Source organism: Ensifer sp. 22460, from assembly GCF_052044935.1.
Taxonomy (GTDB): Bacteria; Pseudomonadota; Alphaproteobacteria; order Rhizobiales; family Rhizobiaceae; genus Ensifer.
Window position 1 is genome coordinate 1 of record NZ_JBQENZ010000011.1, and the last position, 56,221, is coordinate 56,221.

The window sequence follows — 56,221 nt, forward strand, 5'->3', positions numbered from 1 at the left end:
GCGCTCGATCCGCGCACGCTCAATGCCTTGAAGATCTCGTTCGGCACGGCGTTTCTCGCCGCCGTCATCAACCTCGTCTTCGGCGTCATCCTCGCCTGGGTGCTGGTGCGCTATCGGTTCCCCGGCAAACGGGTGATCGATGCCATGGTCGACCTGCCGTTCGCGCTGCCGACGGCGGTCGCCGGCATTGCCTTGACGACGCTTTATGCCGGCAACGGCTGGATCGGCCAGTTCATCGAGCCGCTCGGCCTGAAGATCGCCTTTACGCCGTCCGGCATCGTCGTCGCGCTGATCTTCGTCGGCCTGCCGTTTGTCGTCAGGACCGTGCAGCCGATCATGGAGGAGATCGACAAGGAGGTGGAAGAAGCCGCAGCCACCCTTGGCGCCAGCCGCTTCCAGACGATCAGCCGGGTGCTGCTGCCGGGGCTGTTGCCGGCCGGCTTGACCGGCTTCGCCCTCGCCTTTGCCCGCGGCGTCGGCGAATACGGCTCGGTGATCTTCATCGCCGGCAACCTGCCTTATGTCTCGGAGATCGCGCCGCTTCTGATCGTCATCAGACTCGAAGAGTTTAACTATGCCGCCGCCACCGCCATTGCCGCGGTGATGCTGGCGATCTCCTTCGCCATGCTGCTCCTCATCAACTCGATCCAGGCCTGGAGCCGGCGGAGATATGTCTATGTCGCATGATCTGACCGCCAATCCTCTGCCCGCATCCGGCCCGCAACGCGCCCTGCCGGCGCTGGCCGCCGCCACCTCCGAAAGCCGCTTTGCCCGGCTGACCCTGACGATCACCGCCCTTGTCTTCGTCGCGCTGTTTTTGCTGTTGCCGCTCGCCGCCGTCTTCACCGAGGCGCTGCGCAAGGGGGTGGGTGAATTCGTTGCCGCGCTTGGCGACACCGAGACCTTCTCGGCCATTCGCCTGACGCTGATCGTCGCCGTCATCGCCGTGCCGCTCAACCTCGTCTTCGGGGTTGCCGCCGCCTGGGCGATCGCCAAGTTCGAGTTCAAGGGCAAGGCGTTCCTGACGACGCTGATCGACCTGCCGTTCTCGGTCTCGCCGGTCATTTCCGGCCTCGTCTTCGTGCTTCTGTTCGGCTCGCACAGCCTGATCGGTCCCTGGCTGCAGAGCCACGGCATCCAGATCCTGTTTGCCGTGCCCGGGCTGGTGCTCGCCACCGTCTTCGTCACCTTCCCCTTCGTCGCCCGCGAGCTGATCCCGCTGATGCAGGAACAGGGGTCCAGCGACGAGGAGGCGGCGCTGTCCTTGGGGGCATCGGGCTGGCAGACCTTCTGGTTCGTGACGCTGCCCAACATCAAATGGGGGCTGCTTTACGGCGTGCTTTTGTGCAACGCCCGCGCCATGGGCGAGTTCGGCGCCGTCTCGGTCGTCTCCGGCCATATCCGCGGCGTGACCAACACCATGCCGTTGCAGGTCGAAATCCTCTATAATGAATACAACTTCGTCGCCGCCTTCGCGGTGGCGGCGTTGCTGGCGCTGCTGGCGCTGATCACCCTGATTTTGAAGACGGCGCTGGAGATCCGCTACAGCGCCGAGATCGCCGCCAGCCGCAGGCACTGAAAGGTCAAACGCTATGGACGTGCGCGTTCACAACATCCGCAAGGAATTCGGCCGCTTCCCGGCGCTCGACGACGTCTCACTCGATATCCGCTCCGGCGAGTTGATCGCGCTGCTTGGCCCCTCCGGTTCCGGCAAGACGACCTTGCTGCGTCTCGTTGCCGGTCTCGAAAGCCCGACCGGCGGCACGATCTTCTTCGGTGACGAGGACGCCTCGCAAAAGACGGTGCAGCAGCGCAACATCGGCTTCGTCTTCCAGCACTATGCCCTGTTCCGCCACATGACCGTGCTCGACAACGTCGCCTTCGGCCTCAAGGTGCGCCCGTCGGGCCGAAGGCCGCCGGCCGCTGAGATCCGCAAGCGCGCCCTCGACCTGCTCGACCTGGTGCAGCTCTCCGGTCTCGACAAACGCTATCCGGCCCAGCTCTCCGGCGGCCAGCGCCAGCGCGTGGCGCTCGCCCGCGCCATGGCGGTCGAGCCGAACGTGCTGCTGCTCGACGAGCCGTTCGGCGCGCTCGACGCCCAGGTGCGAAAAGAACTGCGCAAGTGGCTGCGCGAGATCCATGACCGCACCGGCCACACGACGATCTTCGTCACCCACGACCAGGAGGAGGCGCTGGAACTGGCAGACCGCGTCGTCGTCATGAGCAAGGGCGCGATCGAACAGGTCGGCACCCCCGACGAGATCTACGACCATCCGGTTTCGCCCTTCGTCTTCGGCTTCATCGGCCAGTCGAACGCGCTCGCCGTCACGCTCCAGAACGGCGAGATCTGGTTCGAGGACCGGCCGATCGGGCTCAGGGCCCCGGCCGAGCCGGACGGGCCTGCCAACCTGCACTTCCGCCCGCACGACATCGAGCTGATCGACGGCTGCGGCGGCTGTCTTGCCGGCCTCGTCACCGCCAGCCGCCGCGTTGCCGGCACCCGCCATCTCGAACTCGATCTGGGCCGCAACCATCCGCATGTCGAGATCGAACTGTCGCCCGAACGCGCCGCCGCCGGCGACCACAGCCGCATCGCCTTCCGGCCGACAAAGTGGAAACTCTTCAGAGACAACAGAGAGCAGGCTGTAGAGGCAGAGGCAAAGATCGAGAGCCGCGCCGTCGAGATACAGGAACCATCATTGGTCGCCCAGGCCTCTTAAGCAGGGCGACATATCGTCGGACTTAAGGAGTCTCGAGCGGCCAGACCTCGACCACCCCATGAGCCACCGCGCACGGGGTGCGTGACACCATATCGATGGCTTCGGCCAGGTCTGCGGCCTCGATCACCGCGAAGCCGGCCACAGGAAGCGACGACGACATGAACGGACCGCTTCGCTTCTCGACATGCGCGGCGTTGGCGTTGCGCACCTGAACAGGCGCTCCGGCGATCCCCATCAAGGCTCCTCTTGCACGAAGTTCCGCATCATGCGCGTGCGCAGCATCACGGACGTCCGCCGCTGTGCGGTCGTAACCTGCACGGTCTCCATATCCAATGGTCACGAATTTCGGCATCAGCAGTATCCTCCCGGTGACGGCACTCTACTTCCGACGGGCTAATTGACAGTCGGGCCGACGAGGCCTTCCGTGAGGGAACGCTGACGCAAAGGAAAAGTTGCGACAATCCAACGTCCGAGCCACGACAGGGAGAATGCAATGCCGACCATCATCGCCCACCACAAGATCACGAAAAGCGCGGACCACTGGTTGAAATCACCGAAGCGCAAGGAGTTCTTCAGCACGCTCGGCGTGACCAGCATTCGAACCTTCGTCGATCCCCAGGACCAGACCCGGGTGGCCATTCTCATGGATGTCCCCGATCTGGACGCCCTGTCGAAAGCCATGCAGACCCAGGCCGCGGCCGATGCGATGGTCTTTGATGGCGTCGTGCCGGAATCAATCGTGATCCTGGTTGAATCATAGGGCACAGTCCGCCCGTATTCAGCCATTGAGGCCAGCGGAACGCCCCGGGGAGCCGCCCTTCCCGCGGTGCTTCGCTGCGACCTGAACCGACCCCATACATTGCGGTACAATTGCTGGTGGCGGCCGACATATCCGGGATACCTCGCCGGACCAGATTGCGATCGTCATCTCAACGGCCCCGAAAGGAACGATCGCATGCGCCGCCGAATCATCCCAACTCTTGCCCTCGCCTTTGCAACGAGCGTGGTTGCTTTCGCCGCCCAGGCTGCGGACATCAAGAATATCGTCATAGTGCACGGCGCCTTTGCCGACGGTTCGGGCTGGCGACAGGCCAGCGATATCCTGGAGCGGCGCGGCTTCAACGTGACGGTCGTGCAGGAACCGCTGACCTCGCTTGCCGCCGACGTCGAGGCGACGAACCGTGTCCTGGACCTGCAGGATGGGCCGACCTTGCTCGTCGGGCACAGCTACGGCGGTATGGTGATCAGCGAAGCCGGACATCACCAGAAGGTCGAAGGATTGGTCTACGTCGCAGCGTTTCAGCCGGACAAGGGCGAGGATTTGGCAACGCTTACCGAATCGAAGCCGCCGGCGGCAATGAGCATCAAGGAAACCGCCGACGGCAAATATCTCTATCTCGATCCGACAGCGTTTGCTGCTGATTTCGCCGCCGACCTTCCCAAAGCGGAAGCGGCCTTTGCGGCGAAGTCGCAGGTCTTTGCCGCGAAAGAGGTTTTCACCGCCAAGTCCGGCGATCCGGCATGGCGGACGAAGAAAAGCTGGGCGGTCGTGGCGACCGAAGATCGCGCCATCAATCCGGACCTTGAACGAAGCATGGCGAAGCGCGCCGGCAGCCAGGTAAGCGAAATCAAGGCGAGCCACGCCGTCTTTGCCTCGCAAGCGGAAAAGGTTGCCGAGATCATAGAGACCGCAGCCAAGGACGCCGGCAAATAACCCGAACACGCCGAGCGTCTGCGTCCTGAGTGCGGCGCCCTTCCGCACTCAGGACAGCGGATCGGCGACGTTCTTCCATTCTTGATTGCCGGCTTGACAGTCCGCTCAAAGAGCGGAAAACTTCGCGCATGGGGGTGCGATCACCCCATGAGGCGCCAGCCGAAGCATCGCGTCCATTCAACCGCTCATCCGGAGGACGCGTCATGTCGTCATTTCTCGAAATATCCTCGGAAAAACTCTCTCGCCTCATCGGCACGCCGAACTGTCCCGCACTGATCGATGTCAGGATCGACGAAGATTTCGACGCCGATCCCCGCCTCATCCCAGGTTCGTACAGGCGCGACTACCGCCAGGTTCAGGATTGGATCGACGACGTCGCCAACGCATCGGCAATCATCATCTGCCAGCAGGGCAAGAAACTCAGCCATGGCGTTGCCGCCTGGTTTCGCAATGCCGGCATTGCTGCCGACGTGCTCGAAGGCGGTTTCGAAGCCTGGGCGGAAGGCGGCTATCCGGCCGTGCCCGCTTCCGCGATACCCGAACGGGACGCCGGCGGACGGACCGTCTGGGTTACGCGGGCACGACCAAAGATCGACCGCATTGCCTGCCCCTGGCTGATCCGTCGTTTCGTCGATCCGAAGGCAGTCTTCTTGTACGTGGCGCCGTCAGAGGTCGAGATGGTCGGCGAGCGCTTCGGCGCTACGCCCTTCGATATCGATGCTCCGATCCGCTGGAGCCATCGCGGTGAACTCTGCACCTTTGACGTGATGGTCGAGCAGTTCGGCCTTGCAACCGCTCCGCTTCTGCGGCTAGCCACCATCGTGCGCGGGGCCGACACCGCCCGTCCCGAGCTTGCGCCCGAGGCGCCGGGCCTGCTTGCCGCCTCCCTCGGTCTCTCTCGCATGTATGCCGACGACCTGGAGCAACTGGATGCGGGGATGCTGCTCTACGACGCCTTCTATCGCTGGTGCCGGGATGCTACCAACGAGACGCACAACTGGCCCTCGCCCAAGAAGGACCTCTGAGATGACCGATATTGCTGACAAGGCCGCGCCCGAAGTGGCGCGGCAACGGCAAAGCCACGGCATCCCGTTTGGCGAAGCCGTCCGGGTTTGGGCACGCATTGCGGCCCTCAGCTTCGGTGGCCCTGCCGGACAGATCGCGGTGATGCATCGCATCCTTGTCGATGAGAAGCGCTGGATCGGCGAGCATCGCTTCCTGCATGCGCTGAACTACTGCATGCTACTGCCCGGACCCGAGGCGCAGCAGCTCGCCGTCTACATCGGCTGGCTCCTGCACCGGACCGCCGGTGGCCTCGTTGCCGGACTTCTCTTTGTGCTTCCGGGTTTTCTGGCGATCCTCGGTCTGAGCTACATCTACGCCGCCTTCGGCAATGTCACCGTCGTCGAAGGGCTGTTCTTCGGCCTGAAGGCCGCCGTGCTCGCGGTGGTCGTCCAGGCTGTCTTCCGCATTGGCGGCCGAGCACTCAAGAACCGAATGATGATCGGCATTGCGGCCGCCGCCTTCGTCGCCATTTTCTTCTTCCGCGTTCCCTTCCCGTTGATCATCCTGGCAGCCGGCGTGCTCGGCTATATCGGCGCTCGCTCCGGTTCGCCGCTCTTTCGCATTGGCGGTGGACACAAGGGTGGCACGGGCCGGGTTCTGAAGGACGAGGACTCCGCGCTCGGCGAGGAAATCCCCGCGCATGCGCGCCCCAACCTTGCATGGTCGCTGCGGATTTCCGGCGTGCTGCTTGCGCTGTGGCTCGTGCCCCTGGCGTTGCTCATCATCATCCTCGGTCGGGACAGCGTCTTCAGCCAGATCGGCCTGTTCTTCAGCCAGATGGCGGTCGTCACCTTCGGCGGCGCCTATGCCGTGCTCGCCTACGTCGCCCAGGAAGCCGTCCAGCACTATGGCTGGCTGAAGCCCGGCGAAATGCTGGACGGCCTCGGCATGGCCGAGACGACGCCGGGGCCGCTGATCATGGTCGTCCAGTTCGTCGGCTTCATGGGCGCCTACCGCGACCCCGGCACGCTCCATCCGATGATGGCGGCGACCTTGGGGGCGATACTGACCACCTGGGTCACCTTCGTCCCGTGTTTCCTCTGGATCTTTCTTGGGGCGCCCTTCATTGAGCGGCTGCGGAACAATATCGCGCTCACGGGCGCCATGTCGGCGATTACCGCCGCCGTTGTGGGAGTTATTCTCAACCTTGCCGTCTGGTTCGGGCTGCACACCTTGTTTGGGGAGCTCGTGAGCGGGCAATTCGGGCCGTTTGCGCTCGACATACCGGTGCTAGGGTCGCTGGTACTGCCGTCGCTCCTGCTGACGCTTGCCGCCGGCGTGGCGATCTTCCGCTTCAACGCCTCGGTTATCACGACGCTGCTTGCCTGCGCGCTTGCAGGCATGGCCTGGACGCTGGCAACGAACTGATTGCGAAAGCCGCGCCTAGTCGTCGTAGACCGATTGCGGGAGGTGGAATCCCTCCGGCAATTGCGATCCATAGAATTGTTCCTCCGGTGGCGGCGGCGGAGGTTCGCGATGCTTCACCGCGCAGGCGGCAAGCACGGCCTTGAGCTGCACTGGCCGATAGTGTTCGACAAGGCTTGGAGATGGGTCTTGCTTGTCCGTCGGTCGCGACATCAGGGTCCTCATGGGCAACTCTCGTCACGGAGCGACTGTGCCAGCCAATCGATCTCGCCGCAACTGCTCGGCGGCATGATCGCCATCCAACAGTGCGACCATTGTACAGTTGACCTCTGGGCGCTCCGGGTCTCCTTTATGGTGCGGCATATTCGGGCGATCAATGCGACGGCTCGTCAACCTTCACCTCAGCCCGCACGCCGCCGGCACGCAAGAACGCACCTTCATTGAGGAAATCGAATATGCAGGATCCCCTGGCGAGACTCGGCCTGAAGCACCCGTTGATCGTCGCGGCGATGGCCGGCGGCCCCTCGTCGCCGGAGCTCATCATCGCGTCTTCGGCAGCCGGAGCGCTGGGGTCGATCGGTGCAGCCTATTCGAGCCCGGCGGCCATCGCCGAGTTCGTCGACAAGGTTCGTGCAGGCACCGACCGTCCTTTTGCGATCAACCTCTTCATCCAGCACCCGCAGCCGCAGATCGACGCGGCGACGGTCGAGCGGGCCGTGGCGGCGACGGCGAAGTACCGTGCGGAACTTGATCTGCCGGCGCCGCTATTCGCCGCACCCTATGAGGAGGATTTCGATCAGCAGTTCGACGCCGTGCTGAAGGCGAAGCCGGCAGTCCTTAGTTTCGTCTTCGGCGTGCTGCCTGCCGAGTACATGCGGACCGCGCGCAAGTCGGGGATGCTGATCATCGGCACGGCGACGACACCGGAGGAAGCAGAGGCGCTCGAAGAAAGCGGCGTCGATGCGATCACCCTCCAGGGTTTTGAGGCGGGCGGCCATCGCGGCATATTCGATCCAGAGGCCGAGGACAGTGAAATCGGCCTTCGGGATCTGCTGACCCGAACCCTCCCGAATGCGAAGGTGCCACTGATCGCGGCAGGCGGCATCATGACGGCTGCGGACATCCGCTCCGCCCTCGCCATGGGCGCCAGCGCAGTACAGATGGGCACGGCTTTCCTCGCCACTTCGGAAGCGGGAACCTCGGCCCCCTATCGGGCAGCGCTCCAGGGGAAAGAACGCGCGACGCGGACAACGCGCGCCTTCTCCGGCCGGTTTGCCCGTGGCATCGAGAACCGCTTCATGAACGAGCTGGACGCCGCCGCCGCAATGCCCTTCCCGGCCCAGAACAAGTTCACGCGCGATATCAGAGGCGCGTCTGCCGCAAAGGGATCGGCGGACTTCCTCTCCCTTTGGGCGGGAACCGGCAAGGGAGAGCTTTGGCAGGGCTCGGCGGCCGAACTGATCGAGAAGCTGTTTGCCGATTGATCGCCCCGCTGCCCGAATTGTGCCCCGACACCGCTGACGAGAGGAGGGAGGGACCTCTTTACTTCTGCCTAGTTGCGGGTGAATTCTAGGCGATTGGCAATGATCATCGCGAAAGTCGGCAGAATGGATCGTATCGACGCAATGAAGGTCTTCGTGACCGCGGTCGATGAAGGCAGCCTTGCGGCCGCAGCCCGGCGGCTGAAGCGATCGCCGACGGCTGTCAGCCGCGCCCTGAACTTGCTTGAAGCCCATGTGGGGGTCGAACTGCTCCATCGAACGACGCGATCGTTGAAGCTCAGCGAAGCCGGCCAGCGCTATGCGGCTGCCTGCCGGCGGGTGCTGATCGATCTCGAAGAGGCCGACATGCTCGCAGGTGGCGAACGTGCGGCCCCTCGCGGCACGCTGACGATCTCCGCGCCACCGATCGTTGGCGAAGAGGTGCTGCGTCCGATCCTCGACGACTTCCTCAACCTCTACCCTTCGGTTTCGGCCCGGCTCCTCCTGCTCGATCGCTTCGTAAACCTTGTCGACGAGGGTGTCGATATCGCGCTCCGCATCGGCCATCTCGCCGACTCTTCGCTGATTTCGACACGAATCGGTGGCGATGTCCGGCGTGTCGTCGTCGGCTCGCCTCGTTATCTCGCCAACCACCCGCGGATTGACGAGCCGGCCGATCTCGCCAAACACCAGATCGTCGCCTTTACCAACTTCGGCCTCGATTCCTGGACATTCACGCCAGCCGAGGGCTCGTTGATCCCTCGCACGGTGCAGTTCACACCGCGCTGCATCGTCAACAGTGTGCGTGCCGCGACCGACTCCGCCGCCGCGGGTACCGGCCTGACCCGGCTCTATTCCTATCACGTCGCGCGCTACGTTAGCGACGGGCGGTTGAAAATCGTGTTGGCTGACGCCGAGCATCCGCCGATGCCGGTTCATCTTCTTGCACCGCAGGGCCGCATGTCGGTGCCGAAGGTTCGCGCCTTTGCTGATTTCGCGCTGCCACGTCTGCGGACCGAGTTCGCACGCATGGCAACGGAAGCTGGCACGCTCGGCTAATTATGCCGATTATCGGTTGACTGACTGCCGAATGGCGCCAATTCTCCCAGACATCGGATGGGTCTAAATCTGACTGCACCAACGCCGAGGGCGGAGGACGGGCCACACCAAGCGCCCGTTGCAATCGAAAAAGGACCACATCCATGAGCAACGAACAGAAGGTCGCCATCATCACCGGTGCATCGCAGGGTATTGGCGCCGCCCTGGTTCAGGCATACCGCGATCGCAACTATCGTGTCGTCGCCACGTCCCGCTCCATTCAGGAAAGTTCGGACGCTGGCATCCTCAGCGTCGCCGGCGATATCAGCAAGCCTGAGACCGCCGAGCGGGTCGTTCGCCAGGGCCTGGAACGGTTCGGGCGTATCGATACACTGGTCAACAATGCCGGCGTCTTCACCGCCAAGCCGTTCACCGAGTTCACTCAGGAAGACTATGATCTGAACATGGGCGTCAACGTTGCCGGCTTCTTCCACATTACCCAGCACGCGGCCCGCGAGATGCTGAAGCAGGGCTCCGGTCACATCGTCAGCATCACGACCAGCCTCGTGAACCAGCCGATTGCCGGCGTCCCGGCGGCCCTGGCGTCTATCACGAAGGGTGGTTTGAATTCCGTGACCCAGGCGCTCGCGATCGAATTTGCCAAGACCGGTGTTCGCGTCAATGCCGTCTCGCCGGGCATCATCAAGACCCCGATGCACGCGCCGGAAACGCACGCGGCGCTCTCGACGCTGCATCCCGTCGGCCGGATGGGCGAGATCCGCGATATCGTCGACGCCGTCCTTTACCTGGAGAATGCCGGTTTCGTGACGGGTGAGATCCTGCACGTCGATGGCGGACAGAACGCCGGGCGCTGGTAACAGCGCAGGTATGTCCGGGAGCGACCGTTACCCAGGCTTGGCCGCTCCTCCCCTCCCCATCCATCTCAGATGCGGCACCTGATGGTGCCGTCAACATCCAGGTTTGAAAAGGAGACGGCAATGCCGATTGTTACAGTTCAGGTGACCCGCGAAGGCACCACTCCAGACCGCAAAGCGGTCACGGCCGAGGAAAAGGCCGAAATCATCAAGGGCGTGAGCCAGGTCCTGCTCGACGTGCTCAACAAGCCGCTGGAATCGACCTACGTGGTCATCGAGGAAGTAGAGCTCGACAACTGGGGTTGGGGCGGCCTGCCGACCGCGCAATACCGCGCCCAGCGGGAAGCTCAGGCAAAAGCCTGACATCGCCGGTCAGACGTTCTTGCAACCCGCCGCTCGACAACAAGCGGCGGGTTTCGTTTGCGAAATTGTGTCGAAATGTATCCGGAGGTGCTTGCATTACTTTCGCATGCAAGTCTGGATATCGCGAACACACCGAGGACATATCCTGGGCGCCAATGAAACTGAGCGGATGTTCCCCGGCCCCGGCCGGGCAGTACCGCAAGGATGCGAAGACCAAACCGGATTTGAGGAGTTTGCTCGATGGAGCATATCGACCATGTACTGATTGTCGATGACGACCGTGAGATCCGGGAACTCGTGTCTGGTTACCTCAAGAAGAACGGGCTGCGCGCAACGGCAATCGCCGATGGGCGACAGATGCGCAGCTTCCTCGAAGGAGATACGGTTGATCTCATCGTACTCGATGTGATGATGCCGGGCGACGATGGGCTCGTGCTTAGCCGCGAGCTGCGCGCCGGCAAACATAAGGCGATCCCGATCATCATGCTGACGGCCCGCAGCGACGAGATGGACCGGATCCTCGGCCTCGAGATGGGTGCCGACGACTATCTCACCAAGCCGTTCTCCGCGCGCGAACTGCTCGCCCGTATCAAGGCGGTGCTCAGGCGCGCGCGCATGCTGCCGCCGAACCTGCAGATCTCGGAGGCTGGACAGCTGCTGCGCTTCGGACAGTGGAAACTCGACACGACCGCCCGGCACCTGATCGATGCTGACGGCACGGTGATTGCACTCAGCGGCGCCGAGTATCGGCTGCTGAAGGTGTTCATCGACCACCCCCAGCGCGTGCTCAATCGCGACCAGTTGCTCAATCTCACCCAGGGTCGCGAGGCCGAGCTCTTCGACCGATCGATCGATCTGCTCGTCAGCCGGGTGCGCCAGCGGCTCGGCGATGATGCACGTGAGCCGACCTACATCAAGACGGTGCGCAGCGAAGGTTATGTCTTCTCGGTCCCGATTGAGATTGTGGAGGCGCGCGAATGACGGCGAGCGCAGACCCAAAGGGATTTCGACTATGGCCGCGCACGCTGAGAGCGCGGCTCTTCGTTATCCTGCTCGCCGGTCTCACCATCGCGCATGTCATGTCGTTCACCGTTCTGTTCTTCGAACGCTACATGGCCGCCAGGTCTGTGATGTTCGATACGCTCGAAAACGAAATCGCAACATCGATCGCCATTCTTGATCGCCTGCCCGCGCCGGAGCGTGCGGCGTGGCTCCCTCGCTTGGACCGCGACAATTACGGCTTCCTTCTCGGCCCCGGCGTTGCGGGCAATCCGTCGCTCGACCCGGCCGCCAGCGAGATCGCGACCAAGATCGAGCGGGCGACTGGCCGTCAATTTCCGGTCAAGGTCGAAACGATCCCGGGCGACCGCCGCCATCTTCAGGCGCATCTGACGTTGAGCGACGGTTCACCGCTGACGATCGACGTCTTTCCCAGGGGTGTCATGCCCCTGGCCGACTGGCTGCCCTTCGTGCTCGTAGCCCAGCTCGCGCTGCTGCTCCTGTGCAGTTGGTTCGCCATGCGTCAGGCGGTGCGCCCGCTCGTCAATCTCGCGGCGGCTGCCGATACGCTCGACCCGAACCGGAACACGCCGCGTCTCAGCGAAACCGGGCCCACCGAGGTTGCCTATGCGGCGACCGCGTTCAATGCCATGCGTGACCGTATCGCCCAGTATCTCGAAGAGAGGGTCCAGATTCTCGCCGCCATTTCCCACGATCTGCAGACGCCGATCACACGCATGAAGCTGCGCGCCGAAATGGCGGATGATTTCGCCGACCGGGAGAAGCTGATCCAGGATCTCGGCCAGATCGAAAGCCTGGTCAAGGAAGGCGTCGCCTATGCACGCAGCGCCCATGGCAATGTCGAAAAAGCGACACGCATCGATCTTGCGTCCTTCGTCGAAAGCCTCGTTTATGACTATCAGGACACCGGCAGGGCGGTTACCGCCAGCGATGTCGATAACGGCGCGATCGTCACCCGGCCCCAGGCGCTCAGACGCATTCTTACCAACCTGGTCGACAACGCACTCAAGTTTGGTGGTAGCGCCGAGATCGAGGTCAGGCGGCTGGCGGACGACACGGTGACAATCAAGGTCCTCGACCGCGGGCCTGGCATTCCCGATGATCAGCTGGATGCCGTCCTCAAACCCTTCGTCCGGCTGGAGGACTCCCGCAACCGCGATACCGGCGGAACCGGCCTCGGCCTTGCCATTGCCCAACAGCTCGCGGCCTCCATCAATGCCTCACTGACGCTGACGAACCGCGATGGCGGTGGCTTGGTTGCCGAGCTTGCCATTCGTCATCGTCGGGCATGAGGCATAGCAAAGCGCGGCACTTCACACGCCTCCAACTTTTCCACTTCGAAATAGCCAACCCTCCAATCAAAAAGCGGNCTTCCGTTGGGTCATGTTGCAGGATGCTCCGGCAATCGGAGCTCCGTCAGACGAGGTTAATCGTCACATCGATGTTGCCACGCGTCGCCTTGGAATAGGGGCAGGTCTGGTGCGCAGCATCCACCAATTGACGCGCCACATCCGCGTCGACCCCAGGCAGGCTGACATTGAGCCGAGCCTGCAGGAAATAACCGCCGTCGCGGTTGCGCAGATCCACCTCGGTATCGACGGCGAGGTCTGCAGGGAGTGCGACCTTCATCTGGCCGGCCGCCAGTCCGATTGCGCCGATGAAGCAGGCCGACCAGCCGGCGGCGAAGAGCTGCTCCGGGTTCGTGCCCGGCCGCGAGCTGCCGGGTGAAGAGAGCTTGACGTCCAGACGCCCGTCGTCGCTTCGGGAGGCGCCGTCGCGGCCGCCGGTCGTGTGGGTCTTGCCGGTGTAGAGTACCTTTTCAGCTTCGCTCATCGTGTTCTTCCTTTCGACAGGTGTCTTTTCGGGCCCGATTGCCCTGTGCGACCGTCGAGACACAGATGGCGCTTCGCAGGTGTATGGGATGTTTCACCGAGAAGCGGAAATGTGTGCAAGTCTGCCAAGTACGGGAACGGATACACGCTGATACGAAGGCGGCCATCTCGGTGCGCGGGCGTGAGCGGCCCCTCCCCGAGCAGCCCAACGAGAATCAGCGCACAAAAAAACGCGGACCCGGCGAAACGGAACCCGCGCCTCCACTCAATCTGCTGGAGAAGAACTAGAAACGGTCGACGTCGACGATCGCCTTGGCGAAAGCGGACGGCGCCTCCTGCGGCAGGTTGTGGCCGATGCCGCCGGTAATCAGCCGATGCTCGTACTTGCCGGAGAAGCGCTTGGCGTAAGTCGATGGATCCGGATGCGGAGCGCCGTTGGCATCGCCCTCCAGCGTGATGGTCGGGACGGTAATGACCGGGAACGCAGCGAGTTGCTTCTCGAGATCGTGATACTTCGCTTCGCCCTCGGCTATGCTGAGGCGCCAGCGGTAATTGTGGATCGAGATGTCGACATGGTCGGGGTTTTCGAGCGCCTCTGCACTCTTATCAAAAGTGGCATCGTCGAAATTCCACTTGGGCGAAGCAAGCTTCCAGATCAGCCTGGCGAACTCCTTGTGGTTCTGCTTGTAACCGGCATACCCACGCTCGGTGGCGAAGTAGAACTGGTACCACCAGGCAAGCTCAGCCTGTGGTGACAGCGGCTTTCTGTTCACCTCCTGGCTGCCGATGAGGTAGCCGCTGACTGAGACCATCGCCTTGCAGCGCTCGGGCCAGAGCGCGGCGATGATGTTGGCGGTTCGCGCACCCCAATCGCAGCCGCCGATGACCGCTTTTTCGATCTTGAGCGCGTCCATCAGGGCAATGATGTCCGTGGCGATCACCGCCTGTTGGCCGTTCCGAGGCGTATCGGCGGAGAGAAACCGGGTCGTGCCGTAGCCGCGCAGATAGGGAACGATGACACGGTAGCCGGCATCTGCCAGCAGCGGCGCCACATCCACATAGGTGTGGATGTCATAGGGCCAGCCGTGCAGGAGGATCACGACCGGCGCGTCGCTGGCGCCAAGTTCGGCGTAGCCGACGTTCAGGACGCCGGCATCGATCTGCTTGAGGTTTGCGAAGGATTTGTTCGTCCCGGGGGTAACTGCCGGCAGGCGCGGCGCCTCATTGTTTCCCGCTTGCGCTCTGGCGGCGCCAGCCGAAGCGAATTGCGTCGCGGCCAGCGAGAGCGCGATTGCGCCGATGAAACGACGGCGTGGGTGGTTGATTTCGTCCGACATTGATTGCCTCCCGTGAACTGAACTGACATCAGAAATGGCGTGCTGGTGTATCCTGGCCGTGTGCTCTGCGGCTCCTATTGAAAGCGCATGTAGAATCGGCCGGCGGCGGATACACGGCGATACAATTCTCCTGAGGAGCGACCAATCGCAGTGCCGTCAGGTTCAGGCAATGCTTTCGCGCGCATTGCGCCGGATCGTCTGTGGCGGTTGCCCGAGCGTGCGCAGGAACGCGCGGCGCATGCGATCGCTGTCGGCAAAGCCGGTTTCCTCCGCGATCACATCCATGGAGTGTCGCCCCTGCTCCATCAACAGGCGTGCCGCTTCCACGCGGAGATGTTCGACCGCCTTGGCCGGCGATTGGCCGGTCTCGGAGCGGAAGGCGCGGCTGAATTGCCGCGCGCTCAGGCCTGCGGCGTCCGCCAGCTCCTCGACCGACAAGATGCTGCGCAGGTTCGCCTTGGCGTAGTTGACCGATTTCTGGATGCGGTCCGACTTCGGATCGAGCTCGAGTAAGGCTGAAAACTGCGACTGGCCGCCGGCGCGCCGGTGATAGACGACAAGCTTGCGGGCGACCTGGCGGGCAACCTCCTCGCTATGGTCCTTCTCGATCATCGCCAGGGCCAGATCGATGCTGGCCGTCATGCCGGCAGAGGTCCACACGCTGCCGTCGACGATGAAGATGCGATCCTCCTCCACCCGCACCTCAGGGAAACGCTCCCGCAACTGACGCGCAAACACCCAATGGGTCGTGGCGCGACGCCCGTCGAGCAGTCCGGACTCCGCCAGGATGAAGGCACCGGTGCAAGGGGCAGCCACCCGCCGCGAGGCCTTGAGCGCGTGGCGCGCGAAGGCGACCAGGCCGGGTGTAACCGGTTCGATCTCGGTGCCCGCTCCGAACATGACGGTATCAAAGGCGGTGTTGTCGAAGGCCTTCGTCAGCACGCCGAAGCCAGCGGACGACTTGATCTCGCCGCCGGCCTCGGAAAGCAATTCGATCTCGTAGGCCTGTTCCCCGAGCGTCAGATTGGCGACCTCGAAGGCGGTGACCGCCGCGAACCCCATGAGCTGAAACCTCGGAAAGACAACGTAGCCGATCCTGTGCATGCCATACCACTCCGTCCGGAATGATCGCTTATGGCAGATTTACGCCATGAAGGGAACGCGGTGGGCATCGATTCTATTTCATTCGGGCAACGGCTTTCCGGCATGCTCCGCAACCATGTGCGCGGCATACCAATCCGGCCAGTTGTGGTCGTGTTGACCGCCGTTGCGCTTCTCGTGCTCGCCGTGCGCGGCTGCCGCACGACGCAGTGCCGCCGCAAGATCGGCGACCGAAGCGAAGTCCGTGACATCCGCGTCCACGCGGCCGGGCAGACGCTCGGTCACCTCCTGCAGCAGCCAGCCGTTACCATCGGGGTCGCTAAAGGTCGCGTAGGAGCGGTAGCTGCGGCGCGCCGGGTCACGGCCGCTGATCGGCGGCTTTCCGGGACCTTCGCGGTGGAAGACTTCGCTGACCTCAGCGCCGCGTTCGACGAGCTCAGCACGCGCGGCTTCGATATCCGAGACGACGAGATAAAGCCCGCTTGCCGAACCGGGAGTGGCCGGGGTCAACCCTGTGCCGAAGTGGATCGACGCCGGCGAGCCGGGCGGCGTGAACTGGACGACCCGAAACGTATCGCCGACCGGAAAGTCGGCGTCGAGCCGCCAACCAAGGCGGCCATAGAAATTCTTCGCGCGATCGACGTCCGAGACCGGGATGACGGCGACCTCGAGCTTCAGATCGACCGATGGCGCTCTGTTGTCGCTACCTGCACCTGTCATGACACTTCTCCTTTGTTGCGACGGTGGGCGCGCTTTCGCGCGCCCCTTTCTGTCAGCTCGGTTGACGCAGTGACTTGAAGGAAGCTCTCAATTCATCGACCAGGGCTGCCGGCTGCTCCCAGGCAGCAAAGTGTCCGCCCTTGGCGAGCCGATTATAATGGATAAGCTTGGGGAACGCCTTCTCCGCCCAGGACTTCGGCGCCTGATAGAGCTCGTCCGGGAAGGCGCTGACGGCCACGGGAATCTGAATGCCCTTAGGCTGGAAGAAGGCGAGCTTGTTCTCCCAGTAGAGACGCGCCGACGACACGGCGGTATTGGTCAGCCAGTAGAGCGTGATGTTGTCGAGCACGTCATCACGGCTCAGGCCCTCCGACTGACCATCGAAGACGCGGGCGATCAGTTCGTAGCTGCGGGCGTCATGGTCCAGCATCCAACTGGCAAGCCCGATCGGCGAGTCCTCGATGCCATAGAGCGTCTGCGGACGCTTGCTCATCTCCTGCGCATAGGAGAGCCCGTTCTTGTAGAAGAAATCGAGCTGGTCATAGGCACGGCGCTCGTCGGCCGAGAGATTGGATGGTGCCGGTTTGCCGGCGTCGAGGCTCTTCTGGATCTCGGCCGGAACGGTCGCCGGCATGTTGGTGTGGATTCCGAGCAAGCCGGTCGGCTGCTGCAACGCCAACTGCTCCGTAACCGCGTCCCCCCAATCGCCGCCCTGCGCGACGTAGCGGGTGTAGCCGAGACGTTGCATCAGCACCGCCCAGGCCCGGGCGATGCGCACCGGATCCCAACCGCGTTCATTGGGCTTGCCGGAGAAGCCGTAGCCGGGGAGCGAGGGAATGACGATGTCGAAGGCATCGGCCTCGTTGCCGCCGTGGGCTGTCGGGTTCGTCAAAGGGTCGATGATCTTCAACTGCTCGATGATCGAGCCGGGCCAGCCGTGGGTGACGATGAGAGGCATCGCGTTCTTGTGCTTGGACCGCACGTGAATGAAATGGATGTCGACGCCGTCGACGTTGGTGACGAACTGCGGCAGGTCGTTGAGCTTCTTCTCCACCTTCCGCCAATCGTATTTGGTCGCCCAATAGTCGGCGAGCTTTTGCATGGTGGCGAGCTGCACGCCCTGGGTGCCGTCCGCCACCAATTCGCGGTCCGGCCACTTGGTCGCCGCGATGCGCTGCTTGAGGTCGGCAAGCGCCGCATCGCTGGCATGGAACTGGAATGGCCGAATGGACTCGTCGGCCGCAGGCTTTGCAGCAGCAACGATCTGAGCACCGCCCGCCGAGGAAGCACCTGCGGCGTCGGCGGCGAGCGGAGGAAGCAGGATCGCGATCGCTCCGGACAGCGCGAAGGCGGCCAAGCGACTGCTCTTGGCAGTTGGCAAATAGCGTCTGGACATCATCATTCTCCTGGTTCGAGTTGAGGCGATGCCAGAGGCATCGCCGAGCAATTCCGGGATGGGAGGAGCCCGGAGGCAGATCGGGGGCTACCCCCCGATATTGTAGCGGGCGGCGGGTGAACTCCTGGAAAGGTTCGGCATGAGTTTTTGCCGGGTCGCCTCATAGGCCGCCCAATCAGCGGCCTCCGGCAGCGCCGGAATGGTGATCACTTCGCCCTGATCGAGACCGGCAAGCGCGGCATCAACCATGTCTTCGGCCCGCATGACGATCTCGCTTGGAACATGTTCGAGCGGTGTGCCGGCAATGCCCCAGAAGTCGGTCGCAGTCGCACCCGGCAGCACGGCCTGGATGCGGATGTTCTTGTCGGCAAGTTCCTTCTGCAGCGACAAAGTGAAGGCCAGCACGAAGGCCTTCGTGCCACCGTAGACGCCGTTCAGGAGTTCGGGCGCAATGCCGACGATCGAAGCGATGTTGATGATCGTGCCGGCGCCACGCGCGGCAAAGCCGGGTGCAGCCGCATAGGTCAGCCGCGTCAGCGCGCTGACGTTGAGCGTGATCATCTCCTCCATCTTGTCGACATCGGAGGCGAGCAGCGGTGCGGTGGCACCAACACCCGCATTGTTGATCAACACCGTGATGCTCGCGTCGTCCCGGAGGATCTTCTCGACCCGCCTGACATCGTCCTTGTTGCCGAGGTCCGCCGCGACGACCTCGATGGCGCGCCCGGTCTCATCCGCCAACCGGCTGGCGAGACCATTTAATCGCTCACGGTTGCGGGCAACGAGGATCAGGTCGAAACCGCGACGCGCCAGACGATCGGCATAAATCGCGCCTATACCGGAGGATGCGCCGGTGATGAGTGCCGTACCTTTGGAATTCCTGCTCATTTCAAGCTCCTTTGCCTTGTTTGGAGCCTCGATGGTAAGACGAAACGCCAATGTCTCAAATGTCGTAATTCCGGCAATTTAAGACATATGCATTGTCAACGACTGCTACGCCGTGTGGGCGGGATGCGAACCAAACTTCGCCGTGACCATGCGTGGGCGGTGTATCCGAGATGTGTTCTGGAGCGGCGTCTATGTATCTGAATGTTTGAACGGCCGAGCACGACGGCAGACAGATACGAATTGCTATGGGATTCTGCCGCTGCACCGGGGAGGTCAGCAAAAGAAGACGGGGCCGACGCAGCGTCGACCCCGCTCTAGAACCTTCATGCGCCCATCAGCTTCGCTGCGAGAATGCCCGTTGATTGGTTTCAAAGGTTCGCGCCGCCAGTTTTCGCGGTGCGGTGATCACTCGAAGAATGGGCTGGCAAGCTCCTCGTGCGGAGCCTCCGGTAGCAACCCTCCGTCCTCAATCGCGGCCGGCTGCGGCCGCGCCGCGGCCGTTGGGGACGCCGGGTTGGCGACGAGCGCGGCAAGAAACGAGGGCTCTCCCGGGCCGCTGTCCCAGGCGCATGGCGCCGCCGCGAGGACGACTATGGCGAAAGCTGTTGCGAATATGCGCATGATGGCTCCTTCCGTTGATCATGGCGGCAGCGACGCGTCCCGTCACCACTGGCCCAAGCCTTGCTCACCGCCAGAGTGTCCTTTGGGCGTGTCGCGGATGTGTGCGGGCGGCCGCAAAACTGTATCCTTCTGTAGAAGGCCGACTTGGCCCGACCCCTTGCAAGATCCGTTCGAAACGTCACGGGTCTGGTCGTGCTCGCGATCCGCGCAAGCTCCGATCGGCTACGACGCGCTGTCTGCGACAAGCACCGGCTTCTCGCGATAGAGGCTCGGGAACAGGCGGTGCAGCGCTTCTATCTTCGGTTGCTCGTAGAGGACCACATAGGGCTGGCCTGGATTGTTGTAGATGTAATCCTGGTGATAGGCCTCTGCTTGATAGAAAGCCTTGCCAGGTTCGATGGTCGTCACAAGCGGCCGGGCAAAGACGTCCGCCGCGTTCAGTTGCGCGATGTAGTCGGAAGCGACCTTCGCCTGCGCTTCATTGCGCGGGAAGATCGCCGATCGATACTGCGGGCCGCTGTCCGGCCCCTGCCTGCCAAGCTGCGTCGGATCATGCGCAACCGAGAAAAAGATCTCGAGAAGCTGCCCATAACTGATCGTCTTGGGATCAAAAGTAATCTCCACCGCTTCGGCGTGGCCGGTGGTGCCGGTTTCCGTCTGTTCGTAGATCGCCGTCTCCGCAATGCCGCCGGAATAGCCGGACCTGACGCCCGTGACGCCGGCCACATGCTGAAACACGGCTTGCACACCCCAGAAGCAACCGCCTGCGAGCACTGCCGTCTGCCTTGTCTCCGTTGAAGCGACGTCATGGAGCGCCTTGGGAATGGGTTTGGCCTGCTGCGCCGCCGTTTGTTCGTCGAAGGCGAACGTCAGCCCGCCGCCAACCATTGCCAGCGCGACGAACAGACGCCGGGAAAGGGCGGGCATGCGGCGCCTATGCTGCTGTTGTTTGTCGGTCATCTGTGAACTCTCATCCAAAAGTGAAAACGAAGGCTTCCGCGCCGGGCTCGAGAAAGCGGATCTCGAAGGTCCGTTCCCGCGCCGGGCCTGACTGGCGCACGAGCTGATAGAGGCGGGTCTCCGTGACGGTCCCCCTGCCGGACGCGTCGATATCCGAGCCACGGTCCGCTGCGGGCGCCGCACCATCCACCGTCACCTGAAACGGGATCGGCCTGCCGCCGGCGCCAGGCCCAAGCACCAGATGCAGATCGCGAGCGCGGAACCGGTAGGTGATACCGCCGCCCGCTTCGTTGACACGGGCCTGCTCGGCCCCGACTGTCCAGTTGCCGGTAAGGCCCCACTCGTTGAGACGCGGGCTATCGATCGTATAGCGGTTGGCGCTGTCTGCGGAGACGCCCTCCGGAGACACGAAATTCGCGGCCCTCTCATAACCGACATAGGTCTCGCCCGATGCGAGCCGGGAGAGGTCGGGCGAGGCTTCGGCACCCTTTGCATCCGGTTTGACGAAGTTATTTTCGACCTTCCGCTTTCCCGCGGCCTCCGCCAGCAGATCCTGGATCACCCGCTCGGAACCTTCATAGTCGCCCTCGCCGAAATGCATGTAGCGGATCTGCCCTTCGGCATCGATGAAGTAGTGGGCCGGCCAGTAGCTGTTGGAGAAAGCGCGCCAGATGGCGAAGTTGTTGTCGATGGCCACCGGATAGGTGATCTTGAAGTCACGCACCGCCTTTTCGACGTTGCCGATCTGCTTTTCAAAGGCAAATTCCGGTGCGTGAACACCAATGACGACCAGACCCTGATCCCGGTACTTCTCGGCCCAGGCCCGCACATAGGGGACAGTGCGGATGCAGTTGATGCATGAATAGGTCCAGAAATCGACGAGCACGACCTTGCCGCGGAGTTCCGCCGGGGTCAGGGGCTTCGAATTCAGCCACTGAACCGCGCCGTCGAGCGACGGGAACGGACCTTCGACCGGGAGGTCGCTGCGATAGGCCGCCTGTCTCGTATCCTTAGCGGCAAGGGTCATGCGGGTGCTGGAGACGTCGGCAGGCGCCGCATTGGCGCGCAGGCGATCGAGGATCGACTGTTCGAAGCCCGAAGTGCTCGCATAAGAAAGCTGCGCCAGCAGGCCGGTGTCCAACCCAAGGGCGATGGCTGCAACGCCGGCCAGCACCGCAACGCCGAGACCCTGGCGGATGCGATCGCCGATGCCGAGGAAGCGCTTCATCGCCGCGAACACTCTGGCGCCGGCAAGAACGGCAAGCGCCAGCGAGGTCGCGGCGCCTGCGGCGTAGGCGCCAAGCAAAAGCGTCGTCTGCACGTTCGCGCCGTTCAGCGCCGCGCCGGTCAACACCAGGCCGAGCACCGGTCCGGCGCAGGGTGCCCAGAGCAATCCAGTCGCAACACCGAGCAGAATGGCGCCGCCGACACTGCCCTTCTCCCCGGTCGCAGCCTTTCTCGACAGCCGGTTTCCCAGCGCCACGAGCGGGCCAGTCACGAAAGCTGCGGCACGCGTTGAGAGCAGTGTTACGCCGAATACCGCCAGCAGCGCGATCGCGGCGTAGCGGCCGAACGCGTTCGCCTGGACCGCCCAATTGCCGCCGAGCGCGGCAAGCGAGGCGATGCCCGCAAAAGTCACGATCTTGGCAAGCAGCATCGGAAGTATGCTGGTGGAAAAGGGCTGGCCAGCGCGGGCAAACACGAATGGCAGGACCGGCAGGATACAGGGACTGACGATCGTCAGTACGCCTGCAAGATAGGCTACAACAAAGAGGATCATCATCGTCTCTCCGCACTGGATCAATGCCCCGAGGCAGTGATCACTTGACATGTGCGGCAGAGGACCATCGTGACGTATCGCGGATGTTTCCGATCTGCGGAGATTTGTATCTCAGTGCAACAGCTGCGGCGTTTGCGGGGCGGCGGCACGTCGCGACACACGATCGCGGCCAGATGCTCGCTCGACCCGGTGAACACAGATGGACCAAGCAAAAGAGGCCAGGACGGTCCCGGCCTCTATTGTCAGATAGCGGTGCACGGCACCTTTTCACTGCGCTCGCCCGTGCGCCCCAATCCGATCGGCACGTCGATCGCCAAGCTTGAAGCTGTGGAAGGCTCAACGCTGCTCGTGCGCGGTCTCGATTGCCTCGACGGCACGCCCCTTATTGACCTGAAGCCCGACCGGACCCCGTTCAAGCCGATCGCGCCGCCGCAGCGCGGCGACTTCGAGGCCGGCGACAGCGGCCCACATAATTGCGAGAAGGCGTGATCGATCAAGATTTGGGTGGGCGCGACGGAAGACCCACGCGCCCTCCCTGAGAATTGTCAGTCAATCCCGACCATAACGTCCGAAGCCTTGATGACCGCATAGGCCTCGCCGCCGACCTTTAGACCCAACTCGTCGACCGACTCGTTGGTGATTGCAGCAGTCACGATCGAGCCGCCGACGTCGATACGAACGTGCGCGGTGGTAGCGCCCTTGATCACTTCGAAGATCTTGCCCTTGAGGCGATTGCGTGCGCTGATTTTCATGCGGCTCTCCTTCGTGTTGGTTACCTTGGACGTTCGCGGTCGCCGTTTCCATCCACCTGCCGCAGCGGGTGTAATCCGGATAAGGGCTGCGAATAGCGCTGACGCTCTCAGCTTCATTCCCGCAATATAGCCAGCTCAATCGCGCAACGTGATCGAAACCGGCGCGTGGTCGCTCGCGCCCTCCATGCCGCGAACCTCGCGATCGATGCCGGCGCCAATAAGCTTGCGGGACAGCTTGCGGCTGAGCAGCATATGATCGAGCCGGAGCCCGGCATCGCGCTGCCACCGGTTCCGACGATAGTCCCAGAACGTGAAGAGCCGATCCTTCGGATGGACCTTGCGCAGCGCATCGAGCCAGCCGTGGTCGAGGAGCGTACGGAACGCCGCACGGCTTTCCGGCTGCACCAGCGCGTTGTCGTCGTAGGACGTTGTCGGGTAGATGTCGCGCGGCTCCGGCACGATGTTGTAGTCGCCGGCAAGCACAACAGGCACATCGAGGGCGAAGAGTTCGGCGGCGTGTTTGGCCAGGCGCTCATGCCAGGCGAGCTTGTATGCGAACTTGGGGCCAGGCTGCGGGTTGCCGTTGGGCGCATAGAGGCAGGCGACCAGGACGCCGCTGACGGCAGCCTCGATGTAGCGAGCCTGGTTGTCCGAGGGATCACCGTCGAGCCCGACGCGGGTCAGGACGGGCCCGCTGTTGCGAGCGAGGATCGCCACGCCGTTCCAGGCGGATTGTCCCTGCCAGACGGCGCCATAGCCGGCCGCCTCGATCGCCGCGCGTGGAAACTGGCGGTCGGTGGCTTTCAATTCCTGCAGGCAGACAATGTCAGGCTTGGCTTGGTCCAGCCAGGCGATCAGGTTTTCGAGCCGCTTGTTGATGCCGTTGATGTTGAAGGTGGCGATCTTCATCTCGGCGGTCAGATCAGAGCGTCAGGCGGGCGACCCAGGCTGCCACCGCATCGGCCACGGTCCTCAAATGATCGGCCGTCGAAAAGCCGGAAAGGCTCTTGCGCGGCTTGAGGTCATGGTCGCCGTCCTCGAGCCACAGGACTTCGATCGCGTCGGAAAGCGTATAGCCCGGAACCTCCTCGCGCGTGCCGAACTCGTCACGGGTTCCCTGGCAAATCAGGGTTGGCGTCTTCAACCCAGCCAAATGTTTGGTGCGCAACTGCTCGGGCTTTGCCGGCGGGTGGAAGGGATAGCCGAGGCAGAGCAGCCCGGTGATCTTGCCGGTCGCATGGAGTTGGTCGGCGACCATGCTCGCTACTCGCCCACCCATCGACTTGCCGCCGATGATGAGCGGCCCCTTTGCATCAAGCGCTTCGATGGCGGCGACATATTCCGGATTGAGCGTCTCGGCGCGCGGCGGGGGCTTGCGCCCGTCCGACGTCCGCCGCGCCGCCATGTACCCGAACTCGAAGCGGGCGACGCGGAAGCCGGCGGCTGCAAGCGCCTTGGCGGTCGCAGTCATTGATGCGGAATCCATCGGCGCGCCGGCGCCATGGGCAAGAAGGATGGTGACGGCTGCATCATCAGGTCCGTCGAAAAGGAATTTGTCGCCCATATCAGCCCGCTGTCCTTGGACGGCCTTGCAGATCGACATATTGCACGCCGCGTTCCGCCGTTCGCGCCCATTCGCTATCGCTATCGAGTTCGAGATAGCGACTCCACCAGCGCCTGGCTTCACCGAGATCACCGGCATCGAATTCGAGTTTCGCCAGATTAAATACCGCGTCGGCATAGTCGCCGTCGAGTTCGATTGCCTTCTTGAGGTGCCTGCGGGCAGCGTCGATCCTTCCCCGTTCACTCATCAGCCCGGCGAGGTTGAACCACGCCTCGACGAAGGATGGATCGAGTTTGATGGCACGGGCGTAGTCATGCGCCGCATCCAGCTCCCGTCCCGCAGCCTTCAGGCAATTGGCACGGTTGAAAGCCGCAACCGAATCCGTCCGGTCCATGGCGAGATAGCGCTGATAGAAGGTGGCGGCCTCTTCGTAGTCGCCATTCGCCTCCGCCTCCTCGGCCAGATCAAAGAGATCTTCCAGGGCGGCATCATCGGGCGCGCCGAGATCGAAGAGCAATTGCCCATTGAGCTCGCTCAGCCCCTCGGCACTCCGCGCGTAGATCGCATCGGGACCGCCACTATGCAGCGAAAGCGCCGTCAAAGAAGCGACCTGTCCCGAACGATGAACGGATCGGACGATGGCGCTCCAATTCGCACCGCTTCCAATCAGTTCCGCATACTTTCTGGCGAGGATGAGATCACGGAACGAAAAGGGCTCGCTGTCATGTTCGAAAGCATCGAACAGGGACAGGAGATCGAAGGTCCTCGGAGAAAGCTTGGCCTGATCGATGAGAGACTGACGTGTGAGTGCGGACGCTACAGGCACCGACATCAGCCCTAGAAGGCGAAGGAAGCCGTTCTCGCTGACGAGCCATCGCCCCGCCGCATGTTCCGCATCGAAACGCGCCTCGATCTCCGCTTCGCTCGACTTCGCCAGCAGGTTCCGGCCGAACACCAGATACGTCGTCTGGCGCGTAACGCCGCGCCGCAAGTGGCCGAACTGTCGCTCCACTTCCCGCGCCACAAGTCGCCGCGGGAAGGCCGAGAGGCCCCCAACGATGCCGAATGTCTGGCCTGCAATCGCCATCAGGCTTTCTTCTTCGCGGTCGGTTTTGCCGCCGTCCGCTTGGCCGCAGTCGAGGTTGCCGCCTTGGCCGTTTCCTTCGCCGCCGGCTCGGCCTTGGACTTGCTCTTTGCCGGTGGCTTCGACTGCGACAGGCTCGCCTTCAGGGCATCCATGAGATTGATGACGTTGCCACGTTCCGGTGCGGCCGCAATGATAGGCTTATGACCTTTAAGTTTCTCGCGGATCATCTTCATCAGCGCGATCTCGTAGCGGTCCTCGTAATTCTTAGGATCAAAGACCGTCATCTTCTGCTGGATCAGCGCTTCGGCCAGCTGCAGCATTTCGGGGTCGGGATGACCGACGGGGATGTTGCCGAAATACTCAGCGGTACCACGCACTTCGCTCGGGTTTCTCAGAGTACACACGAACATTCCGGTTTCGCGTGAACCGATCGTCACCACCCGCTCGCGGCTCGAAAGAACTAGCCGCGCGATCGCCAGCTTGCCGCTCTTCTTCAACGCCTCGCGCAGGACAACGAAGGTTTCCTCGGCCATCGCGCCATCGGGCGCCAGATAGTAGGGCGCATCCTGGTAGATCACATCGACGGAGCCCTCATCGACGAAGGCCTCGATGTTCATGGTGTGATTGGACTCAATCCTGACACTTTCGAGGTCCGCGTCCTCGATGATGATGTATTTCTTGTCTTCGTATTCGTAACCCTTGACCAGGTCCGAGCGCTCGACGAGGCCGAGCTCCGGGTCGACCGGCTTCATGTTGATCCGGTTGTGGGTGTCCTTGTGAAGCTGATTGAAGCTGATGCGTTCGCTCGAGCTGGTCGCCGGATAGAGCCTCACGGGGCAACTGACGAGACTGAGTTTAAGATAACCTTTCCAACTTGCCCTGGGCGCCATGATTGTCTCCTACGCGGCCAAACGCATTACGTCCTCGTTTCGGACAGAAGCGGCAAATCCTTGGCAAAGTCGTCGATATCCGCCCAGGGATCGCCGAAAGTATCCAGAAGTCCAGGAAGCGAAGAATAGTTCAAATCCTCAGGAGCGTCGATAGTCTCAAGATCCGCCCAGTTGAGCGGCGTCGAGGCCGGCAGGTTCGTGCGCGCCCGTAGCGAATAGGGCGCGGCCGCCGTATGGCTGCGGGCATTGCGATGAAAATCGATGAAGATCCGCTTGATACGGTTTTCCTTGCCCATCGTGGTGGTGAAGGTTTGCGGCGCGGTTGCGGCCAGCCGCGTCGCGATCGCGCTCGTCGCCTGGTGCGTCTTCTTCCAGTCGAGTTTCGGCGTCACCGGCACGACCACATGGATGCCGCTGCCGCCTGACGTCTTCACGAAGGGAACGAGGCCGAGCTCTTCCAGCTCACCGCGGATATGGACGGCTGCCTCGACCACATCGCGCCAGGCGATGCCTTGGCCGGGGTCGAGATCGAAGACGATGCGGTCGGGTTTTTCCAGCCGCTCACGCTTCGTGCCCCAGCTATGAAGCTCGATCACGCCGAACTGAGCGAGCGCCAGATAGCCCTTCGTGCCTTCGATCGAGAGGAAGGAATTGGTTTCGCCCTCGGAGTTGGTCGAGTTGAAGCTGATGATCGAGGGCGGCATGCCGGTAAAGGGATGACGCTGGAAGAAGCAGTCTGCACGCTTTCCCGTCGGGCAACGGAAGAGAGACACGGGCCGACCGAGGATATGAGGCAGCATGAAGTCGCCGACGAGCGCATAGTAGACGGCGATGTCGAGCTTGGTCGGCCCGGACTTGCCGAACACTCGACGATCGGCGTTGGTGACCTGGATGCTTGCGAGATCGGCATCCGTGATCAGCCGCTTGCGCGTTGCACGCGCCGGTGCCGAAAGCTCGACATCACGAAGCCCCTTGAACACCGCATGGCGCAGCACATTGTCGGTCGTGCGGTTGGAATAATGGACACGGGCGCTCAGCACCGGCCGAACCCAGGTGATTTCCTTCGGCGCGCCTTCCAGCGCCGCCGCGTCGCCGCGCAACGCCTCCAGCCGGGTCAGCAACTGCTTGGCCGTCGCCGCATCGAACCCGGTTCCGACCTTGCCGCGATAGTGCAGCTCGCCCTCCTCCCACTCGCCGAGTGCGAGAGAAGCAAGGCCTTCGGCCGCCTCGGAAGTGGTGTATCCGGCGATCACGAAATCACCGAACTGGAACGCCTTCGTCTTGGTCCAGGTCTGCGTGCGACCACTTCGATAGGGTGCCGAGGCTCGCTTCGAAACGATCCCCTCCAGCCCCAACTCCGAGGCTTGGTCGTAAAGCCCGTGTCCATCGCCTTCGACATGGTCGCTGAACTGGATGGCCGAACGGCTGGATACCTGCCCCTCGAGCAATTGCGCCAGCAGCGCCTTGCGCCTTTCCAACGGGACCTCGGTCAGGTTCCACCCTTCGAGATGGAGGATATCGAAAGCATAGAAGACGAGCTTGCTGTCGACGCCTGTCGAAAGCGCGTCCTGCAACAGAGCGAAACGGCTGATGCCCCTGTCGTCTAGAACGACGATCTCGCCGTCGATGATCGCCTCACGGCAAGGCAGCTTGCGGAAGGCATCGGGAAGGTCGCCGTAACGCTTCGTCCAGTCCAGCCCGTTGCGGGTGATCAGCCTGATGTTGCCGCCCGAAATATCCGCCATGGTCCGATAGCCATCGAACTTGATCTCGTGCAGCCAGACCGGCTTCTCCGATGGACCGCCCGGCGGCTTCGGTGTTGGGCTGGCAAGCTGCGGCTCGATCCGCTGCGGCTTTGGGCCCTTCACCGCACCCGGCAGCGCGCCGGGTTTAAGTACGACCCGCTTTGCCGGCCTCTTCGGCGGCTCGACCAGTTCCTCGATCCGCCTGCCGCTTTTCACGCTTTCGGGACGCGACGTCAGGATGTCGACATCAGGTTCGGCTGCAAGGTCATGTTCCTTGAAAAGCAGCCAGTTACGTTGATCCTCCTCACCCGGCTTCGGCTTCAGCCGTGTCAGCATCCAGCCGCCATTGAGCTTTTCGCCGGCCAGACGGAACTTGAAGGCGCCGGTCCTGACGCTCTTGTCGATATCGTCCATCGGCGCCCAGACGCCGGTATCCCAGACGATCATCGGCCCACCGCCATACTCGCCTTCCGGAATGACGCCCTCGAAGTCGATATAGTCGAGCGGATGATCTTCGGTCTCGACCGCCAGACGCTTGTCGGCGGGATTGAGTGACGGCCCCCTGGGGACCGCCCAGCTTTTCAGCACATCGCCGACCTGAAGCCTCAGATCATAATGATCGGCCGTGGCGTGGTGCTTGTGCACGACAAAACGATTGCCCTCCCCGCCGGTTATTCCAGCAGGCTCCGGCGTCCTGGAGAAATCCCGCCTTGCGCGGTAGGTCTTGAGCTTCGACGTCGCCATATCGCAAAGCTAGGGCGTGTTCGCAGAGGTCGCAATATCCGCCAAAGACAGGGAACTCTGCGGCTATGCACACGCCTGCTTCGGAAAACATTTGCTTTCCCATCTGGCAACGACTAAAAATTGCCGAGGAATTTGGAAAGTCGACATGGTCGAAAACCAGAAATCGCCGCGTTCCCGTGGCCGACCCCAGGTCCGATCTGACGACGAGACCCGCAAGGTGATCATCCTTGCCGCCGAAAGGCAATTCTGCGACCTCGGTTATGAGACCGCCAACATCAACGTCATCGCCCAGAATTCCCGCGTCTCCACCAAGACGCTCTATCGCCTCTTTCCCACCAAGGCCGATCTTTTCGAACGTGTCATCTCGCTCAGGATCGACGAGTTCGTTATCGAAGTTGACGAGGAGAATCTGGACGCCATGAGCTTGAAGGCAGGTCTGGTGCGCCTGCTCGCCGCCTACGGGCACCTCGTGCTTGCGGCAGACACGATCGCCATCATCCGTCTGGTGCTCGCCGAGGCCGAGCGCTTTCCGCAGATTGCCGCCACATTCTGGGAAAAGGCGATCGAGCGGACGAATGCGACGCTGGAGCAGTGGCTTAAGAGGCAATCGGAGGCCGGCCGGCTGGTGATCGTCTGCCCCTATCAGACGGCGGGCATGTTGCGCGGAATGATGGCGATGGAGCCGCAACGCGCTGTCATGATGGGACGCGTGAACGCGATCGACGAAGCGACAATCATCACCCGGGCCGAAATTTGCGCTGAGATATTCTTGTCCGGTACCGTACCCAGATAGTTCGGCTGTCGTCCACAGACAATCTTTCGCGATGTCATCAGGACGTCATCAAACTGTAACATACGACCGTATAACTCTCCGCGCGGGAGCTCTCCCGCCGGGCGCATGAGGCGTCGCGACCAGCCCTTTGGCATGGCCTCCTCCCCTTCAAGCCCGGTGATTGTTATGCGTTTGTCCGCGAAGCTACCCCTCGCAGCGGCGGCTCTGGCTGCCTTCTCCATTGCTGCGACCAGTCTTGCCAGCCTGACGGTCAGCGGCGACCTGTCGTCGCGCGCGGCGATTGAAAAGCTGGAGGCGCTCGCCGATGCCCGCCGCAACGAGCTTCGCCACTATCTCACCACCGTGGAAAACGACCTGCGCAATCTGCAGGCGCAGAAATCCGTCGCCAAGGCGCTCAGCGATCTAAATGGCGCTGCCGCCAAGTTCGGCGACAAGGCCGAGAGCAAATTGCAGCGCCGTTACCTCACGGAAAACCCCAATCTCGATGACAAGCGCGCGCTCTACAGTACCGCTGGCATCGACGACTACGACGCGCTCCATGCGCGCTATCACCCGTATTTCCGCCGCTTCGCGGAAGCCCACGGCTATCGCGACGTGCTGCTCGCCAATCTCAGCGGTGACGTTGTCTACTCCCTCAACAAGAAGGGTAACTTTGCCGTCAGCCTCAAGGACGGCTCCTGGAAGGACACGGGGCTTGGTCGCATCTTCCGCGAAACCGCCGAGGGAACAGACAAGAGCAAACTGGCCTTTGCCTCCTACGAGGCCTATGCACCGCTCGGCGGCAGCCCCGCGGCGTTCATCGCCATCCCGCTGGAATCGATCGACGGCAAGATCGGTACCTTGATCCTGGAGATGCCGGACGCGCGCATCGGAGAGATCGTCGGCAACCGCACGGGCCTTGGCGAGACTGGCGAAACGATCCTTCTCGACGGCAACGGATTTTTCCTCACTGACAGCGCTACCACACCCGACAACGATATCCTTAAGACCCGGGTCTCGCCGGACCAGCCGGCGGAAGATGTCATCGTCAGCAGTAGGCTCGCCGATTTCCGCGGCGAGGAAGCGCAGATGGCTGCCACAAGCCTCGATGCTTTCGGCACGCGCTGGACCATGGCCGCGGTCATGACTTCACGGGAAGCCTTTGCCGCCGTCGCCGCCTTGCGCAACTGGACGCTCGCGACGGCTCTGGCCGTCCTCGCGGCAGCGCTGGCAATTTCCATCTGGTATTCGCGCCGGCTGACGCGCCCGATCACCGGCCTCGTTCAGGACATGAGCCAACTCGCCGACGGCGACACGACGATCGGCGGCGTCGGCCGGAACCGCAAGGACGAGATCGGTGACATGGCCCGTTCCGTCCTCGTCTTCCGCGACGCGCTTCTCGATCGCGCCCGCCTTGAAACCCAGGCGGCGGAAACGCGGACCATGATCGAAGAGGAACGACAAGTCCGAGAGATGACCCAGTCCGAGGTGGCGCGCCAGATCAACGAGGCCGTAGAGATGCTGGCGTCGGGGCTCGAACGGTTGTCGCAAGGCGACCTGACCGCACGCATCGACCGGCCCTTCGGCGCCGGTTTCGACCGTCTGCGCTCGGACTTCAATCTGTCGCTGGAAAGCCTTACCGTCACGCTTGGCGACGTGAAGGCGAGAAGCGCTGAGATCGACGGCGAGACCGGCGAGATGCGCGATGCCATCGGCCAACTCGCCAAGCGCACCGAGCATCAGGCCGCGACGTTGGAAGAAGCAACTGCGGCCCTGAGCGCCATCACCACCACCATCGGGCGCACTGCCGAGCACGCCTCATCGGCCACGACGATCGCCGCTGCGGCTAAAGCGAGCTCCGACCGCTCCGGTCAGGTGGTCATGAACGCCGTCGGCGCCATGGCCCAGATCGAGAAGGGATCGGTCGCCATTTCCCAGATCATAGGCACCATCAACGACATCGCGTTTCAGACCAACCTGCTGGCCCTGAACGCGGGGGTCGAAGCGGCCCGTGCCGGCGAAGCGGGCAAGGGCTTTGCGGTCGTCGCGCATGAAGTGCGGGAGCTCGCACAGAAGTCCGCCCTCGCCGCCCGGGAAATCAAGGCGATTATCACCACGTCGGCCGAGGAAGTGACGAAGGGTGTTTCGCTGGTGCGGGCGGCAGGCGATGCCCTCGACGAGATCTCCGGCCAGATCCATGCAATCAACGAGCAGACACAGCAGATTGCCGGCGACGCACGCGACCAGGCAAACGACCTGCAGCACATCAACCAGACCATGCTGTCGCTCGACGCGGTGACGCAGCAGAACAATGCGATGGTTGAAGACAGCACCGCCATGACTCTTCGGCTCTCAAGCCAGGCATCCCGCCTCTTCGATCTCGTCGAGCGCTTCCGCACGACATCCGGCGTACGCAACCAGACGGAGACAGGCGCGCGTCTCCGACTGATCGCCTAGCGCCTGCACGGGCCGCGTGCTGTCCCGTATCGGAAGGCGCGATCAGCTCGCCTTGGCAAGCGCCACGGCGTCGGCGCCAGCCGGGAAGTGGAGCTGGCCGGACCGATCGTTCGCCGCCTGCCAGACAGCCTCGGCCACATCGGTCTCGGTCGTGACCAAGGGCGGGGCGGCAAACTGCGCGAAGAGAAGTGCGGCGAAATCCGCATAGGCCGCCGGAATCAGATCCTCGACGCGCATAGTGGTGTTGTGGGCGAAGCGGGTGGTCGGCGCGTAGCCGGGCTCGACCAGTTTGACCCTGACGTTGAAAGCCTCCAGTTCGTGGGCGAGCGAGCCGGTGAAGCCGGCGATCGCCGTCTTGCTGGCGGTATAGGCTGCGGCGAGCGGCATGGAAGCAAGCGTCACGGTGGAAGTGACGTTGACCACGACGCCCGATCGGCGGGCGCGAAACTGCGGTATCACCGCCTGGGTCATCGCCATCACACCGAAGGTATTGGTGTCGAAAACCTTGCGGATATGGGACATCGGGGTCGCCTCGAAGGCGCCCACCATGCCGATGCCGGCATTGTTGACGAGCACGTCGATCGGGCCGGCTTCCTCGATCGCAGCCGCGATGCTGTCGGGGTCGGTGACATCGAGGGCCAGAACACGCTGCCGCTCGGATTTCGGCAGAATGTCTCGCCGCGGTCTGCGCATCGTGGCTATCACGTTCCAGCCCTCGGTATGAAAGCGCCGTGCCGTCTCCAGCCCGTAGCCGGAGGAGCAGCCGGTAATCAGTACGGTCTTCATCGCGATTTCCTGTCAGTTGTTTTGATGGAAAAGAGATATCGCCTCCGCTCTGGACGATCTACGGTTTGAAGTCCTGATTTCATTTGCTATCGTCCTGACATGGTCGATCCACTCTCGCAACTCATTCAGCTTCTTCGTCCGCGCACGGTCTTCTCCAAGGGTATCAGCGGCGCCGGCCGCTGGGCCGTGCGCTATGCCGATTTCGGGCAGCCGAGCTTCTGCACCGTCATCGAGGGGGCTTGCCGGCTGGCCGTCGATGGCGAGGTACCGGTCACATTGGAGGCCGGAGATTTCGTGCTGCTGCCGGCAACACCGGGTTTCACACTTTCGGGGTTCGATCCGGTTCAGCCGACCTTCATCGACCCCAAGGGGATGCCGGCGCCGACCGGCGAGGTTCGCCACGGCAGGCAACACGGCGAACCGGACCTGCGCCTGCTCGGCGGCTATTTCGTCCTCGATTCGCCCGATGCCGGACTGCTTGTTTCGCTGCTGCCGACATTGATGCATCTGCGCGGGATCGACCGACTTTCGACACTCGTGTGTCTGGTGGGCGAAGAGGCGCGTGACGAACGACCAGGCCGGGACCTGGTGCTGGCACGGCTTGTGGAAGTCATGCTGATCGAGGCCCTTCGGTCTATTCAAGGCGAAAGCGCAACGCCCGGCCTGTTGCGCGGCCTGGGTGACCCGCGGCTGGCGGCGGCCATTCGTCAGATCCACGCCGATCCGGCGCACGCATGGACCGTGGCGGAACTCGCGAGCGAGGCGGCACTCTCCCGCTCCGTGTTCTTCGAGCGCTTCACCCGCGCTGTTGGCGTGCCGCCGATGGAATATCTGCTCGTCTGGCGCATGGCGCTCGCCAAGGATCTGCTGCGGCAACGCGACGTCGATCTCGCCTCCGTCGCCGAACGTGTCGGCTACAGTTCAGCCAGTACCTTCAGCACAGCCTTCAGCCGCCATGTTGGGCAGCCGCCAAGCCGTTATGCACGCATGGCTGTTGCTTAGCGGCGGCCATGCCTCGCACTTCGTAAGAAATCGCTCAAATGCCGAAGGCGGCCACATTTACACCCCGCGCGCTCGCCTATAGAGGGGCCTACCACCAACAGCGAATTGTAATTCATGCTCCGTCGCCTCTATGATTGGACGATGTCGCTCGCGACACGAGACAGCCATTGTCTGGCTCGGCATCATCGCCTTTGTCGAAAGCTCGATCTTTCCGGTCCCGGCGGATCTGCTCCTTATCCCGATGGCGCTGGCGCGCCCGGAGCGGGCGTGGCGCTACGCGCTTGTAGCCACCATCGCGTCGGTGCTCGGGGGTGTCGCCGGCTGGTATCTCGGCCATTATGCCTTCGATGCGCTGGCAAGGCCGCTGCTGGAGTTCTACGGCAAGCTCTGCCAACATCAACCTCGGCTTTTTCATCGTGTCGGCGATCGTTGCACGTGGCGCGCGCTTCTTCCTGCTCGCCTGGCTGCTGCGCCGCTTCGGCGAGGAGATCCGTGATTTTCTTGAGCGGCGGCTGAGCACGTTGGCCGGTGGGGCGGCGGCGATCCTGATCTGCCTCTTTGCCGCCCACCGCCTTTTCTACTGATATTTGTACCGCCCGCCTCTTCTGGCGGCCGGCATTGTGGGGAGGTTACGTCCTTCCCGGACCGGCCATGGGCAAGGACAGCGGCGCGAGCGTCTGCATTCCGCGGCCCTTTGGGTCGTTTGCGGGCGCCTTCCGGCAGGCGTAGTCCTGTGCCTCCTGCAGCTTCGCAAGCGCTCCATCGTAGTCGATCAGGGTTGGCCGTCCGCCGCTGACGACGCAGGTTCCGTCGACATAGACCCGCTCGATCGCCCGCTCGGCTGCACAATGCAGGAGATTGCGCAGCGGATCGTAGACCGGCTGCATCGCGTGGTGGCGAAGATCGACCACGAGGAAATCCGCCTTGGAGCCAACGGCGATGCGGCCGATGTCATCACGGCCGAGCGCCCTGGCGCCGGCGATGGTTGCAGCCTCCAGGATATCACCAGTCGCGACATCGAAGACGGACTTGCCGGACAGTCGTGCACAGATCATCGCCTGGCGCATTTCTTCCAGCATATTGAAGGGATAGCTGTCCGTTCCGAGCGCAACGTTGACGCCTGCCCGACGGTAGCGGCCGACCGATTCCAGCGCCATGCCGCTGCGCGAGAAGGTGACCGGGCAGTGCGCGACGGTCGTCTGGCGATCGGCCAGAAGACGTAGGTCGATCTCCGTGCGCTGGCGCGTCCAGGAATGGCTGTCGACGAAGATGCAATGGCCGAGGATCAGGTCCTTGCCGAGCAAGCCCAGGCTTTCGAGATATTGCACGGCCGTCAGTCCGTGCCGGCGCAACAGTTCCTCGTGCTCGGCCATGGTCTGGGCGGCGTGGATGGTGACCGGAACGCCGCGCTTGCGCGCCGCCGCCACCGCATCCTGCAGCAGCTCCGGCGAGCAGGTCTCAATCTGCGATGGTGCGACGACGCCGCCAAGCCGACCGGAGGGGTGCGCTGTCGCGGCATCGACGACCTCCAGAGCCCGAGCGAAAGCGTCGCGCCCACGCGCCTTGTCCCAGCGGAACTCGAGACGGTGGCTGTCTTCGACATGCCACTGCGCCTCTCGGAAGCCCGGCGCGACGAAGGCGCGTGCGCCGCTTCGCGCGAGCGTCGGCAGCCAGCTTTCATGCGGGCCGGCAATATCGAGCAGCGTGGTGACGCCGCTTCGCAGCAGGTCGCCGATCATGACGGTCAGCGATGCCTCGATCGCGTCGTCGTCGATCTCCAGCAGATTGGAGTATTCGTAGAGCGCATTGCCCCAAAGGACTGCCGTGCCCGTGTCCTCGAAGATGCCCTTGGAGATCGGCTCTTCGCCGGAGTGGCAATGGACATTGATGAAGCCCGGCATGATCATCCGGTCGCGGCCAGAACTCTCACTGTCGAACGGACCTTCGTAGTGACCGCCCACATGGACGAAGCCCTTGTCGTCATAGGCGATGTCGGCGTCGTGCAAATAGACGTGGCCATCGCGCTCGCTGTCGAAGGCGACGAGCGTGTGCACCTTGCGGATGACATGGATCTCTTTAGTCATGCGATGTCCTGAAGTATTGTTCGAGGAAACGGCTGTAAGCTCCCATAAGAGCACTGAAAATGAAATAGACGACGGCCGCGAAGACATAGCCTTCCAGCACCGCGATGCCCTGCCATTCCGGATCGCGCATGGCGGTGCGCACGGTGTCGAGGAAGTCGAGCAAGCCGACGATGGTCACCAGCGTCGTGTCCTGGAAGAAGCCGATGAAGAGGCTGACGAGCGGCGGGATGACCTTCTTCAACGCCTGCGGCAGCACGATCTTGCGCATAATCTGCCAGTAGTGCAGACCGAGCGAGTGTCCGGCCTCCACCTGCCCGTTGGGCACCGCCTGCAAGCCGCCACGGACGATCTCGGCGATATAGGCGGCGGCAAAGAGGATGATCGCCACCTGGGCGCGGATGAGCTTATCGATGGTGATGCCATCGGGCATGAACAGCGGCAGCATGACCGTTGCCATGAACAGGATGCTGATCAGCGGCACGCCGCGCACGATCTCGATGAAGCTGACCCCCAGGATGCGGATGGCTGGAAGGCTGGAGGCGCGCGCAAGCGCAAGCGCGATCCCAAGCGGCAGCGCGCAGGCAAGGCCGATGAAGGAAAGCATGAAGGAGAGCGGCAGCCCGCCCCATTGCGTCGTCGGCACGACCGTCAGGCCAAAGAACCCGCCCGCCATCAGCACATAGAGCACCGGCAGGACGACTGCGATCCAGGCGATCAACAGCGCCCGTCCCCAGAGCTTCGGGACCATCGAGACGGCACAGGCGCCGAGGAACAAGAGCATCGCGGTCAGCGGCCGCCATTGCTCCTCGAACGGATAGAAGCCGAAGAAGATGTAGCGCATCTTCGCCGACAGGAACGGCCAACAGGCGCCATTTGTCACCTTGCATTCCGCCGGCGTGCCGACAAAGGTGGCATCGATGAACAGCCAGCCGATCGCCAGTTTCGCAACAGCGAAAATCGTGCCGAGGCACAGGATGGTGATCAGCGCGTTGCCGGGTGTTCCGAAATAGGCGCTGAGCCAGCGACCTTTCGGTGCCGGTGGCGCCTCGTGATGGGACCTAAGCGATGCGTCGCCGATGAGGGTATCGATCTGTGTCATTGCTCAGCGCTCCCTCAGCGCGACCTTGGCATTGTACCAGTTCATCACCAGCGAGATGAGGATCGACAGCCCGAGATAGACGCCCATGAAAATGGCAATGGATTCAATCGCCTGCCCGGTCTGGTTCATGATCGTGTTCGAAACCATCACCAGGTCCGGATAGCCGATGGCGATCGCGAGCGAGCTGTTCTTGAAGACGGTCAGATAGGTGTTGGTTAGAGGCGGGATGATGATCCTCAGCGCCTGCGGCAGGATCACCAGCTTCAGGGTGCGCGCGCGTGACAGACCAAGCGCCGTCGCGGCCTCCCACTGTCCCTTGCTGACCGCCTGGATGCCGGCCCGGACGATCTCCGCAACGTTGGCCGACACGCTAAGCGTCAGCCCGAGGAGAAGCGCCACGAACTCCGGGCGCAGATGATAGCCGCCGCTCAAGCGGAACCGGCCGAGCTCAGGCACATCCCAGGTGACGGAAATGTTGCCGAGCAGCAATGCTGCCACGAGCGGCAGAAGAAGCGCGATCGTCGCGATTAAGGCAATCGGTCTGTCCTTGCCGGTGACGACGCGCCTGCGGCCGAGAATCCGTGCAACGGAAGCGGCCGCAACGATGCCGACAACGAGAGCCGTGACCATTGCCGAAAATCCGCTCTCCCAGTGCAGGGCGGGCATGACCAAGCCGCTGTTCGACAGGAACACACCCGGAAGCATCTGGATCGCCTGCTTGACCGGCGGAAAGGCGGAGATGATCAGCGAATACCAGAGCAGCAGGTAGAGCAGCAGCGGCACGTTGCGGAGCGCTTCCACATAGGCAAGCATCAGCCGTGACAGCACGGGATTGTGCGACAGCCGCCCGATGCCGACCAGCAGACCGAGAATGGTGCCCAGCAGTGCCGCGAGCAGCGAGACTTTGCCCGTATTGGCAATGCCGACGAGGATCGCACGGCCGATCGGATCGGTCGGCTCGTAGGTGATCGCGGTTTCCGTGATGACGAAACCGGCCTGGCGCGCCAGGAAGCCGAAACCGGTCGCGATATCCTGCTTGGCAAGATTGGCGCTTGCGGTGCTGAACATCACCCAGGCGATGAGCAGTACGACGCCGATGGCGATCACTTGATAGAGATAGGCGCGAATGCGCGCATCATAAAACAGGGGCATCGGCACCCGTCCCTTAGGCAGGATCTACAGCGCCGCGGGTCTTGCCGGGCGCAGAGGTCGCTTTGGCACTTTGAATTTCTGCAGCAGAAAGGTGGGCCCGCGCTTGAGCGCGGGCCTGTCAATCTCAACGGAACGGCGGTGCGTAGAGCAGGCCACCCTCGCTCCAGCGCGTGTTCGGGCCGCGCGTCAGGCCGAGAGCGGTCCTGGTGCCGAGATTGCGCTCGAACACTTCACCATAGTTTCCCACACCCTTGATGATGTTGTAGCCCCACTTGTTGTCGAGGTTCAGCATCTTGCCGAGTTCTTCGTTCACGCCGAGCATGCGCTGGATCTCCGGATCCTCGCTCTTGACCATCTCGTCGACATTGGCCTGGGTGATGCCGCGCTCCTCGGCCGCCATCAGCATCCAGGCGGACCAGGATACGATGTCACGCCAGTTGGAATCGTTCTGGCGAACAGCAGGCGCCAGCGGCTCCTTGGAGATGGTTTCCGGCAGGACGACGTAATCATCCGGGTTGTTGGCAACGGCGCGGATCGAAGCGAGGTCCGAACGGTCGGATGAGATCGCTTCGCAACGACCGGAGAAGAAGGCGTTGCGGTTTTCGTCCGGGTTTTCAAAGACGACCAGTTCGAACTTGCCGCCGATCGAGCGAAAGAAGTCGCTGAGGTTCTGCGCGGTCGTGGTGCCCGGCAGCGTGCAGATCGCAGCATCCGTCAGTTCCTTGGCGCTGTTGACGCCGAGCGACTTCGGCACCATCAGCCCCTGGCCGTCGTAGAAGACGGTCGGCCCGAAATCGAGGCCGAGCGAGACTTCGCGCGAGAAGGTAAGGGTCGTCTGGCGCGACAGCATGTCGATCTCGCCGGACTGGAGCGCCTGGAAGCGCGTATTGATGTTCGTCAGGACGAAATCGACCTTTTCCGGATCGCCGAAAACGGCGGCGGCCACGGCACGGCAGACGTCGACGTCGAAGCCCCCCATGTGACCCTTCGCATCCGCGGTGGCAAAGCCCGGCGTGCTCATCGAGACGCCACAGATCAGCTTGCCGCGCGCCTTGACCGTTTCAAGCGTCGTCGCGGCGTTCGCAGACGTTGCGGCCACAAGCCCGACCGCGATGCCCGCAACGGTCGCGCAAAGCTGTAGGATTCTGTTTTTCATGAATTCCCTCCCTTTGGTTTTCCTTGTCCTGACCGGTCCTGGTCGTGCGGTCCTCATCGCACGCCTCCTCCCGAACCGATCGACACCAACCCGTAATTGTCAGCGCCATCAATTGCATACGATAGACGGATACAAACATCAACATGATTGTATACAATCTTGACGACGAAATATTCGGGCGTTATCGAAATGCAGGACCTGTTTGGTCGATCCTCGATCGGCCCGTCGGGGAGGCAACCTTGTCTGAGAAATCGAGCCGCAGCGACGTCGTCTACAGGCTCCTGCGCCAGGCCATCCTGGAGCAGGCATTAAGGCCGGGAACGAAGCTTGCCGAAGACACGATCGCCGATCATTTCAAGGTCAGCCGTACCAGCGTTCGCGCGGCCCTGGTCCGGCTGAACGCCGAGGACATCCTCGATCTCAGAGCCAACAAGGGCGCCTGCGTGGCGGAGCCGACGCTGGAAGAAGCCCGCGATATCTTCGCGCTAAGGCGCATGCTGGAAGCCGAAGTTATCCGCCGGCTGGTGGCCGATCTCGGCAGCGCCGAGGTCAAGCGACTGGAGCAGCACGTGAAGCAGGAAGAAGCAGCCCTTTCCGATCACGGCCCGCTTTCGATCCGCCTCGCAGGCGAATTCCACATCCTGCTCGCCGACTCACGGGCTCGCAGGCCCTGGCGCGCTTTGTCCGCGAGATCGTCTCGCGTTGCTCGCTGATCCTAGCGCGTTTCGCCCGGCTGCATTCTCCGGAATGCGCAGTCGACGAACATGTGCAGATCATCCGCGCGCTGCAGTCGCGCGACACCGCCACGGCAGAGCGGATCATGCTCGAGCGTCTCCACGCCGTCGAACTGCGCGCCGAACTCGATATAGACAAGACCGAGCCGGATATCTCCGCCGTTCTGCAACGTTACGCCCGCAAAGGCTGACGCTGCCTGTCGCCGTCGGGTAGTGCCGACGGTCGAGGATACGACGTTCTCAAGTCGATCTGCGGCACCAACTGTCGCGCGGCAAGAATCCAGACGCGATATCTGCCTCCAATATCCTGCAACGATACCGGTGCGCCGGGCGGGTCTTACAAGGGAGGGAGTGAGCCATGCCAAGAGAACTGGAATTCATGAGCCAACAGGTGGCCTCAGGGCGGCTGTCGCGACGGGAGTTTCTTGGGCGAGCCGCAGCACTCGGCGTTACGGTCGCGTCGGCGAATTTGCTGCTCGGCCAGGCAGCCCGAGCGGCCGGGCCCGTCAAAGGGGGAACACTGAAGGCCGGCCTCGTCGGCGGGGAGTCGACGAACAGCCTCGACCCCGCGACATGGGCAAGCCAGGTCCCCTACACACTTGGGCGCTGCTGGGGAGAACAGTTGCTCGAGGTATCTCCGGCCGGCGAGATCGAATATCGGCTCGCCGAATCCTATGAGGCAACACCCGACGCCAAGATCTGGCGCTTCAAGATCCGCAAGGACGTCACCTTTCACAACGGCAAGGAACTGACCCCGGCGGACGTGGTGGCGACACTCGAGCGTCACGGCGATGCCGATTCCAAGTCGGCGGCCTTGCCCTTCGTCCAGGAATTCGAGACGATCAAGGCAGATGGCGACAGCGTCGTCATCACGCTTCGCCAACCGAACGCCGACCTGCCCTATGTCGTCAGCGATTATCACCTGATGATCCAGCCAAATGGTGGCAAGGACGATCCGACGGCGGGCATCGGCACCGGGCCTTACAAGGTGGTCTCCAATGAGCCGGGCGTGAAACACATCGCCCAACGCCACGAAGGCTATTGGGGGTCCGCCGAGCGCGGCCATGCCGACCAGATCGAGATCGCCGTCATCAACGATTCGACGGCACGCACCGCCGCCCTGCAGAGCGGCCAGATCCATATGATCAACCGCATCGAGCCCAAGGTTGTGGCCCTGATCCAGCGTCTGCCGGGCGTCGTCATCCGCAACGTGCCGGGCAAGGGTCACTACGTCTTCATCGCCCACTGCAACACGACACCCTTCGACAACAACGACCTGCGCCTGGCACTGAAATACGCCGTCGACCGCGAAGAGATGGTCGCCAAGGTGCTCGCCGGCTACGGCACCGTCGGTAACGACACGCCGATGATCAAGGGCTATCCGCTCTTCGACAACGACATCGAACAGCGGGCATTCGATCCGGACAAGGCAAAGTTTCACTACAAGAAGTCCGGCCACAGCGGCTCGGTTCTGCTGAGAACTTCGGACGTCGCCTTCCCAGGCGCCGTCGACGCGGCGCAGCTTTTCCAGATGAGCGCCGCCAAATGCGGGATCACCATCGACCTGAAGCGCGAACCGGGCGACGGCTACTGGTCGGATGTCTGGAACAAGCAGCCCTTCAGCATGTCCTACTGGACCGGGCGGCCGACGCAGGACCAGGTCTATTCCATCGCCTACCTATCGAAGGCAGAGTGGAACGACACGCGCTTCTTCCGCGAGGATTTCGACAGGCTGATCTTCACTGCGCGCGGCGAACTCGACACAGCCAAGCGCAAGGCGCTCTATCGCCAGTCGGCGATGATTTTGCGTGACGAGGGCGGGGTCATCGTGCCGATGTTCAACAACTACATCGACGCTACGAGCGACAAGGTCGGCGGCTGGGTCGACGATCCGAACGGCGAACTGATGGGCGGCCACGCGCTGACGAAATGCTGGCTCAACGCCTGAGTTCGAATGGGAGGCCGAAGGTCATCACCGACCTTCGGCTTTCAGAATGTTTGACGCAGCGACAGCATGCCGTCGCTTGCGAGTTCCACCTCGATCTCGTGATAGCGATCAAGCGTCAGGTGCGGAGTACCTTCCGCAGCCGCGTGTGCGCCGGTAACGACGACGACGTCGGCGCCGGCCGCAAGGCCCGCCAAAATACCCGCCGGCGCGTCTTCGAAGACGAGGCAATCCTCCGGTCGCACACCCAGGCGCTCGGCCGCCATCCGGTATCCCTGCGGATCGGGTTTGCCGACGGAAACATCTTCGCCCGTAATCATCAACTGCGGGGTCGGGATACCGGCAGCAGCAAGGCGGCGCACTGCCAAGTCCAGCGGCGCGGACGTGACGATCGCCCATTTCTGCGGCGGCAGTGAATTCAGGAAGGCGACGGCACCGGGGATTTCGACGATGCCCTCGACATCGGCGATCTCTGCGAGCGCCAGATCATAGGCTTCCTTTTCCGGATCGACATCAGGCAGTTCGAGGTTGCGGATCGTATCAACGGCACGGACGCCGTGAACGGTCTTTATGAATTCGATCGGATCGATCCCGTTGCGCACCGCCCAGGCGCCCCAGACACGTTCGACGACGGCCATGGAGTTCAACAAGGTGCCATCCATATCGAACAGCAGGGCAGCAAAATTCTTCGTGAACACGGATGAAGGCGCAGCGTCCAAAGCAATCCCCTGAGGTGGTGAAACGGGCGGCAGCAACATCGCCCTATGGAGAAGGCACACCTACTACCGGACGGCCGGACGCACAATGCCATTCGCGGCGCAACCGCCAGCGATGTCGCTTAGCTTGCGGCCTGGATCTGCGTCGTCATGAGGAAATCGATCGGGCCACCAGGCTGATCGTCGTCGAAGACGGCACAGGACAACACGCCACTGAAGACCGCGCCAGAATCGACATTGGTCCGGTTTCCGATCGTGCGCGGATTGGCCATGCTGGGTGTATGCCCATGGCAGAGATGTCTTCCAAAGTACTCGCCCGAATAGTCCTCTGGTCGCCGGATCCAGAGGAAGATCTCGTCGCCTTGCTGTTCGAGCGGCAAGGTCTCATCGATACCCGCATGCACGAAAATGCGATGCCGTTCGACAAGGATCGTGGGAAGCTCCTTGATCCACTTCAGATGCCGACCGGGAACGACGCCATTGTAGGAGACCAGCGTCTCCTGGCCACCGTTCATGAGCCACCAATCAACGTCGCTCTCGCCGCTGCTGGCGCCCCACAACATCTCTTCATGGTTGCCCTTGAGTGTCATCCAGGTCCAACCGGGTTTTGACGGACCGGCCATGACCAACTCGACGACACCACGGCTGTCCGGCCCCCGATCGATCAAGTCGCCGAGAAAAATGACCCTGCCCGCCGGCGCATAGGTTTCAATCTCGCGCAAAAGCACGCGCAACTGGTCGAGGCAACCATGAATGTCGCCGATAGCGAAGGTGAGTTGCCGGCCGGCCATGTGTCTACTCTCCACACATACTCCACCCCCTCGAACTGGGCTGATCCAGGGGGAAAATATCGATAAATCAAAACACTATAACAAGTCTTTCGCCGAAACGTATGCGCGCGATGTCGATTGAAACAACCGACTCACGTCAAAGTGCCCGACAATTTTTCCGGTAATCCGCCGAGATGGCCGAAACTGGGCGGAGGTACGCCTTCGAGCGAAATCGCGAAAGCCATATTCGCCGTCACTCGGAACAGGCGGTACCGTCGCTGAGCCGTCAGCGGCGGGAATGGCCCTTTGCGATCGTCGAAGCGGCGATCGATACCGGGTCGCTCGCCGGAAATGTATCCTCGAGCCCCTCGTCGAGCTGCTCTTCCATCGCATCCCGATCATGCGCGTGACGTGCATTCGGCAGCGGTCCGCGGAAGGCGCCCTGCGCACCGCCCGCAGCCTGAAGCGCTTCGTCTGCGTCGAGCGCCGTTCTGAGCATTTCCTTTGCCTTTGCGATGGCGTTGAGCCGGTTCAAGGAGCCGGCATCATCCTGCGGGCACATCACGGTCACCACTTCCCCGCCATCGCCGACGAACTCGACGCTAAATCCAACTCGACCGGCTCTTTCCGGGGAAACCTGTATACCGACGATGCGCATCTAATCCTCCTGCGTACGGATTGGCGCCTCTGTCCACCGGACTGATATGGCAAAAGGGGTCGCGGACCGTCCGCGCGGAGTCGAGGACATGTAAGCAAGGAAGTGTCGAAACGCGCTTTTGTTCCCGAGAACCCGGAAAAATCGCGGCAAGCGGTCGCGGGTGCTCACAGTGCGCCCGGCAATGCGACGGCGCGCGTTGTATTGGCCGGCAGATCGTTGGCCGTATCTGCCGACTGGAAGATCGGGCCACCGGCCGGCTTCCGCGTGCAATTTGCGAAAGCGTCGAGGTCACGTCTGTAGACCTTCGTCTCGACGTTCATCATGCCGAGAACGGTATGGAAGAGGTTGTCGTGCGACTTCGGCTGCGCCGTGTCCTTGTCGAGACAGGCGGTATCGACCCCCATGGTCGCCTGATAGGGCCTCGAAAACCAGGCGACGAATGGTACCTGCGTCTGTTCCCGCGGGGCAATCGCGTAGGGCGCACCGTGCAGATAGATACCGTTTTCGCCGAGCGACTCACCGTGGTCGGACATATAGATCATCGCGCCGGCGACGCGGGCCTGGTGCTTCTCCAGGAGACGGGCAACACTCGCCAGCACGTAGTCGGTGTAAAGGATCGAATTGTCGTAGGCGTTGGTAATCTCGGCAACCGAGCACTTCATCAGTTCCGGCGTGCGGCAATCCGGCGTGAACCGGCGAAACTTTTCAGGATAGCGCAGATAGTAGGAAGGACCGTGGCTGCCAAGCTGGTGCAGGACGATCACGCTGTTCGATGTGGTCGCCTGGAGCTTCTTGTCGAGTTCGCCGAGGAAGATTTCATCCAGGCATTCGCCGTTCTTGCACAGAGGGCTGTTCTTCTGGTTGGTCATGCTGGCGAAGTTGATGAGATCGGCAATGCCCTTGCTGCCGGTGTTGTTGTCCCACCAGGTGGTCGAGACGCCGGCACGCGTCAGCACGTTCATCAGATTTTCCGTCGAACGCGCCTTCCAGTCGCTGTATTCATTGCGCGGATAGACGGAGAACATGCAGGGAAGCGAAATCGCCGTTGCCGTGCCGCAACTCGTGGTGTCCGTATAGTTCACGACGCCCAGCGCCTTCAGTTCCGGATTGGTCTCCCGTGCGTAGCCGTTCAAAGAGAAGTTCATTGCGCGCGCGGTCTCGCCGGCAACGACGACAACGACCACCGGCTTGCCGGCCGCCGCAATCCGCGAGCCCTGGCGGGCGTCGGTGCCGAGCGGCTGCACGACGATGTTGCGCTCCTTGTAGGTCGACGCGGCATACCGCACGGCCGCCGAGACCGGCCCCGTCGGATTGAACCGCTTCATCAGGTCCTTGTGCTCGCGGATCACGTAGGCGACGTTCGCGAAATTGGCATAGACCAGCCCACCGCTGACGATGAGGCAGGGGATGATCACCGCAAGATTGATCGCGGCATTGGCAAGAAAGGGGCGACGGCGGACCTTGACCGACATGACGAGAAGCGCGGGAAGCAGACCGTAGAGCAGCAGGTGCATCGCCAGGCTGCCGGTCAGCAGGTGGCCGGCTTCGGCCTGCGTCGTCACGGCCGCATTGCCGATCATGTCTTTGTCGATGATGACGCCAAAGGTATCGATGAAATAGGAAGCCGACGCCGACACCATGATGAAGAAGATCACCACCGGCTTCATCACATATTTGACGGAAGCGGTCGTAAGCCCAGCAAAGGTCAGGAGGCAGAGTGCCACGCTGAAGGACACAAGCGCCACGACGGAATCGTTGAAATAGGCAAACGTGTGCGTCCAGAAGGATTTGTTGCTGACAAGAAGCAGATAGGCGCTGACAAGCGCGCTCAGAGCGATACTACCGATCTCTGGCCGGCGAATTCTCGAAAAAATCAATGCGGTCGTCTCCAGCGGCGACTGCGCGATCATCTGAGATGGTCAATACAGGCGCGAGCATTCAGTGGAAGTGGAGACCGCAATACGGCCACCTGTTCAGTTGCACCCTCCCCCTCACCGGTCGAGATACGACGTGCAAGCTGTCGAAACCCCGTCAAGATTGCTCATTGCCCGCTTCATGCACGCGGTGGTGGGTTTTGCGACCGGGAGTTGGCAGCCCAAGCGAAAGCCCATATGGTCGGCAGCGGCCCCTGTAATATCGAGACGATTCAATGCGCCTGCTCCTGGTTGAAGACAGCCCGCGACTGGTAGAACTGGTCGGAGAAACCATGCGGGACGCTGGCTGGCGCCTCGATTCCGTTTCAACCGTTGCGGACGCCGAAACGGCAATCGCCGGGCGGGAGCACGATCTCGTATTGCTCGATCTCGGCTTGCCCGACGGCGACGGCCTGTCTCTGCTTCGTCGCCTCCGGCTCGACTATCCGGGGCTGCCTGTGCTGATCATCACCGCCAAGGGATCAGTCGACGAGCGTATTGCCGGGCTCGATGCCGGTGCTGATGACTATCTCGTAAAGCCATTCCATCATCGGGAGCTTCTCTCCCGTTGCCGTGCGATGCTGAGGCGCAACCCGCAAGCGGTCCAGCCGGTGCTGGAGGCTGGCGCCTTGCGCTATGACCCGGCAACCGCAGACCTTACTTGTGACGGCATCGTAGTGCCGTTGCCGCCGCGCGAGCGTTCGCTGATGGAAATCCTGATGCGGGAAGTCGGCCGCGTCGTGCCAAAGCGCAAACTCGAAACGGCACTTTCCGAATACGGCCAGGAAGTGACGCCCAATGCGCTCGAGCTCGCGGTATCACGCGTGCGCAAGCGCCTGCAGCCGCTTGACACCGGCGTACAGATCGAGACCGTGCGTGGTATCGGCTATCTGCTCAGGCGCGCCTCATGAAGCCCCGCAACCCTTCGCTGATCGGCATCGTCGCCCGCCGCATCATCGCTTTTTCGCTGATTGCTATGGCAATCCAGATCGGCGTCGTCTTTGCCGACTACTGGTTCGACGACGACAAGCTGAGCGTTCTCATGCTCCAGCAGGAAACCGAAAACCTGGCCGGTTATGTCCAGGTCCGCGATGGCGTGGCGAGCTACGAACCCAATCACGAGATGCGCGAGCGCTATCAGGACCGCCATGACGACGATGGCTCGATCTTCCTGCGCATCCGCACAGCTTCAGGCGTGATCGTCTATTCGAACTGCACGAGCGAATGCGCCCAGCATTTCCTGCCCGTCAGCATGGATGCACCGCAGTTCTGGAAGCGGCTGATCGCTCCCGGCAAGCCCTTCAGCGTCGCCGGCGGCCAGTCTTTCGAACGGAACGGGACGACCGTGCTCATCGAACTTGCGATCCTCAACGATCCGAACGGCTTCATGTACGGCGCCCTGCTGCATGAGATGTTCGATTCGATGATCGTACCGATGACGTTGATGTTCTGCCTCGTCATCGGTGCTACGATCTGGTCCATTCGCAGCGCGCTCAAGCCCGTCGCCATGGCGGCCCAGGCTGCCGATGGACTAGACCCGCGCGACAGCAATGCACGCCTGCCACTGACGCGGATGCCGCAGGAGATCGCCCGCCTGGTCACCGCGGTCAATCGCATGCTCACGCGCGTTGCCGATCTCATTCAGTCGCAGAAGCTGTTCTCCTCCTCGATCGCTCACGAGATCCGGACGCCGGTCTCGATCGCCAAGATGGAACTGAGCCGCATTAACGACCCAAGGGCCCGCAATGCCGAAAGGGACCTTGACGCCCTGACCCATATCCTGGAGCAGCTCACCTCTCTGGCGCGTGCCGATGCAGTCGATCCCTCCGCCTACCAGCGCACCAGCCTGTCGCAAATCGGAGCCGCCGTTGCGGAAGCCATCGCGCCGTTCGTCTTCGACCACGACAAGTCTCTCGAATTCGTCGACGAAGGCACGCCGCCGGTCACCGCGATCCCGGCGCTCGTCGAGAACATGCTGCGAAACCTGATTGAGAACGCTGTGAAGCACAATCCGCCGGGCACGCGGATCGTTCTCGCCTGCGGTCCCGGCCCGGTTGTCTCCGTCGAGGACAATGGCAATGGGCTCGTCGACTTGCCCGAACACCACGAGGACCTCGGCTACGTGAAGAGTTCCGGTCAGCTCGGGCTCGGCCTGAAGATTGTCCGGCGCATCAGCGAGCTCCACCAGGCGATCATCGCGGTCGATACCGCCCCGGAGCGCGGCACTAAGATCTCGATAGATTTCTCTGCGGCGGTCTAGGCTCCGCCAATTGGCCGATCCGGCAGTATATGCACCCCCCATCCCCTTGTGATCGCGCGCCGTCCTTAGGCGCCATGCGCAACGGTCTACGCCGTATGGCCAACCTCGCTCTGCCGTGAGCCGCGAACGCTTCGCTGGTCCGCCCATGGCCCGGACCAGAAGCCGCGCAATCGGGCAACACAAATTCATTCGATTGACTTAATCAATGGAGTGATGTAATTTGAGGACATGATGAAAAACAAAACCTCGACCCAAGCACCCAAGCAGGACCGCGGCGATGTCACGCGTGAAAAGCTTTTGACGAGTTCCATCGATGTCTTCGGCCGCTACGGTTTCGACGGCGCCAGCACGCGGAGGCTCGCGGAGACTGCCGGCGTAAACCTGCAGGCGATCCCCTATTATTTCGGCGGCAAGGAAGGCCTCTACATCGCCGCCGCCGAGCATCTTGCATCAATTATCGTTGGACATGTCGGCGATCTCAGAAACGCGATCCTCGAGCGTCTTGCCCGCCTCGACAGCGAAGGCAAGGCAATGTCGGCTGAGGAAGCCCGGGATCTCCTGACCCAGATGGCGCAGCGCATGGTCGCTATCTTCGTCAGCCGGCAATCCGAAAGCTGGGCGCGCTTCATCATCCGCGAACAGATGGAGCCAACCGAAGCCTTCGAACGGGTCTACGCCAATGTCATGGGCCCGATGATCGGCATGGCCAGCAGGCTGGTTGCGACAATTCTCGGTGAACCACCGCAGTCCGAGCATGTCCGGCTGAAGACCCTCTCCTTCGTCGGCAGCATCCTCGTCTTCCGGATGGCCCATGCGGCCATGCTCCGGCAGATGAGCTGGCAGGTCGTTGGCCCCGACGAACTCGACATTCTGCGTCGGCACGTCGCCGAGCTTGTCGCGGCACTTGGCGGCGAGAAGGAGGCCCAGCCATGAACAAGCCGGCAATCGCCCTTCTGTTGCTCGCTGGCAGTGCTGCCGGTGCGTGGTGGTTCGACGTCCCCCAGCGGCTCGGCTGGACGGGCACGGAGCGAGCCTCGGTTCTCTACGGCAATGTCGACATCCGCCAAGTCTCTCTCGGCTTCCGCGTCAATGGCCGTATAGCGAGCCTTAGCGTCGACGAAGGCGACGCGGTGAAGCCCGGCGATGTCCTTGCGACCCTTGACGCCGTTCCGTTCGAACAGGCAGTGGCCGCGGCCGAAGCCGAACTCGGCGCGCTCAAGGCCAATCTTGCAAAACTGAAGGCGGGCGCCCGCCCGACCGAAATCGCCCAGGCGCGCGCCACTCATGAGGAGCGTCTGGCCGACCTGGAAAATGCCAACCTCGCCTATGAACGCGCGCGGCAACTGCGTCCGAACGGCACCATTTCTCAGGCCAACCTCGACGAGGCAAGCGCCAACAGGGCTGCCGCGGCTGCACGGGCCACCTCCGCCCGCGAGGGGCTCGCGCTCATCGTAGAGGGAAGCCGGATTGAGGACATCGAGGCGGGTCAGGCACAGGTGCTCGCAGCCGAAGCCAAGCTCGAAAGTGCCCGCACGTCGCTTGCCGATACCCGCCTGCTTGCGCCAAACGCGGGCACCATTCTGTCCCGGGTGCGCGAAGTCGGCGCCATCGTCGCGCCGTCCGACATGGTCTATGTCGTCTCGCTCAACGAACCCGTCTGGGTCCGGGCCTATGTCGCGGAACCGGATCTTGGCCGAGTGCATCCGGGCATGGCTGTCGAAATCACGTCAGACAGTGCACCGGATCGCCCCTATAAGGGGACGGTGGGTTTCATCTCGCCCGTCGCCGAGTTCACCCCGAAGTCGGTGGAAACGCCAGAACTCAGGACCGATCTCGTCTACCGCCTGCGCATCGTGGTCGACAAGCCGGGGCCCGATCTCAGGCAGGGCATGCCGGTGACGGTGCACTTGCCTGACGCCGCAGAGGCAAAACAATGAACGAGAACGCGCCGTTCGTCCGGATAATGGACGTGGTCAAGCGTTTCGGCGATGCCCCGCCGGCGCTCGACCACATCGATGGCGAAATCCTCGGCGGACGGATCACAGGGCTCGTCGGTCCTGATGGCGCGGGAAAGACCACGCTGATCCGGCTGATGACCGGGCTGATGGTGCCGGACAAGGGAAAGGTCGAGGTTCTCGGTTTCGACATTGTGACCAAAGCCGCCGACATCCAAGCGGCGATCGGCTATATGCCGCAGCGCTTCGGCCTGTATGAAGATCTTTCCGTACAGGAGAACCTGAACCTTTACGCCGATCTGCGCGGCCTGCCGCTTGCCGAGCGAGCCGCGACCTTCGACGAACTGCTGGAATTCACCGATCTCAAGCGCTTTACCGAACGGCTTGCCGGCAAACTCTCCGGCGGCATGAAGCAGAAGCTCGGTCTCGCCTGTGCGCTCCTGCGCAAGCCCCGCTTGCTCCTCTTGGACGAACCGGGCGTCGGCGTCGATCCGATCTCGCGCCGCGACCTTTGGAAGATGGTCGAGAACCTGACGGCCGAGGGCATTGGCGTCGTCTGGTCGACGGCCTATCTCGACGAAGCCGAGGCCTGCGACAGCGTTCTCCTGCTGAACGAGGGCAAGTTGCTTTTTGCCGGCAGTCCCGCCGATCTGACCGCTCGAGTCGCCGACCGCGTCTTCAAGGTTTCCGGTATCGCGCATGGACGCCGCCAGAAGCTCGCTCGCTTGCTCGATGACGACGATGTCGTCGACGGTGTCATCCAGGGTGAAGCAATCCGACTGGTGATGAAGCCGGACACAAAACCGCCGACACCGGACGACGGCTCGTCTGCGCCTGACGTAACGACCACCCCGCCCCGCTTCGAGGATGCTTTCATCGACATGCTCGGCGGCGGCCCCGGCGGCCGCTCGAAACTGGCGGAAACACAGACACCTTTCACGATGGAGGACAGCAAGCCGGTCATCGAGGCCCACGGCCTGACAAAACGTTTCGGCGACTTCACCGCCGCCGACGACATCACCTTCGACATTCCGCGCGGCCAGATCTTCGGACTTCTCGGCCCGAACGGCGCCGGCAAATCGACGACGTTCAAGATGCTCTGCGGCCTGCTGAAACCGTCGGCCGGCGAAGGCCGCGTTGCCGGTTTCGACCTGCGCCGTGACGCAGCAGAGGCGCGCAACCGGCTTGGCTACATGGCGCAGAAGTTCTCGCTCTATGGCGACCTAAGCGTCGCGCAGAACCTCAGTTTCTTCGCCGGCGTCTACGGCCTTTCCGGCACGCGCAAGCGCGAACGCATCCAGCTGATGACCGATATCTTCGCCTTCGGTCGGCTGCTCGACATGTCGGCCAAGGATCTGCCGCTTGGGCTCAAGCAGCGGCTGGCCCTTGCCTGCGCCGTGCTGCATGAGCCGGAAGCACTGTTTCTCGATGAACCGACCTCCGGCGTCGACCCCATCACCCGGCGCGAGTTCTGGACCCATATCAACGGGCTGGTCGAAAAGGGCGTGACCGTGCTCGTCACCACCCACTTCATGGACGAGGCTGAGTATTGCGACCGTATCTCGCTCGTCTATCGCGGCCGGTCGATCGCGCTCGGCTCGCCGGACGAACTGAAGGCACAGGTCGCCAGCGACAAGCTTCCGGATCCGACGATGGAGGATGCTTTCATCGCCCTGGTCCAGGGGTCGGAGGAAAAGGAGGCATGAGCGCGCAATCCGCCAACCTCGAAAGCCGGGCCGCCAGAGCCCGTCGCTTTGCCGCACTCGTGCGCAAGGAAAGCTATCAAATCGTTCGCGATCCGAGCAGCATCCTGATCGCCTTCGTGCTGCCCATGATCCTGCTGTTTCTCTTCGGCTACGGCGTCTCGCTCGATACGACGCAGACCCGCGTCGGGCTCATCATCGAGGAGGAGGCACCGCTGACCCGCGACCTCGCCGCCGGCTTCCAGGCGTCACGCTATTTCAAGGTAACGGTCGGCCGCGACCGGCGCGAATTCGAAGAAGACCTGGTGCTTGGTCGCGTGCGCGGCATCGTCGTGATTCCGGCCGGCTTCACGGCGGACTTTGCCGCCGGGCGCCATCCGACGGTGCAGGTGCTCGTCGATGGCTCGGACCCCAACACCGCCAACTTCGTGCAAAACTACGCCCAGGCGACCCTTGCCAACTGGGAGCGCCAGCGCTTGAGCGACGGCGCCGGCCGGCCGCCGGCAATTTCGGCCGAGCAGCGATTCTGGTTCAATCCGGAGCTGACCAGCCGGAATTTCCTTGTGCCCGGGTCAATCGCCATCGTTATGACGCTGGTCGGGACCCTGCTCACCTCGCTCGTCGTCGCCCGCGAATGGGAACGGGGCACGATGGAGGCGATGATGGCGACGCCCGTCTCGGCCGCCGAACTTCTGGCCGGAAAGCTGCTGCCCTATTTTATCCTCGGCCTTACCTCGATGACGCTCTGCGTACTGCTTGCCGTCTTCCTGTTCGGCGTCCCCTTTCGCGGCTCGGTCGCTGCACTCTATGCGCTCTCGGCAACCTTCCTGATGCCGGCGCTTGGCCAGGGCCTGCTGATCTCGGCGGCCACGAAGAACCAGTTCCTCGCCTCGCAGCTCGCGCTGATCTCAGCCTTTCTGCCGGCGTTCCTGCTCTCCGGCTTTCTCTTCGAAATCAATTCGATGCCGACGGTTATTCAATGGATCACTCTCATCGTGCCGGCGCGTTATCTGATCCCAAGCCTGCAGACCGTGTTCCTTGCCGGCGACATCTGGCCGATGTTCACGCGCGCCATCGCCGTCATGCTCCTGATCGGCTGCGTCTTCTTTGCGCTCGCCGCCCGCAGCACCCGCAAGAGGATTGGCTGAGATGTGGTGGACAAGGCTCAAAGCGCTGATCGTCAAGGAGTTGCTGGCGGTGCTGCGTGATCCCAAGGGACGCACCGTGCTGATCGTGCCGCCGATCATGCAGTTGCTGGTGTTTTCCTATGCCGCGACGCTCGAAGTGACGAATGTCGACGTCCTGGTGCTGAACCGAGACAACGGCCATTGGAGCCAGGATCTCGTTCAGGAGATCCTGGGATCGCCGACCTTCCGCAGCATCCGCTTCACCAACAGCCCTGACGAGGTGCGCGTGGCGATCGACACCCAAAAGGTCATTGCCGCGATCGAAATCGGCCCGACCTTCTCGCGCGATATTGAGGGGAGCCGGCCGGCAAAGGTGCAGCTCATCCTCGACGGGCGCCGCTCAAACGCGTCGCAGATCGTCTCCGGCTATCTCAGTCGCATCGTCGCAACGCTTGCCGCCGAGACTCCGGCCGGCAAGCGTATGGCGTCGGGCGCCGTCACGGTCGTAGCGCGCAACTGGTTCAATCCGAACCTCACCTATCAATGGTTCATGGTGCCGAACCTGGTGGCGAGCATCGCTCTTTTGATCGGCCTGATCGTGACCGCGCTATCGATCGCGCGCGAACGCGAGCTCGGCACTTTCGATCAGCTCATGGTCTCACCGCTGAGGACGCATGAGATCCTGATCGGCAAGCTGATCCCGCCGATGATGATCGGCCTGTTCCACATCACCATCTATATTCTGGCCGCCGTCTTCATCTTCGGCGTGCCGCTGCGCGGCTCGCTGTTCCTGCTCTACGGCAGCGCAGTCTTCTACCTGGCCGCCGTCGTCGGTCTAGGCCTGTTCATCTCGGCGCTGTCGATGACACAGCAGCAGGCGATCCTCGGTGCATTCCTCTTCATGGTGCCGGCAATGCTGCTCTCCGGCTTCGCGACGCCGATCGAGAACATGCCCTCGTGGCTGCAACCGATCACCTACGTCAACCCGTTGCGCTACTTCCTCGTAATTGTGAAGGGCGTATTCCTAAAGGACATTCCGGCGGTCGAGGTGGTGCGCCAGACGATCCCGCTCTTGCTGATCGCCATCGTCACCCTCTCGGCCGCCTCATGGTTGTTCCGCCGCCGGCTGGAATAGCGTCAAGCTTTCAGGAAACGCCCGATCGCGGCGACCTCGGTCTGGCGGATATCGTGGCCACCCGGGTGCCATTCGGTTTCCGTTACGACGCCCTGCCCCTGGAAATAGTCTGCCAGGGCCTGCGTCAGCGGCGCCGGGCAGATGGGATCGCGTTCGCCGGCCGTGATCAACACCCGGCGCCCTTTGAGGCCCGCGTTGTCCTTCGGCCGGAACGGGATCAGAGGATGCATGAGCACCGACTTGTCGAAGACACCGTCTTCGATCAGCACATTGGCAAGAATGTTCGCGCCGTTGGAATAGCCAAGGCCGATCACCTCCGAAGCCTGGTGCTCCGCGACCAATGCCTTGACGAAACCGGCCATCTTCTCCGTGGCGCGGGCAAGATCCGCCATGTCGTAGACGCCCTCGCCCGTGCGCTTGAAGAAGCGCGCAGCCCCATATTCCGCCACGTCGCCACGCGGCGAGACGATCGTCGCATCGGGTAGAAGCTCGGACGCGAAGGTGAAGAACTGGTTTTCATCTCCGCCCGTCCCGTGAAAGACGAAGAAGATCGGCTGGCCGGGCTTGCCGGCCTTCAGTTTGTGAACGTAGCCATGATCGACCATTTTTGTCTCCTGGAGCAATTTCCGGAAACGGGCAAACACCCGTCCGAGATTGCGTGATTTCAAAGCGTTAGATTCACGGTTTCGACGAAACTGTGAACGGTCCTTTCCGTACGATCCGATCCCGAGGGCTCGCCGCAACGGCGAGCCTTGCCTGCATCGACGTGTTAGTCGTCGATCTTCTGCAGGTGGCTTTCCAGGATCGGACGCAGGTGCTTGTGCTGCTGCGGCAGCTTCAGCGCCTCGCCGAGGTGAGCGAGATCCTCATCCCGGTCGAAGCCCGGCTCGTTGGTGGCGATCTCGAACAACACGCCGCCCGGCGTGCGGAAGTAGATCGCCCAGAAGTAATCGCGGTCGATGACCGGGGTGACCTGGTAGCCAGTGTCCATCAACGCCTTGCGCACTTCGAGCTGCTTTTCGCGGTTTTCGACGGCAAAGGCGATATGGTGAACCGAACCGGCGCCCTGAGAAGCGCGACCGATATTCGGCATCGTCTCGAGGTCGATGACGCGCGCATCGTTGCCGCCAGGCACGATCAAACGCGTGACGCCGTCCTTGCGGTCAAGCTCCTCATAGCCCATGAACTTCAGCAATTCGGCCGTCGCGCCTTCGTCGCGAAGGCGGAGTGCGGCGGAGTGGAAGCCGCGAATCGCATGATCCGCCGAGATGCCGCCTTCCGTCCAGGGCGTGCGCTGATCGTCCTTGACCTCGACGAGCGCGAAGCCGTCGCCATCAGGGCCGGCAAAGTTCAGGCGCTTCTCGCCGAAGGTTTCTTCGTCCTTGAGACCGGAGACCCCCGATGCCGTCAGGCGATCCCGCCAGAAGCCGAGCGAACCCTCCGGCACGGAGAAGACGGTGGTCCCGACTTCACCGGTACCGGCACGGCCGCGCGGCATGTTCGGGAACGGGAAATAGGTCATGACTGTGCCGGGCGTGCCGGCTTCGTCGCCGTAATAGAGGTGGTAGACGTCCGGCGAGTCGAAGTTGACCGTCTTCTTGACGCGGCGCAGGCCGAGCGACCTAGTGAAGAACAGGTTGTTTTCGCGCGCATCGTCGGCCATCGAAGTGACGTGATGCAGACCCTTAATCTGATTGAGCATTGCCGTGATCCTTTCTCTCCGGCGCCACCGGGCGCTC

General features: G+C 62.6%; 52 protein-coding genes and 3 pseudogenes. 27 read left to right on the plus strand and 28 right to left on the minus strand.

Features of this window, described 5'->3' with window-relative positions:
* The 3 genes from cysT to ACTJKM_RS15415 form a co-directional block, all read left to right on the plus strand.
* On the plus strand, nt 1-687 hold a 687-nt coding region (gene cysT / locus ACTJKM_RS15405; protein ID WP_440660558.1), incomplete at its 5' end, for a sulfate ABC transporter permease subunit CysT.
* Nucleotides 677-1,579 carry a sulfate ABC transporter permease subunit CysW gene (gene cysW, locus ACTJKM_RS15410; RefSeq protein WP_058325947.1) on the plus strand — a complete coding sequence of 301 codons (903 nt, stop codon included), beginning with the start codon at nt 677-679 and terminating at the stop codon, nt 1,577-1,579. The genes cysT and cysW, both read left to right, overlap by 11 nt.
* Before the next feature lie 13 nt (nt 1,580-1,592).
* Nucleotides 1,593-2,720: a sulfate/molybdate ABC transporter ATP-binding protein gene (locus ACTJKM_RS15415; protein WP_440660560.1), complete on the plus strand. Its 1,128-nt coding sequence runs from the start codon at nt 1,593-1,595 to the stop codon at nt 2,718-2,720.
* Nucleotides 2,721-2,742: 22 nt separating this feature from the next.
* On the opposite strand, the gene ACTJKM_RS15420 is transcribed toward ACTJKM_RS15415, so the two are convergent.
* Nucleotides 2,743-3,072 carry a YciI family protein gene (locus ACTJKM_RS15420; protein ID WP_058326277.1) on the minus strand — a complete coding sequence of 110 codons (330 nt, stop codon included), beginning with the start codon at nt 3,070-3,072 and terminating at the stop codon, nt 2,743-2,745.
* A gap of 141 nt (nt 3,073-3,213) precedes the next feature.
* Here ACTJKM_RS15420 and ACTJKM_RS15425 point away from each other — a divergent pair, with 141 nt between their 5' ends.
* The 4 genes from ACTJKM_RS15425 to chrA all read left to right on the plus strand — a co-directional run bounded on the left by ACTJKM_RS15425 (nt 3,214) and on the right by chrA (nt 6,867).
* Nucleotides 3,214-3,480: a hypothetical protein gene (locus tag ACTJKM_RS15425; protein WP_058326278.1), complete on the plus strand. Its 267-nt coding sequence runs from the start codon at nt 3,214-3,216 to the stop codon at nt 3,478-3,480.
* 195 nt (nt 3,481-3,675) lie between these two features.
* Entirely contained in the window at nt 3,676-4,434 is a 759-nt protein-coding gene (locus ACTJKM_RS15430) for an alpha/beta hydrolase (protein WP_058326279.1), read from the plus strand.
* 203 nt (nt 4,435-4,637) lie between these two features.
* Nucleotides 4,638-5,459, plus strand: coding sequence for a chromate resistance protein ChrB domain-containing protein (locus ACTJKM_RS15435; protein WP_058326280.1), 822 nt, complete (start codon nt 4,638-4,640; stop codon nt 5,457-5,459).
* Nucleotide 5,460: 1 nt separating this feature from the next.
* On the plus strand, nt 5,461-6,867 hold the full coding sequence (chrA, locus tag ACTJKM_RS15440; RefSeq protein ID WP_058326281.1) for a chromate efflux transporter: 1,407 nt from the start codon (nt 5,461-5,463) through the stop codon (nt 6,865-6,867).
* Between the two features lie 15 nt (nt 6,868-6,882).
* Here chrA and ACTJKM_RS15445 read toward each other — a convergent pair whose 3' ends face one another.
* On the minus strand, nt 6,883-7,077 hold the full coding sequence (locus tag ACTJKM_RS15445; RefSeq protein ID WP_058326282.1) for a hypothetical protein: 195 nt from the start codon (nt 7,075-7,077) through the stop codon (nt 6,883-6,885).
* 242 nt (nt 7,078-7,319) lie between these two features.
* On the opposite strand from ACTJKM_RS15445, the gene ACTJKM_RS15450 reads away from it, so the two are divergent.
* From ACTJKM_RS15450 to ACTJKM_RS15475, 6 genes are all read left to right on the plus strand, one after another.
* Nucleotides 7,320-8,348 (plus strand): NAD(P)H-dependent flavin oxidoreductase, encoded by a 1,029-nt coding sequence (locus tag ACTJKM_RS15450; RefSeq protein ID WP_058326283.1) that lies wholly within the window; start codon nt 7,320-7,322, stop codon nt 8,346-8,348.
* 123 nt (nt 8,349-8,471) lie between these two features.
* Complete coding sequence (locus ACTJKM_RS15455; RefSeq protein ID WP_058326402.1) at nt 8,472-9,404, plus strand: LysR family transcriptional regulator; 933 nt, start codon at nt 8,472-8,474, stop codon at nt 9,402-9,404.
* A gap of 143 nt (nt 9,405-9,547) precedes the next feature.
* Nucleotides 9,548-10,261, plus strand: coding sequence for an SDR family NAD(P)-dependent oxidoreductase (locus ACTJKM_RS15460; protein ID WP_058326284.1), 714 nt, complete (start codon nt 9,548-9,550; stop codon nt 10,259-10,261).
* A 120-nt stretch (nt 10,262-10,381) separates the two neighbouring features.
* Entirely contained in the window at nt 10,382-10,621 is a 240-nt protein-coding gene (locus ACTJKM_RS15465) for a tautomerase family protein (protein ID WP_058326285.1), read from the plus strand.
* Nucleotides 10,622-10,861: 240 nt separating this feature from the next.
* Nucleotides 10,862-11,602 carry a response regulator gene (locus tag ACTJKM_RS15470; protein WP_058326286.1) on the plus strand — a complete coding sequence of 247 codons (741 nt, stop codon included), beginning with the start codon at nt 10,862-10,864 and terminating at the stop codon, nt 11,600-11,602.
* Complete coding sequence (locus ACTJKM_RS15475) at nt 11,599-12,933, plus strand: sensor histidine kinase (RefSeq protein ID WP_058326287.1); 1,335 nt, start codon at nt 11,599-11,601, stop codon at nt 12,931-12,933. Before ACTJKM_RS15470 ends, ACTJKM_RS15475 begins: the two co-directional genes overlap by 4 nt.
* A gap of 124 nt (nt 12,934-13,057) precedes the next feature.
* Here ACTJKM_RS15475 and ACTJKM_RS15480 read toward each other — a convergent pair whose 3' ends face one another.
* The 9 genes from ACTJKM_RS15480 to ACTJKM_RS15520 all read right to left on the minus strand — a co-directional run bounded on the left by ACTJKM_RS15480 (nt 13,058) and on the right by ACTJKM_RS15520 (nt 22,276).
* Nucleotides 13,058-13,474 (minus strand): organic hydroperoxide resistance protein, encoded by a 417-nt coding sequence (locus ACTJKM_RS15480; RefSeq protein ID WP_058326288.1) that lies wholly within the window; start codon nt 13,472-13,474, stop codon nt 13,058-13,060.
* Nucleotides 13,475-13,757: 283 nt separating this feature from the next.
* Nucleotides 13,758-14,810: an alpha/beta fold hydrolase gene (locus ACTJKM_RS15485; protein ID WP_058326289.1), complete on the minus strand. Its 1,053-nt coding sequence runs from the start codon at nt 14,808-14,810 to the stop codon at nt 13,758-13,760.
* A gap of 162 nt (nt 14,811-14,972) precedes the next feature.
* Complete coding sequence (locus ACTJKM_RS15490; RefSeq protein WP_058326290.1) at nt 14,973-15,914, minus strand: GlxA family transcriptional regulator; 942 nt, start codon at nt 15,912-15,914, stop codon at nt 14,973-14,975.
* Between the two features lie 78 nt (nt 15,915-15,992).
* Nucleotides 15,993-16,631, minus strand: a complete 639-nt coding sequence (locus ACTJKM_RS15495; RefSeq protein WP_058326291.1) for a VOC family protein — start codon at nt 16,629-16,631, stop codon at nt 15,993-15,995.
* Nucleotides 16,632-16,683: 52 nt separating this feature from the next.
* The gene (locus ACTJKM_RS15500) at nt 16,684-18,027 is read right to left on the minus strand and encodes an epoxide hydrolase family protein (RefSeq protein ID WP_058326292.1); all 1,344 of its coding nucleotides are present in this window, start codon (nt 18,025-18,027) and stop codon (nt 16,684-16,686) included.
* A gap of 87 nt (nt 18,028-18,114) precedes the next feature.
* Nucleotides 18,115-18,915, minus strand: coding sequence for an SDR family NAD(P)-dependent oxidoreductase (locus ACTJKM_RS15505; protein WP_058326403.1), 801 nt, complete (start codon nt 18,913-18,915; stop codon nt 18,115-18,117).
* A gap of 405 nt (nt 18,916-19,320) precedes the next feature.
* A complete protein-coding gene (locus ACTJKM_RS15510) occupies nt 19,321-19,536 on the minus strand; it encodes a hypothetical protein (RefSeq protein ID WP_058326293.1) in 216 nt (71 codons plus the stop codon).
* 222 nt (nt 19,537-19,758) lie between these two features.
* Nucleotides 19,759-20,496, minus strand: a complete 738-nt coding sequence (gene msrA, locus ACTJKM_RS15515) for a peptide-methionine (S)-S-oxide reductase MsrA (protein WP_058326294.1) — start codon at nt 20,494-20,496, stop codon at nt 19,759-19,761.
* A 10-nt stretch (nt 20,497-20,506) separates the two neighbouring features.
* On the minus strand, nt 20,507-22,276 hold the full coding sequence (locus ACTJKM_RS15520; protein ID WP_058326404.1) for a cytochrome c biogenesis protein DipZ: 1,770 nt from the start codon (nt 22,274-22,276) through the stop codon (nt 20,507-20,509).
* A 252-nt stretch (nt 22,277-22,528) separates the two neighbouring features.
* Here ACTJKM_RS15520 and ACTJKM_RS15525 point away from each other — a divergent pair.
* Nucleotides 22,529-22,765 (plus strand): annotated as a pseudogene (locus ACTJKM_RS15525) (TrmO family methyltransferase domain-containing protein); the annotation flags it as partial.
* A gap of 56 nt (nt 22,766-22,821) precedes the next feature.
* On the opposite strand, the gene ACTJKM_RS15530 reads toward ACTJKM_RS15525, so the two are convergent.
* From ACTJKM_RS15530 to ligD, 6 genes are all read right to left on the minus strand, one after another.
* Nucleotides 22,822-23,028, minus strand: a complete 207-nt coding sequence (locus ACTJKM_RS15530) for a TOBE domain-containing protein (RefSeq protein WP_058326295.1) — start codon at nt 23,026-23,028, stop codon at nt 22,822-22,824.
* A gap of 135 nt (nt 23,029-23,163) precedes the next feature.
* Nucleotides 23,164-23,937, minus strand: coding sequence for an exodeoxyribonuclease III (gene xth, locus ACTJKM_RS15535; RefSeq protein WP_058326296.1), 774 nt, complete (start codon nt 23,935-23,937; stop codon nt 23,164-23,166).
* A gap of 13 nt (nt 23,938-23,950) precedes the next feature.
* Nucleotides 23,951-24,592, minus strand: a complete 642-nt coding sequence (locus ACTJKM_RS15540; protein ID WP_058326297.1) for an alpha/beta hydrolase family protein — start codon at nt 24,590-24,592, stop codon at nt 23,951-23,953.
* A 1-nt stretch (nt 24,593) separates the two neighbouring features.
* Nucleotides 24,594-25,679 carry a tetratricopeptide repeat protein gene (locus ACTJKM_RS15545; protein WP_058326298.1) on the minus strand — a complete coding sequence of 362 codons (1,086 nt, stop codon included), beginning with the start codon at nt 25,677-25,679 and terminating at the stop codon, nt 24,594-24,596.
* Nucleotides 25,679-26,569 carry a non-homologous end joining protein Ku gene (gene ku, locus ACTJKM_RS15550; RefSeq protein WP_058326299.1) on the minus strand — a complete coding sequence of 297 codons (891 nt, stop codon included), beginning with the start codon at nt 26,567-26,569 and terminating at the stop codon, nt 25,679-25,681. Before ku ends, ACTJKM_RS15545 begins: the two co-directional genes overlap by 1 nt.
* Nucleotides 26,570-26,595: 26 nt before the next feature.
* A complete protein-coding gene (gene ligD / locus ACTJKM_RS15555; RefSeq protein ID WP_440660561.1) occupies nt 26,596-29,058 on the minus strand; it encodes a DNA ligase D in 2,463 nt (820 codons plus the stop codon).
* A gap of 145 nt (nt 29,059-29,203) precedes the next feature.
* Here ligD and ACTJKM_RS15560 point away from each other — a divergent pair, with 145 nt between their 5' ends.
* Together ACTJKM_RS15560 and ACTJKM_RS15565 are read left to right on the plus strand one after the other, a co-directional pair.
* Complete coding sequence (locus ACTJKM_RS15560; RefSeq protein ID WP_440660562.1) at nt 29,204-29,851, plus strand: TetR/AcrR family transcriptional regulator; 648 nt, start codon at nt 29,204-29,206, stop codon at nt 29,849-29,851.
* A gap of 165 nt (nt 29,852-30,016) precedes the next feature.
* Nucleotides 30,017-32,287, plus strand: coding sequence for a methyl-accepting chemotaxis protein (locus ACTJKM_RS15565; RefSeq protein ID WP_440660563.1), 2,271 nt, complete (start codon nt 30,017-30,019; stop codon nt 32,285-32,287).
* A gap of 42 nt (nt 32,288-32,329) precedes the next feature.
* Here the strand turns inward: ACTJKM_RS15565 and ACTJKM_RS15570 are convergent, their stop codons facing one another.
* Complete coding sequence (locus tag ACTJKM_RS15570) at nt 32,330-33,073, minus strand: SDR family oxidoreductase (protein WP_113511588.1); 744 nt, start codon at nt 33,071-33,073, stop codon at nt 32,330-32,332.
* A gap of 99 nt (nt 33,074-33,172) precedes the next feature.
* Here ACTJKM_RS15570 and ACTJKM_RS15575 point away from each other — a divergent pair, with 99 nt between their 5' ends.
* Both ACTJKM_RS15575 and ACTJKM_RS15580 read left to right on the plus strand, forming a co-directional pair.
* A complete protein-coding gene (locus ACTJKM_RS15575; RefSeq protein ID WP_440660565.1) occupies nt 33,173-34,075 on the plus strand; it encodes an AraC family transcriptional regulator in 903 nt (300 codons plus the stop codon).
* A gap of 114 nt (nt 34,076-34,189) precedes the next feature.
* Nucleotides 34,190-34,659 (plus strand): annotated as a pseudogene (locus ACTJKM_RS15580) (YqaA family protein).
* A gap of 45 nt (nt 34,660-34,704) precedes the next feature.
* Here the strand turns inward: ACTJKM_RS15580 and ACTJKM_RS15585 are convergent.
* The 4 genes from ACTJKM_RS15585 to ACTJKM_RS15600 all read right to left on the minus strand — a co-directional run bounded on the left by ACTJKM_RS15585 (nt 34,705) and on the right by ACTJKM_RS15600 (nt 39,566).
* Nucleotides 34,705-36,159, minus strand: a complete 1,455-nt coding sequence (locus tag ACTJKM_RS15585; protein WP_113511586.1) for an amidohydrolase family protein — start codon at nt 36,157-36,159, stop codon at nt 34,705-34,707.
* Nucleotides 36,152-37,258 (minus strand): amino acid ABC transporter permease, encoded by a 1,107-nt coding sequence (locus tag ACTJKM_RS15590; RefSeq protein WP_440637314.1) that lies wholly within the window; start codon nt 37,256-37,258, stop codon nt 36,152-36,154. The genes ACTJKM_RS15585 and ACTJKM_RS15590 overlap by 8 nt, the downstream gene beginning before the upstream one ends.
* A 3-nt stretch (nt 37,259-37,261) precedes the next feature.
* On the minus strand, nt 37,262-38,410 hold the full coding sequence (locus ACTJKM_RS15595) for an amino acid ABC transporter permease (RefSeq protein ID WP_440660567.1): 1,149 nt from the start codon (nt 38,408-38,410) through the stop codon (nt 37,262-37,264).
* 124 nt (nt 38,411-38,534) lie between these two features.
* Nucleotides 38,535-39,566, minus strand: a complete 1,032-nt coding sequence (locus tag ACTJKM_RS15600) for an amino acid ABC transporter substrate-binding protein (RefSeq protein WP_440660568.1) — start codon at nt 39,564-39,566, stop codon at nt 38,535-38,537.
* Between the two features lie 143 nt (nt 39,567-39,709).
* On the opposite strand from ACTJKM_RS15600, the pseudogene ACTJKM_RS15605 reads away from it, so the two are divergent.
* Both ACTJKM_RS15605 and ACTJKM_RS15610 read left to right on the plus strand, forming a co-directional pair.
* A pseudogene (locus tag ACTJKM_RS15605) lies at nt 39,710-40,491 on the plus strand (GntR family transcriptional regulator).
* A 167-nt stretch (nt 40,492-40,658) separates the two neighbouring features.
* Nucleotides 40,659-42,248 carry an ABC transporter substrate-binding protein gene (locus ACTJKM_RS15610; RefSeq protein ID WP_440660570.1) on the plus strand — a complete coding sequence of 530 codons (1,590 nt, stop codon included), beginning with the start codon at nt 40,659-40,661 and terminating at the stop codon, nt 42,246-42,248.
* Nucleotides 42,249-42,289: 41 nt separating this feature from the next.
* On the opposite strand, the gene ACTJKM_RS15615 is transcribed toward ACTJKM_RS15610, so the two are convergent.
* The 4 genes from ACTJKM_RS15615 to ACTJKM_RS15630 form a co-directional block, all read right to left on the minus strand.
* Complete coding sequence (locus ACTJKM_RS15615) at nt 42,290-43,003, minus strand: HAD family hydrolase (RefSeq protein ID WP_440637306.1); 714 nt, start codon at nt 43,001-43,003, stop codon at nt 42,290-42,292.
* 80 nt (nt 43,004-43,083) lie between these two features.
* Nucleotides 43,084-43,752 carry a metallophosphoesterase family protein gene (locus tag ACTJKM_RS15620; RefSeq protein WP_058326309.1) on the minus strand — a complete coding sequence of 223 codons (669 nt, stop codon included), beginning with the start codon at nt 43,750-43,752 and terminating at the stop codon, nt 43,084-43,086.
* A gap of 265 nt (nt 43,753-44,017) precedes the next feature.
* Nucleotides 44,018-44,389, minus strand: a complete 372-nt coding sequence (locus tag ACTJKM_RS15625) for a hypothetical protein (protein ID WP_440660572.1) — start codon at nt 44,387-44,389, stop codon at nt 44,018-44,020.
* A gap of 164 nt (nt 44,390-44,553) precedes the next feature.
* Nucleotides 44,554-46,266, minus strand: a complete 1,713-nt coding sequence (locus tag ACTJKM_RS15630) for a phosphoethanolamine transferase (RefSeq protein ID WP_440660573.1) — start codon at nt 46,264-46,266, stop codon at nt 44,554-44,556.
* A gap of 272 nt (nt 46,267-46,538) precedes the next feature.
* Between ACTJKM_RS15630 and ACTJKM_RS15635 the strand changes: the two genes are divergently transcribed.
* The 7 genes from ACTJKM_RS15635 to ACTJKM_RS15665 all read left to right on the plus strand — a co-directional run bounded on the left by ACTJKM_RS15635 (nt 46,539) and on the right by ACTJKM_RS15665 (nt 54,482).
* Entirely contained in the window at nt 46,539-47,213 is a 675-nt protein-coding gene (locus ACTJKM_RS15635; RefSeq protein WP_065374799.1) for a response regulator transcription factor, read from the plus strand.
* Nucleotides 47,210-48,562 (plus strand): sensor histidine kinase, encoded by a 1,353-nt coding sequence (locus tag ACTJKM_RS15640; protein ID WP_058326313.1) that lies wholly within the window; start codon nt 47,210-47,212, stop codon nt 48,560-48,562. Before ACTJKM_RS15635 ends, ACTJKM_RS15640 begins: the two co-directional genes overlap by 4 nt.
* Before the next feature lie 228 nt (nt 48,563-48,790).
* The gene (locus ACTJKM_RS15645) at nt 48,791-49,495 is read left to right on the plus strand and encodes a CerR family C-terminal domain-containing protein (protein WP_440660575.1); all 705 of its coding nucleotides are present in this window, start codon (nt 48,791-48,793) and stop codon (nt 49,493-49,495) included.
* A complete protein-coding gene (gene hlyD / locus ACTJKM_RS15650) occupies nt 49,492-50,499 on the plus strand; it encodes a secretion protein HlyD (protein ID WP_440660577.1) in 1,008 nt (335 codons plus the stop codon). The genes ACTJKM_RS15645 and hlyD overlap by 4 nt, the downstream gene beginning before the upstream one ends.
* A complete protein-coding gene (locus tag ACTJKM_RS15655) occupies nt 50,496-52,223 on the plus strand; it encodes an ATP-binding cassette domain-containing protein (protein WP_440660578.1) in 1,728 nt (575 codons plus the stop codon). The genes hlyD and ACTJKM_RS15655 overlap by 4 nt, the downstream gene beginning before the upstream one ends.
* Entirely contained in the window at nt 52,220-53,368 is a 1,149-nt protein-coding gene (locus ACTJKM_RS15660) for an ABC transporter permease (RefSeq protein WP_440660579.1), read from the plus strand. The genes ACTJKM_RS15655 and ACTJKM_RS15660 overlap by 4 nt, the downstream gene beginning before the upstream one ends.
* 1 nt (nt 53,369) lies before the next feature.
* Entirely contained in the window at nt 53,370-54,482 is a 1,113-nt protein-coding gene (locus tag ACTJKM_RS15665) for an ABC transporter permease (protein ID WP_440660580.1), read from the plus strand.
* A 2-nt stretch (nt 54,483-54,484) separates the two neighbouring features.
* On the opposite strand, the gene ACTJKM_RS15670 is transcribed toward ACTJKM_RS15665, so the two are convergent.
* Both ACTJKM_RS15670 and ACTJKM_RS15675 read right to left on the minus strand, forming a co-directional pair.
* Nucleotides 54,485-55,087, minus strand: coding sequence for an alpha/beta hydrolase (locus tag ACTJKM_RS15670; protein ID WP_440660581.1), 603 nt, complete (start codon nt 55,085-55,087; stop codon nt 54,485-54,487).
* A 164-nt stretch (nt 55,088-55,251) separates the two neighbouring features.
* On the minus strand, nt 55,252-56,184 hold the full coding sequence (locus tag ACTJKM_RS15675) for a VOC family protein (protein ID WP_440637296.1): 933 nt from the start codon (nt 56,182-56,184) through the stop codon (nt 55,252-55,254).
* Between the last annotated feature and the right edge of the window lie 37 nt (nt 56,185-56,221).

Coding starts and splice junctions, on each gene's coding strand:
- cysW (WP_058325947.1), top strand. CDS start 677: ATGTCGCATGATCTGACCGCCAATCCTCTGCCCGCATCCGGCCCGCAA.
- ACTJKM_RS15415 (WP_440660560.1), top strand. CDS start 1,593: ATGGACGTGCGCGTTCACAACATCCGCAAGGAATTCGGCCGCTTCCCG.
- ACTJKM_RS15420 (WP_058326277.1), bottom strand. CDS start 3,072: ATGCCGAAATTCGTGACCATTGGATATGGAGACCGTGCAGGTTACGAC.
- ACTJKM_RS15425 (WP_058326278.1), top strand. CDS start 3,214: ATGCCGACCATCATCGCCCACCACAAGATCACGAAAAGCGCGGACCAC.
- ACTJKM_RS15430 (WP_058326279.1), top strand. CDS start 3,676: ATGCGCCGCCGAATCATCCCAACTCTTGCCCTCGCCTTTGCAACGAGC.
- ACTJKM_RS15435 (WP_058326280.1), top strand. CDS start 4,638: ATGTCGTCATTTCTCGAAATATCCTCGGAAAAACTCTCTCGCCTCATC.
- chrA (WP_058326281.1), top strand. CDS start 5,461: ATGACCGATATTGCTGACAAGGCCGCGCCCGAAGTGGCGCGGCAACGG.
- ACTJKM_RS15445 (WP_058326282.1), bottom strand. CDS start 7,077: ATGTCGCGACCGACGGACAAGCAAGACCCATCTCCAAGCCTTGTCGAA.
- ACTJKM_RS15450 (WP_058326283.1), top strand. CDS start 7,320: ATGCAGGATCCCCTGGCGAGACTCGGCCTGAAGCACCCGTTGATCGTC.
- ACTJKM_RS15455 (WP_058326402.1), top strand. CDS start 8,472: ATGGATCGTATCGACGCAATGAAGGTCTTCGTGACCGCGGTCGATGAA.
- ACTJKM_RS15460 (WP_058326284.1), top strand. CDS start 9,548: ATGAGCAACGAACAGAAGGTCGCCATCATCACCGGTGCATCGCAGGGT.
- ACTJKM_RS15465 (WP_058326285.1), top strand. CDS start 10,382: ATGCCGATTGTTACAGTTCAGGTGACCCGCGAAGGCACCACTCCAGAC.
- ACTJKM_RS15470 (WP_058326286.1), top strand. CDS start 10,862: ATGGAGCATATCGACCATGTACTGATTGTCGATGACGACCGTGAGATC.
- ACTJKM_RS15475 (WP_058326287.1), top strand. CDS start 11,599: ATGACGGCGAGCGCAGACCCAAAGGGATTTCGACTATGGCCGCGCACG.
- ACTJKM_RS15480 (WP_058326288.1), bottom strand. CDS start 13,474: ATGAGCGAAGCTGAAAAGGTACTCTACACCGGCAAGACCCACACGACC.
- ACTJKM_RS15485 (WP_058326289.1), bottom strand. CDS start 14,810: ATGTCGGACGAAATCAACCACCCACGCCGTCGTTTCATCGGCGCAATC.
- ACTJKM_RS15490 (WP_058326290.1), bottom strand. CDS start 15,914: ATGCACAGGATCGGCTACGTTGTCTTTCCGAGGTTTCAGCTCATGGGG.
- ACTJKM_RS15495 (WP_058326291.1), bottom strand. CDS start 16,631: ATGACAGGTGCAGGTAGCGACAACAGAGCGCCATCGGTCGATCTGAAG.
- ACTJKM_RS15500 (WP_058326292.1), bottom strand. CDS start 18,027: ATGTCCAGACGCTATTTGCCAACTGCCAAGAGCAGTCGCTTGGCCGCC.
- ACTJKM_RS15505 (WP_058326403.1), bottom strand. CDS start 18,915: ATGAGCAGGAATTCCAAAGGTACGGCACTCATCACCGGCGCATCCTCC.
- ACTJKM_RS15510 (WP_058326293.1), bottom strand. CDS start 19,536: ATGCGCATATTCGCAACAGCTTTCGCCATAGTCGTCCTCGCGGCGGCG.
- msrA (WP_058326294.1), bottom strand. CDS start 20,496: ATGACCGACAAACAACAGCAGCATAGGCGCCGCATGCCCGCCCTTTCC.
- ACTJKM_RS15520 (WP_058326404.1), bottom strand. CDS start 22,276: ATGATCCTCTTTGTTGTAGCCTATCTTGCAGGCGTACTGACGATCGTC.
- ACTJKM_RS15530 (WP_058326295.1), bottom strand. CDS start 23,028: ATGAAAATCAGCGCACGCAATCGCCTCAAGGGCAAGATCTTCGAAGTG.
- xth (WP_058326296.1), bottom strand. CDS start 23,937: ATGAAGATCGCCACCTTCAACATCAACGGCATCAACAAGCGGCTCGAA.
- ACTJKM_RS15540 (WP_058326297.1), bottom strand. CDS start 24,592: ATGGGCGACAAATTCCTTTTCGACGGACCTGATGATGCAGCCGTCACC.
- ACTJKM_RS15545 (WP_058326298.1), bottom strand. CDS start 25,679: ATGGCGATTGCAGGCCAGACATTCGGCATCGTTGGGGGCCTCTCGGCC.
- ku (WP_058326299.1), bottom strand. CDS start 26,569: ATGGCGCCCAGGGCAAGTTGGAAAGGTTATCTTAAACTCAGTCTCGTC.
- ligD (WP_440660561.1), bottom strand. CDS start 29,058: ATGGCGACGTCGAAGCTCAAGACCTACCGCGCAAGGCGGGATTTCTCC.
- ACTJKM_RS15560 (WP_440660562.1), top strand. CDS start 29,204: ATGGTCGAAAACCAGAAATCGCCGCGTTCCCGTGGCCGACCCCAGGTC.
- ACTJKM_RS15565 (WP_440660563.1), top strand. CDS start 30,017: ATGCGTTTGTCCGCGAAGCTACCCCTCGCAGCGGCGGCTCTGGCTGCC.
- ACTJKM_RS15570 (WP_113511588.1), bottom strand. CDS start 33,073: ATGAAGACCGTACTGATTACCGGCTGCTCCTCCGGCTACGGGCTGGAG.
- ACTJKM_RS15575 (WP_440660565.1), top strand. CDS start 33,173: ATGGTCGATCCACTCTCGCAACTCATTCAGCTTCTTCGTCCGCGCACG.
- ACTJKM_RS15585 (WP_113511586.1), bottom strand. CDS start 36,159: ATGACTAAAGAGATCCATGTCATCCGCAAGGTGCACACGCTCGTCGCC.
- ACTJKM_RS15590 (WP_440637314.1), bottom strand. CDS start 37,258: ATGACACAGATCGATACCCTCATCGGCGACGCATCGCTTAGGTCCCAT.
- ACTJKM_RS15595 (WP_440660567.1), bottom strand. CDS start 38,410: ATGCCCCTGTTTTATGATGCGCGCATTCGCGCCTATCTCTATCAAGTG.
- ACTJKM_RS15600 (WP_440660568.1), bottom strand. CDS start 39,566: ATGAAAAACAGAATCCTACAGCTTTGCGCGACCGTTGCGGGCATCGCG.
- ACTJKM_RS15610 (WP_440660570.1), top strand. CDS start 40,659: ATGCCAAGAGAACTGGAATTCATGAGCCAACAGGTGGCCTCAGGGCGG.
- ACTJKM_RS15615 (WP_440637306.1), bottom strand. CDS start 43,003: ATGTTGCTGCCGCCCGTTTCACCACCTCAGGGGATTGCTTTGGACGCT.
- ACTJKM_RS15620 (WP_058326309.1), bottom strand. CDS start 43,752: ATGGCCGGCCGGCAACTCACCTTCGCTATCGGCGACATTCATGGTTGC.
- ACTJKM_RS15625 (WP_440660572.1), bottom strand. CDS start 44,389: ATGCGCATCGTCGGTATACAGGTTTCCCCGGAAAGAGCCGGTCGAGTT.
- ACTJKM_RS15635 (WP_065374799.1), top strand. CDS start 46,539: ATGCGCCTGCTCCTGGTTGAAGACAGCCCGCGACTGGTAGAACTGGTC.
- ACTJKM_RS15640 (WP_058326313.1), top strand. CDS start 47,210: ATGAAGCCCCGCAACCCTTCGCTGATCGGCATCGTCGCCCGCCGCATC.
- ACTJKM_RS15645 (WP_440660575.1), top strand. CDS start 48,791: ATGATGAAAAACAAAACCTCGACCCAAGCACCCAAGCAGGACCGCGGC.
- hlyD (WP_440660577.1), top strand. CDS start 49,492: ATGAACAAGCCGGCAATCGCCCTTCTGTTGCTCGCTGGCAGTGCTGCC.
- ACTJKM_RS15655 (WP_440660578.1), top strand. CDS start 50,496: ATGAACGAGAACGCGCCGTTCGTCCGGATAATGGACGTGGTCAAGCGT.
- ACTJKM_RS15660 (WP_440660579.1), top strand. CDS start 52,220: ATGAGCGCGCAATCCGCCAACCTCGAAAGCCGGGCCGCCAGAGCCCGT.
- ACTJKM_RS15665 (WP_440660580.1), top strand. CDS start 53,370: ATGTGGTGGACAAGGCTCAAAGCGCTGATCGTCAAGGAGTTGCTGGCG.
- ACTJKM_RS15670 (WP_440660581.1), bottom strand. CDS start 55,087: ATGGTCGATCATGGCTACGTTCACAAACTGAAGGCCGGCAAGCCCGGC.
- ACTJKM_RS15675 (WP_440637296.1), bottom strand. CDS start 56,184: ATGCTCAATCAGATTAAGGGTCTGCATCACGTCACTTCGATGGCCGAC.